This window comes from Kitasatospora sp. NPDC051170, from assembly GCF_044455705.1.
Lineage (GTDB): Bacteria > Actinomycetota > Actinomycetes > Streptomycetales > Streptomycetaceae > Kitasatospora.
This window is the reverse complement of the sequence record NZ_JBITFA010000003.1, coordinates 619088-669213: the sequence shown is the minus strand read 5'-3', so window position 1 is coordinate 669213 and position 50126 is coordinate 619088. Positions and strand designations below refer to the sequence as shown.

The 50126-nt window shown below is 72.6% G+C and carries 45 protein-coding genes and 1 pseudogene (1 of these 46 cut by a window edge); 21 read left to right on the top strand and 25 right to left on the bottom strand.

Annotated features, from left to right (window positions below):
* The 3 genes from ACIBCA_RS10105 to ACIBCA_RS10095 all read left to right on the top strand — a co-directional run.
* Window positions 1-1623, top strand: a 1623-nt coding sequence (locus tag ACIBCA_RS10105) for a tetratricopeptide repeat protein (RefSeq protein WP_396282377.1), incomplete at its 5' end; no start/stop codon positions are given.
* Window positions 1624-1649: 26 nt separating this feature from the next.
* Window positions 1650-2213, top strand: a complete 564-nt coding sequence (locus ACIBCA_RS10100) for a hypothetical protein (RefSeq protein ID WP_396282376.1) — start codon at window positions 1650-1652, stop codon at window positions 2211-2213.
* Window positions 2214-2275: 62 nt separating this feature from the next.
* Window positions 2276-3247: a hypothetical protein gene (locus ACIBCA_RS10095; protein WP_396282375.1), complete on the top strand. Its 972-nt coding sequence runs from the start codon at window positions 2276-2278 to the stop codon at window positions 3245-3247.
* A gap of 75 nt (window positions 3248-3322) precedes the next feature.
* Here ACIBCA_RS10095 and ACIBCA_RS10090 read toward each other — a convergent pair whose 3' ends face one another.
* The 8 genes from ACIBCA_RS10090 to ACIBCA_RS10055 all read right to left on the bottom strand — a co-directional run bounded on the left by ACIBCA_RS10090 (window position 3323) and on the right by ACIBCA_RS10055 (window position 12495).
* The gene (locus ACIBCA_RS10090) at window positions 3323-4042 is read right to left on the bottom strand and encodes a G1 family glutamic endopeptidase (RefSeq protein WP_396282374.1); all 720 of its coding nucleotides are present in this window, start codon (window positions 4040-4042) and stop codon (window positions 3323-3325) included.
* 162 nt (window positions 4043-4204) lie between these two features.
* Window positions 4205-5635, bottom strand: a complete 1431-nt coding sequence (locus ACIBCA_RS10085; RefSeq protein ID WP_396282373.1) for a PTS transporter subunit EIIC — start codon at window positions 5633-5635, stop codon at window positions 4205-4207.
* A 242-nt stretch (window positions 5636-5877) separates the two neighbouring features.
* Window positions 5878-8670, bottom strand: a complete 2793-nt coding sequence (locus ACIBCA_RS10080) for an alkaline phosphatase family protein (RefSeq protein ID WP_396282372.1) — start codon at window positions 8668-8670, stop codon at window positions 5878-5880.
* Between the two features lie 51 nt (window positions 8671-8721).
* Window positions 8722-10089, bottom strand: a complete 1368-nt coding sequence (locus ACIBCA_RS10075) for an ABC transporter permease (protein ID WP_396282371.1) — start codon at window positions 10087-10089, stop codon at window positions 8722-8724.
* A complete protein-coding gene (locus ACIBCA_RS10070; protein WP_396282370.1) occupies window positions 10086-11036 on the bottom strand; it encodes an ABC transporter ATP-binding protein in 951 nt (316 codons plus the stop codon). The genes ACIBCA_RS10075 and ACIBCA_RS10070 overlap by 4 nt, the downstream gene beginning before the upstream one ends.
* Window positions 11037-11143: 107 nt before the next feature.
* Window positions 11144-11344, bottom strand: coding sequence for a hypothetical protein (locus ACIBCA_RS10065; RefSeq protein WP_396282369.1), 201 nt, complete (start codon window positions 11342-11344; stop codon window positions 11144-11146).
* A 172-nt stretch (window positions 11345-11516) separates the two neighbouring features.
* A complete protein-coding gene (locus ACIBCA_RS10060; protein WP_396282368.1) occupies window positions 11517-11888 on the bottom strand; it encodes a zinc ribbon domain-containing protein YjdM in 372 nt (123 codons plus the stop codon).
* A gap of 139 nt (window positions 11889-12027) precedes the next feature.
* Window positions 12028-12495, bottom strand: coding sequence for a DUF2000 family protein (locus tag ACIBCA_RS10055; protein ID WP_396282367.1), 468 nt, complete (start codon window positions 12493-12495; stop codon window positions 12028-12030).
* A gap of 49 nt (window positions 12496-12544) precedes the next feature.
* Here ACIBCA_RS10055 and ACIBCA_RS10050 point away from each other — a divergent pair, with 49 nt between their 5' ends.
* On the top strand, window positions 12545-13348 hold the full coding sequence (locus ACIBCA_RS10050; RefSeq protein ID WP_396282366.1) for an AraC family transcriptional regulator: 804 nt from the start codon (window positions 12545-12547) through the stop codon (window positions 13346-13348).
* Here the strand turns inward: ACIBCA_RS10050 and ACIBCA_RS10045 are convergent.
* The 9 genes from ACIBCA_RS10045 to ACIBCA_RS10005 all read right to left on the bottom strand — a co-directional run bounded on the left by ACIBCA_RS10045 (window position 13321) and on the right by ACIBCA_RS10005 (window position 22691).
* Complete coding sequence (locus ACIBCA_RS10045; RefSeq protein WP_396282365.1) at window positions 13321-14565, bottom strand: MFS transporter; 1245 nt, start codon at window positions 14563-14565, stop codon at window positions 13321-13323. The genes ACIBCA_RS10050 and ACIBCA_RS10045 overlap by 28 nt on opposite strands.
* Window positions 14556-15071, bottom strand: a complete 516-nt coding sequence (locus ACIBCA_RS10040) for a MarR family winged helix-turn-helix transcriptional regulator (RefSeq protein WP_396282364.1) — start codon at window positions 15069-15071, stop codon at window positions 14556-14558. The genes ACIBCA_RS10045 and ACIBCA_RS10040 overlap by 10 nt, the downstream gene beginning before the upstream one ends.
* Window positions 15072-15149: 78 nt before the next feature.
* Entirely contained in the window at window positions 15150-15455 is a 306-nt protein-coding gene (locus ACIBCA_RS10035) for a GNAT family N-acetyltransferase (RefSeq protein WP_396282363.1), read from the bottom strand.
* 59 nt (window positions 15456-15514) lie between these two features.
* Window positions 15515-16165 carry a cysteine hydrolase family protein gene (locus ACIBCA_RS10030; protein WP_396282362.1) on the bottom strand — a complete coding sequence of 217 codons (651 nt, stop codon included), beginning with the start codon at window positions 16163-16165 and terminating at the stop codon, window positions 15515-15517.
* A gap of 28 nt (window positions 16166-16193) precedes the next feature.
* Window positions 16194-16646, bottom strand: coding sequence for a MarR family winged helix-turn-helix transcriptional regulator (locus ACIBCA_RS10025; protein ID WP_396282361.1), 453 nt, complete (start codon window positions 16644-16646; stop codon window positions 16194-16196).
* A 90-nt stretch (window positions 16647-16736) separates the two neighbouring features.
* Window positions 16737-18341, bottom strand: coding sequence for an MFS transporter (locus ACIBCA_RS10020; protein WP_396282360.1), 1605 nt, complete (start codon window positions 18339-18341; stop codon window positions 16737-16739).
* A 255-nt stretch (window positions 18342-18596) separates the two neighbouring features.
* Window positions 18597-19805: a cytochrome P450 gene (locus ACIBCA_RS10015; protein WP_396282359.1), complete on the bottom strand. Its 1209-nt coding sequence runs from the start codon at window positions 19803-19805 to the stop codon at window positions 18597-18599.
* Between the two features lie 107 nt (window positions 19806-19912).
* A complete protein-coding gene (locus ACIBCA_RS10010) occupies window positions 19913-21037 on the bottom strand; it encodes an epoxide hydrolase family protein (protein WP_396282358.1) in 1125 nt (374 codons plus the stop codon).
* 121 nt (window positions 21038-21158) lie between these two features.
* Window positions 21159-22691, bottom strand: coding sequence for a long-chain fatty acid--CoA ligase (locus ACIBCA_RS10005; protein WP_396282357.1), 1533 nt, complete (start codon window positions 22689-22691; stop codon window positions 21159-21161).
* Between the two features lie 193 nt (window positions 22692-22884).
* Between ACIBCA_RS10005 and hemA the strand changes: the two genes are divergently transcribed.
* The 7 genes from hemA (at window position 22885) to ACIBCA_RS09970 (ending at window position 33257) form a co-directional block, all read left to right on the top strand.
* Window positions 22885-24099, top strand: coding sequence for a 5-aminolevulinate synthase (gene hemA, locus ACIBCA_RS10000; RefSeq protein ID WP_396282356.1), 1215 nt, complete (start codon window positions 22885-22887; stop codon window positions 24097-24099).
* A 91-nt stretch (window positions 24100-24190) separates the two neighbouring features.
* Complete coding sequence (locus ACIBCA_RS09995; RefSeq protein WP_396282355.1) at window positions 24191-25759, top strand: class I adenylate-forming enzyme family protein; 1569 nt, start codon at window positions 24191-24193, stop codon at window positions 25757-25759.
* Window positions 25752-26915 carry a BTAD domain-containing putative transcriptional regulator gene (locus tag ACIBCA_RS09990; RefSeq protein ID WP_396282354.1) on the top strand — a complete coding sequence of 388 codons (1164 nt, stop codon included), beginning with the start codon at window positions 25752-25754 and terminating at the stop codon, window positions 26913-26915. The genes ACIBCA_RS09995 and ACIBCA_RS09990 overlap by 8 nt, the downstream gene beginning before the upstream one ends.
* A gap of 92 nt (window positions 26916-27007) precedes the next feature.
* Window positions 27008-28714 carry an MFS transporter gene (locus ACIBCA_RS09985; protein WP_396282353.1) on the top strand — a complete coding sequence of 569 codons (1707 nt, stop codon included), beginning with the start codon at window positions 27008-27010 and terminating at the stop codon, window positions 28712-28714.
* A 301-nt stretch (window positions 28715-29015) separates the two neighbouring features.
* Window positions 29016-30041, top strand: a complete 1026-nt coding sequence (locus ACIBCA_RS09980) for a hypothetical protein (protein WP_396282352.1) — start codon at window positions 29016-29018, stop codon at window positions 30039-30041.
* Complete coding sequence (locus ACIBCA_RS09975) at window positions 30038-31114, top strand: AMP-binding protein (RefSeq protein ID WP_396282351.1); 1077 nt, start codon at window positions 30038-30040, stop codon at window positions 31112-31114. The genes ACIBCA_RS09980 and ACIBCA_RS09975 overlap by 4 nt, the downstream gene beginning before the upstream one ends.
* A 40-nt stretch (window positions 31115-31154) precedes the next feature.
* Window positions 31155-33257: a methylaspartate mutase subunit E gene (locus ACIBCA_RS09970; RefSeq protein WP_396282350.1), complete on the top strand. Its 2103-nt coding sequence runs from the start codon at window positions 31155-31157 to the stop codon at window positions 33255-33257.
* 54 nt (window positions 33258-33311) lie between these two features.
* Here the strand turns inward: ACIBCA_RS09970 and ACIBCA_RS09965 are convergent, their stop codons facing one another.
* Complete coding sequence (locus ACIBCA_RS09965) at window positions 33312-34406, bottom strand: winged helix DNA-binding domain-containing protein (RefSeq protein ID WP_396282349.1); 1095 nt, start codon at window positions 34404-34406, stop codon at window positions 33312-33314.
* A 133-nt stretch (window positions 34407-34539) separates the two neighbouring features.
* On the opposite strand from ACIBCA_RS09965, the gene ACIBCA_RS09960 reads away from it, so the two are divergent.
* Window positions 34540-35757, top strand: a complete 1218-nt coding sequence (locus tag ACIBCA_RS09960; RefSeq protein ID WP_396282348.1) for a methylaspartate ammonia-lyase — start codon at window positions 34540-34542, stop codon at window positions 35755-35757.
* Between the two features lie 50 nt (window positions 35758-35807).
* On the opposite strand, the gene ACIBCA_RS09955 is transcribed toward ACIBCA_RS09960, so the two are convergent.
* On the bottom strand, window positions 35808-36131 hold the full coding sequence (locus tag ACIBCA_RS09955; protein WP_031065801.1) for a 2Fe-2S iron-sulfur cluster-binding protein: 324 nt from the start codon (window positions 36129-36131) through the stop codon (window positions 35808-35810).
* 141 nt (window positions 36132-36272) lie between these two features.
* On the opposite strand from ACIBCA_RS09955, the gene ACIBCA_RS09950 reads away from it, so the two are divergent.
* Window positions 36273-37718, top strand: coding sequence for an MFS transporter (locus ACIBCA_RS09950; RefSeq protein WP_396282347.1), 1446 nt, complete (start codon window positions 36273-36275; stop codon window positions 37716-37718).
* A gap of 62 nt (window positions 37719-37780) precedes the next feature.
* On the opposite strand, the gene ACIBCA_RS09945 is transcribed toward ACIBCA_RS09950, so the two are convergent.
* Window positions 37781-38134: a winged helix-turn-helix transcriptional regulator gene (locus ACIBCA_RS09945; protein WP_396282346.1), complete on the bottom strand. Its 354-nt coding sequence runs from the start codon at window positions 38132-38134 to the stop codon at window positions 37781-37783.
* 104 nt (window positions 38135-38238) lie between these two features.
* On the opposite strand from ACIBCA_RS09945, the gene ACIBCA_RS09940 reads away from it, so the two are divergent.
* On the top strand, window positions 38239-39084 hold the full coding sequence (locus ACIBCA_RS09940) for an NAD(P)H-binding protein (RefSeq protein ID WP_396282345.1): 846 nt from the start codon (window positions 38239-38241) through the stop codon (window positions 39082-39084).
* 31 nt (window positions 39085-39115) lie between these two features.
* Window positions 39116-39358: pseudogene (locus ACIBCA_RS09935) on the top strand (twin-arginine translocation signal domain-containing protein); the annotation flags it as partial.
* A 114-nt stretch (window positions 39359-39472) separates the two neighbouring features.
* On the opposite strand, the gene ACIBCA_RS09930 reads toward ACIBCA_RS09935, so the two are convergent.
* Window positions 39473-40138 (bottom strand): hypothetical protein, encoded by a 666-nt coding sequence (locus tag ACIBCA_RS09930; RefSeq protein ID WP_396282344.1) that lies wholly within the window; start codon window positions 40136-40138, stop codon window positions 39473-39475.
* Window positions 40139-40251: 113 nt separating this feature from the next.
* Between ACIBCA_RS09930 and ACIBCA_RS09925 the strand changes: the two genes are divergently transcribed.
* The 3 genes from ACIBCA_RS09925 to ACIBCA_RS09915 all read left to right on the top strand — a co-directional run bounded on the left by ACIBCA_RS09925 (window position 40252) and on the right by ACIBCA_RS09915 (window position 41967).
* A complete protein-coding gene (locus ACIBCA_RS09925; RefSeq protein WP_396282343.1) occupies window positions 40252-40881 on the top strand; it encodes a TetR/AcrR family transcriptional regulator in 630 nt (209 codons plus the stop codon).
* An 83-nt stretch (window positions 40882-40964) separates the two neighbouring features.
* The gene (locus tag ACIBCA_RS09920) at window positions 40965-41492 is read left to right on the top strand and encodes a GNAT family N-acetyltransferase (protein ID WP_396282342.1); all 528 of its coding nucleotides are present in this window, start codon (window positions 40965-40967) and stop codon (window positions 41490-41492) included.
* Window positions 41493-41619: 127 nt separating this feature from the next.
* On the top strand, window positions 41620-41967 hold the full coding sequence (locus tag ACIBCA_RS09915; protein ID WP_396282341.1) for a peptidoglycan-binding protein: 348 nt from the start codon (window positions 41620-41622) through the stop codon (window positions 41965-41967).
* A gap of 59 nt (window positions 41968-42026) precedes the next feature.
* On the opposite strand, the gene ACIBCA_RS09910 is transcribed toward ACIBCA_RS09915, so the two are convergent.
* A complete protein-coding gene (locus tag ACIBCA_RS09910) occupies window positions 42027-42842 on the bottom strand; it encodes an SDR family NAD(P)-dependent oxidoreductase (RefSeq protein WP_396282340.1) in 816 nt (271 codons plus the stop codon).
* A 26-nt stretch (window positions 42843-42868) separates the two neighbouring features.
* Window positions 42869-44308: an alpha/beta fold hydrolase gene (locus ACIBCA_RS09905; RefSeq protein ID WP_396282339.1), complete on the bottom strand. Its 1440-nt coding sequence runs from the start codon at window positions 44306-44308 to the stop codon at window positions 42869-42871.
* A gap of 214 nt (window positions 44309-44522) precedes the next feature.
* Here ACIBCA_RS09905 and ACIBCA_RS09900 point away from each other — a divergent pair, with 214 nt between their 5' ends.
* Complete coding sequence (locus ACIBCA_RS09900) at window positions 44523-45992, top strand: MFS transporter (protein ID WP_396282338.1); 1470 nt, start codon at window positions 44523-44525, stop codon at window positions 45990-45992.
* A gap of 112 nt (window positions 45993-46104) precedes the next feature.
* Here the strand turns inward: ACIBCA_RS09900 and ACIBCA_RS09895 are convergent, their stop codons facing one another.
* A complete protein-coding gene (locus ACIBCA_RS09895; RefSeq protein ID WP_396282337.1) occupies window positions 46105-47634 on the bottom strand; it encodes an alpha/beta fold hydrolase in 1530 nt (509 codons plus the stop codon).
* A gap of 233 nt (window positions 47635-47867) precedes the next feature.
* Here ACIBCA_RS09895 and ACIBCA_RS09890 point away from each other — a divergent pair, with 233 nt between their 5' ends.
* Complete coding sequence (locus ACIBCA_RS09890; protein ID WP_396282336.1) at window positions 47868-48734, top strand: LLM class flavin-dependent oxidoreductase; 867 nt, start codon at window positions 47868-47870, stop codon at window positions 48732-48734.
* Window positions 48735-48745: 11 nt separating this feature from the next.
* Window positions 48746-50023: an NAD(P)/FAD-dependent oxidoreductase gene (locus ACIBCA_RS09885; RefSeq protein WP_396282335.1), complete on the top strand. Its 1278-nt coding sequence runs from the start codon at window positions 48746-48748 to the stop codon at window positions 50021-50023.
* A gap of 63 nt (window positions 50024-50086) precedes the next feature.
* On the opposite strand, the gene ACIBCA_RS09880 is transcribed toward ACIBCA_RS09885, so the two are convergent.
* Window positions 50087-50126, bottom strand: partial view of an acyl-CoA carboxylase subunit epsilon gene (locus ACIBCA_RS09880; protein ID WP_396282334.1) — the 3' portion only. Its footprint extends 167 nt past the window's final position; the window shows 40 of its 207 coding nt (coding positions 168-207); its start codon lies off the right edge, out of view; it ends in the stop codon at window positions 50087-50089.

Sequence of the window (50126 nt, the reverse complement as noted above, 5' to 3'; positions counted from 1 at the left end):
CTTGCCAACCATCTGTCGGGGGTGGGGCGGCGTGAGGAGGCTGTGGCTCCGGCCGAAGAAGCCGTCCGGCTGCGTCGTGGGCTTGCGCAGACCAACTCCGCCGCCTACCTCCCCGACCTGGCCGCGGCGTTGAGTAACGTTGCCAACCATCTGTCGGGGGTGGGGCGGCGTGAGGAGGCTGTGGCTCCGGCCGAGGAGGCTGCCGACATCTACCGTGGGCTTGCGCAGGCCAACTCGGCCGCCTACCTCCCCGACCTGGCCGGCGCGTTGAACAATCTCGCGATCCGGCTGTCGGGGGTGGGGCGGCGTGAGGAGGCTCTGGCTCCGGCCGAGGAGGCTGCCGACATCTACCGTGGGCTTGCGCAGGCCAATTCGGCCGCCTACCTCCCCGACCTGGCCAGCGCGTTGAGCAACCTCGCCAACCACCTGTCGGAGGCGGGGCGGTGCCAGGAAGCCCTTCAGCACTTCGAGGAGATCATCGCCGAGTGGTCAGGTCCGTCGCAGGCCGCAGCCGAGCTCGCCTACCATCGGGCCCTGTTCCTCCTGAGGCACGGCGAGATGGTCGGCGGCATCGAAGCGCTGTGCGGCCTCCTCACCCCGGCCACTCCCATCGACGGTTCGACCGTTTTCCGAATCCACCAGCGTCTGCGGGAGGCCGTGGAATCCGATCCTGCATTGCATGAGATCGTCACACGCCGGTGCGCGGACCGTGGCGCTGCCTCCGAGTCGCCGTCCTGGCTGGAGGTCACGGACACAGCCCTCCAGCTGACCGCCGACTGGACTATCACCAGGACCTGGGCCGAGTCACGAGACTTCGTCACCACTCACCCTTCCCTGCTCGACGCGGCCTCCCGTACGGCCCTGCGGGAATGGTCGTTGCTCGGCGGGCCCGCCGCCTTCCACATTGAGTTGCTGGACCAGCTTCTGTCCGGCATCCCGGTGAATGCCGCGTACCGGCCGCTGGTGCTCCCGGAGATCCTGACCGCCTGGATCCGGACGAGCGCTGACGGCGGGGGCTGGGCGGCCTCCGCGGCGTACCTGGCCGAACACGAGGACGACCTTCTCGCCCCCGACACGGACGCGGCGCTGGCCACCATGGGCGAGGGCCCCGAGGGCGAGAGCCAGGTGGTCGCGGTCCATCGGGCGATCCTGGCGATGGCCGGAAGTGACGGCATCGACGCCGCCTACGGCCTGCTGGAGAACCGCCAGGCCCTGCACGTCCGTCTCCAATCGGCCCTGGAGACCGCGAACGGGACGGAGCTCGCCCGGCTCGCGCTCATCGAGGACGGTGTGTACGACGCTCCCTGGCCAGCCGCGGTCCACTGGCTGGCAGCCCAGGCCCTGGACGACACCCCCGCGACCAGCGGTTCCGACGCTGACAACGACGGCAGTGGGCCAGGCGTCCCCATCGCAGCAGTCCACGCCGCCACGCAGGCCGACGGTCACACAGCGGCACACGTCCTGAGCGCTGCGGCCGGCGAAAGGGAACCCGACGTGGCCGAGCGCAACCGGGCGGTGGCCGAACTCGCGGCCCTGATGGCCACAGTCCCCACCCGGGCAGCCGCGCTCGGCGAGCTTCTCCAGGCGGTCCTCGCCCCAGCGGTTCAGGCTCCCGAGGAGTGACCGGGCCACAGCCGGCGGGTGTGCTGATGCTGTCTGCGGTCGCAACCCCGGACGGCGGCGAAGCGCCCCTGGTCACCCGAGGACTCGCCGACCTGCTGACGGCCGTCGGCAAGAAGGTGCGACTCGTGGTGCTCAACGCCTGCGGCACGGACCCCATCGCCCAGGACCTGGCCCAGGTCACCGGATGCGCGATCGGCTACCCAGGAAAGGTGGACGACCGGACGGCTGTCACCTACGCCGCCCAGTTCTACCGCCGCATAGGCGCCGGCCAGGCCGTCGGCCCCGCCCACCCGGCCGCAGTGGCGGTGATCCGGATGTACGGTGCGGGCGAGCACGAGATCCCTGAACTTCGCTGCCGCCCAGGGGCGAACCGGGACGCCCTCCACCTCCTGCACCCCGTCCACCTCCCACCCCTGCCCGAACCGGGGCGCGTCCCGGACCCCACCGCCTTCCTCGCGCACCGCGCCGGGGCCAAGCGCTACACCGTCCTGCTCACCGGCACGACGGACTCCGAAACACACCTGCGCGCGGAACTCGCCGGCAGGAACATGAGCATCCAGTGGATTCAGGTCGAGGCAGAGCAGGGATGACCCTCACGATCCCGACGGCCTTCTCGTCGCGGAATCGAAGGATTTCCCGAGGGGGACGCGGAATGTGGCAGAGCATCACAGGGAACGACCGCTGGGCGCTGGCACTGGTGTGCCTCGCGTACCTGGCCATCGTCTTCATCACCAGCAGGGGACTCATCGCCGCCCCGCGCTACCGCCAGTTCCAGGGCCGGGTCGGTGACGTCAGGGCACAGGCGACGGTCCTTGCGGCCACCGCCCCCGAGGACACCGTCCGGGCCGCGGCCATCGAAGCGGTGGTCGCACGGCTCGACGAGCTGGAGCACACCAGCATGGTCGTCTGGCGGCTTCATCCCACCTCGTGGGTCATGGCCATCCCGCTGTCCAAACTGGCCGCCGCCTGGCGCGTCCTCCACAGCTGCGAACGCCGCCTTCTCCAGGTCCAGTCGCCCGAGGAGCGCGCCGTGCAGCTCCGGTTCATTCGACTACGGCTCGCCGCCTCCGGGGTTCCGGGCGACGCGGAACTCGCCGCCGAGCTCGCCGCGCAGCCCGTCACGGGCCCCGAAGCCGCCGCACTCCTGAGCGCCACCAGCGAGTACCTCCACGACCGGGAGGACGTTGAGGCGGAGAGGGAGTACGAGCAGCAGCGCACCGCCCTGTGGCTCGCGACGACCGGCCTGGGCGCCGTCCTCCTGATCGGCGCCACACTCGGCCATCAGCCGACGATGATGCTCGGCGCCCTGGGAGGCTTCCTGTCCCCGCTGATCGGCGTGATGCGTGCCCAACGTCCCACCTCCTGGGGCGTCCTGGTCCTCGCGCCGGTCGGTGGAGCGCTCGCCGCGGTCGGCGGCCTGCTCCTCGTCCGTATGCTCGCCGACCCGGAACTCAACCTGCTCGGACACGTCTTCCTCGACAACTCCTGGAACGCGCCCGCGCAGCCCATCGCGCTCGCCATCGCCCTGCTCTTCGGGTTCTCCGGCACCCTCTTCTCACGCCTCGCCCTCACCGCTACGGGGCAACTCGTCTCCACCGCCACGGCGACGGGCCGACAGCTTTGAGGCTTCTCGGGCCCGGCAGGGCCCGGCAGGGCCCGGGTGCCGGGGCGGCGGGGCCGCCCCGGCGGGGGGAGGCGGTTATTGGTGCAGGTACGTCTCGGTGAAGCTGGTGCCGCTGGAGCCGAGTGCGCTGGTGCGGGCCTCGTAGGTGCCGTTGGCGCTGGGGTCGAGGGCGACGGGGCCGAAGGAGCCGAGGGACTTGCCGTTGACGGTGGCCGAGGTGAAGCTCAGGGTGCCGAAGTTGGGGTAGGACCCGGTCGGCGACTCGATGATGACCTCACCGCTGACCCGCTGCGCGGAGAGGGACTTGGTGGTGGTGAAGGTCCAGCCGCGCGAGGAGTCGGTCAGCTTGAGGGTGTACCGGCTGCTTCCCGCGTAGGTCACCGATGCGGTGATGACGTCGCCGACGGACACCGGGTAGGAGCTGGAGCTCAGGTAGACCGGGTTCGCCGGGTACATCTCGTACCACGCCTGGTTCACCGGGCTGCCGCTGGAGCAGTCGGTCGCCACCCCGGTCTGTTCCACGGTGGAGGAGCCGTACCCGTCGATGCCGACCCACGGGGCGTAGAGGTCGTTGGTGGAGTTGCAGGTCGCGCGCGGCTCGGTCCACGTCGCCGAGACCGAGGTGAAGCCACTGCCCGTGGCGACGTAGCCGCCCCAGTTGTAGCCGTTGGTGTTGTACTGCAGCGGGCGGAACGACAGCCCCTGCGCGGCCGCCGCAGCGGTCGGTGCGGTGGGGGCCACGAGGGTGGTGGCCGCTGCCGCGAGGGTGGCGACGCGTATGAGGAACGTGCGCATGCTTGCTCCTTCGTGGGGGACGGGCAGGCGTCTCTCAGGCCGCTCCGGGCTGTGGGGGCCGTGGAGGGGTGGCAGCCAGGATCGCCGACTGTCATGAGCCGGGCAAGGGGCGCAGGGGGAAGGTTGGAGAAGTAATTGCCTTGTTGGGTGAGCGACTTGACGTTAGAGAGAAGTCTGCGACGGCCCGTGGTTCCGCTCTGGCGAGTTGAGGTCGGCGAGTGTGGACGGGGTGAAGCCGAGGGTGTAGGTGAGGGCGCAGGAGGACAGGGCTGAGGCCAGCCAGCCGGTGGTGTAGACGAGGACGGCTGAGCCGATGCCGTGGCTGCCGTTGAGGAGGGGGAGCAGGACCAGGCCGGAGGGGCCGATGGCGGTGGAGCCGGTGGTCAGGCCGAGTTGGGCGCAGAGGCCGATCAGGGCGCCGCCGGTGGCTGCGCCGATGCCGGCGGTGATGAAGGGGCGGACGAGGGGGAGGGTGACGCCGTAGATCACGGGTTCGGCGACGCCGAGGATGCAGGTGGGGAGGGCGGAGCGGATCACGCGGCGGAGGGAGGGGTTGTCGCGGGCGCGCAGGTAGACGGCCACGGCGGCGCCGGCCTGGCCGCCGCCGGCCATGGCGAGGATGGGGTAGAGCACGCTGAAGCCCTGCTGGCCGATGAGGGTGGCGTGGATGGGGATGAGGGCTTGGTGCAGGCCAAGCATGACGAGGGAGGCGAAGGTGCCGCCGAGGACGATGCCGGCGCCGACGCCCGCGTGGGTGAGCAGCCAGGTGGCGCCGTGGCCGATGCCGTCCGCGACGACCCCGGCCAGGGGCATCAGCACCATCAGGGCGGCCAGGCCGGACACGGCGACGGCCAGGGTGGGCACCAGCAGCATCTGGAGGGCCTCGGGCACGTGGCGTCGTGCCCAGCGCTCGACGGCCGCGCACAGCACTGCCGCGCCGAGGGCGCCGAGGACGCCGCCCTGGCCGGGCTTGAGGTGGCCGAAGAGGGTGTGGGTGACGTTGGTGACGCCCGGGTACACCACGATCCCGGCCGCCGCGCCGCCCAGGACGGCCGTGCCGCCGAACACCTTGGCGGCGTTGTAGCCCGCGAACACGGCGATGAGGGACATGAAGCCCTGGGAGAGGGCGGTGGTGATCGGGACGACGCCGCTGAGTGGCTGCCAATGGGTGGACAGGTAGAGGGAGTTGAGGAGGCCGCCGAGGCCGGCGATGACGCCGCAGGCGATCAGGGCGGGGATCAGGGGGACGAAGACCTCGGCGATCCGGCGCAGGAGGAGCTTGGCGGGGGTGGCGTTGCGGCGGCGGTCGGCCTCCTTCAGCTGGGCGCCTCGGGCTTCCAGGACGAGTTGCTCGAACGCCTCCGACACCGGGCCGACGGCCGCCGGGCCGAGGACGATCTGGAAGGTGTCGTCCTCCACCACGCCCAGGACGGCGGGGTGATCGGCGATGCGCGGCGTGTCGAGGAGGTCCGGGTCGGCGATGCCGAGGCGCAGGCGGCTGATGCAGTGGGCGACGGAGGTGACGTTGCCGGGGCCGCCGACCAGGGTGAGTAGGTCGCGGGCGGTCTGGGAGCGGGTGCTGGGCTGCGGCATCCGGAGCCACCTTTCAGAGGAGGGCCCTCCGATGCTGCTCCCCGCACCCGCCCGGCGCCAGGAGTGGGAGGACACCGGCGGGCCGTCGCGCGCGACACACGACGAAGGAGGGGCTGTCCCTGGCCGGGACAGCCCCTCCGTCAGTGCGGGATCGTCAGATGATGGGCTTCCAGAGCTGGTTCTTCCCGTAGTTGTCAGGTCACTGGACCATCGGAGTACCGTTGGAGGTACTGCCGTTCGGGTCAGCCGTCGTTCTCCGCCGACGGGATGTAGGCGCCCGGGACGTCGTTCGGGGCGAGGATGGTGGACTCGCCCGGGTAGGGCTGGGTCCAGTTGTGGGTCTGGTACCAGGTCAGGTGGTTCAGCTGGGCCGGGTTGGCGCGGTCCGGCTTGGCGTTCGGGCCGGTGAGGTGCTGGTTGTTCTTCCACTGGTCCCACTGGGCCGCGACGCCCTGCTGGGCGGCCGGCGGGGCGACGGTGGTCGGCGCCGGGGCGACGGCGGCCCGGTTGGCAGGGGCGGCAGCCGGGGCGGGGACGTCCGGGCCGCAGGTGGGCTGGGTCTTGAGGCCGTCCGTCAGCGAGGTCCGGTTGGGGACGGCGTTGAACGGGGTGAAGTCCGGCTTGTCGGTGAAGGCCGTGGCCATCGGGGTGGCGGCGCTGTCCTTCTGGTTCATCGGGTGGACGCCGAGGATCTGCTCGATGGTGCGGATCATCGTGATCTGCGAGTAGTAGCGGCTGTCCACGGCGCCGTGCTGCGCCCAGGGGCTGACGACCTGGATCGGCGCGCGGTGGCCGTCCACGTGGTCGAGGCCCGCCTGGGAGTCGTCCTCGACCACGAAGATCGCGGAGTCCTTCCAGTACTCGCTGTGCGAGATCTCGTCGATGATCTTGCCGGTGGCCAGGTCGTTGTCGGCCACGGAGGCGGCGGGGCTGGACGGGCCGCCGGTGTGGTCGCTGGAGAGCCAGAGCATGTTGAGCGCGGCGGGGCCGTTCTGCTCGAAGTCCTGCTTCCAGATCTGGTAGCGGTACATGTCCGGCACGTCGAGGTCGAACAGCGGGTAGCCGGGCACCGAGACGCTGTTGAGCGAGGGGATCGGCGAGGAGGAGTTGAGCGGGTAGGCGGTGGGCTTCCCGGTCGCGTCCATGGTCTTGGCGTCGCAGTACAGGTTCTGCCAGGTCGCGTCGGCGGGCTTGGTGACGGACTTGTGGAACTCGCCGAAGTCGCGCACGTCCTTGCCGGTGGCCTGCACGCCGGTCCAGAGGAAGCCGCTGCGCTGGTGGCCGAGGGCGTCGTCCTCGGTGTCGTAGCTGCGCTCGTACTCGCCGGCGGAGGACTCGGTGTACTCCGGGTTGTCCGCCTGCATCAGCCAGTTGTGGCCCTCGGCGGAGTTGGTGCCGATGTCGTACGTGTTGTCGTAGACGCCGAACTGCCGGGCCAGCGCGTGCTGGTTGGGGGTGACGGCCTCGCCGAACTGGGCGAGCTTCGGGTCGCCGTTGCCCTTGCCGAGGTCGCCGAAGAGCTGGTCGAAGGTGCGGTTCTCCTTGACGATCAGGAAGACGTGCTTGATCGTCGACGGGTCGCCGATGCGCTCCGGCACCGGGACGGCCTTCGCCTTGTGCCCATTGCCGTTGCCGTTGCCATTGCTGTTGCCGTTGGCGGTCTTGACCGAGCCGTTGGTCCAGCCGTTCTGCCGGAAGACCTTGTCGGTCTGCGAGCGGATCTCCTTGTCGCTCGGCAGGGTGAACCAGGTCAGGCTGGAGGTGGTGTCGTGGGTGTTGTGCGCGCCGGTGGAGTTGGGCCGGCGGGCGTCGATGCCGCGGGTGTTGGAGACCAGGACGCGGTTGCCGACGGTGGCGATCTCGGCGGGGAAGTAGTCGGTGGGCAGCAGGCCCACGTAACTGACGGGCTCCTGCGCGGTCTTGAAGCGGTAGACGGCCACCGCGTTGGCGCGGCCGAGGGTGACGAGGAGCCGGCCGTCGTCGGTGAGGGTGATCGCGGTGGGCTCGTAGCCGACGGACGCCTCGGGCCACGGCTTGGTGGAGATGCGCTGGACGACCTTGTCGTGCTTGGAGTCGATGACCGACACCTGGTCGGAGCCGGTGTCCGCGACGAACAGGACGCCGTTCTTGCCGTACAGGGCGGTCGGGTGCAGGCCGACGTCGATGGACTCGACGGGGGCGTCCTGGTCCTCCAGCTCGATCACGCTGACGGTGCCGCTGACGGCGGCGCCGGTGTCGAGGTCGGCGGGGACCTGGGTGCCGTAGGAGTTGAGGGTGTCGTCGCCGGCCTCGGGGGTGCGGCCGCCCTCGTTGCCCACGTAGAGCTTGTTGCCGACCTGGGCGAGCTCGCGCGGGGCGTTGCCCACGGCCCAGCTGCGCTTGATCTCGCCGGTGGCGGCGTCGATGGCGACCACGCGGTTCTGGCCGTTGACCGCCGCGTACACCGTCTTGCCGTCGGCGGAGAAGACCGCTCCGGAGGCCAGGGCGTGCTTGGCGCCGTCGGCCGCGATCTTCACCTCCACGGGGTCGGCGAGGCTGCCGTCCGCGTTGACGGTGAAGCGGGTGTAGCCGTCGAGCTGGCCGAGCCACAGCTGCTTGCCGTCGGGGGAGTAGACGGGGGCGGCCTGACCGACGGACTTGTTCTTGATGCGCAGCTCGTCGGCCTTGTTGGTGCCGGCGCGCTGCTGCACCTTGTTGGTCTTGAGGTCCACGATCACCAGCGTCGCGTCGCCGTCGGCGACGGAGGCGGCGAGGTGGGTGCCGTCCGGGCTGACCCGGGAGGCCATGATCTTGCCCGAGTTGATGACCAGCCGGTCGCCGTAGGGGGCGATGTACTGGTCGCCGGAGACGAGCAGACCGTTCTCGTAGACCTGGCCGACCTGGTCGGTGCCGAACTGGCCGGTGGCGGCGAAGGCGGTGCCCGTCGCGACGCACACCGCGGTGATGCACGCGGTGGCGAGCGTGGCACGGCGGCCGATCCGCCGCCCGAGGATGGCGTGGGACTCCTTCTGGACACGACGACGTGTGACCTGCATGGCGTCATTCCTTCTGGTGGAGGGGGAAGTGGGGTGGTGCGGGGAGCACGTTCAAGAAGCGAGCAGCTCGATCTGGGCGTCGAACTGCCACAGCGGGTTGGGGGCGTCGCCGGTCGGGGTGTGGACCAGGAAGTAGCCGTTCACTTCCTTGGGGCCGTCGCCGTCGGCCATCACCCGGCCGTCGGAGGTGATGTTGAGCTGGTAGACGGCCGTGCCGGGCGCGGGGGCGCCGGGCAGGTGCCAGGTGACGGTGCAGCGCCAGTCGTTGCCGGGGCCCTCGGGCTCGACCTGGCCGTCGCCGCGGTCGCAGGCGGTGGAGACCTGGAGGTCCGCCTCGGTGACGGCCGGGCGGTGCAGCTGCTCGGTCTGGAGGCGGTAGAGGTGGGCGAAGACGGTGGAGACGTTGCGCTGGACCTTGGCCTGGGTGACGCCGTCGCTGCCGCCGTCCTCCAGGGGCGCGGCGACGGCGACGGTGGCGGTGGTCAGGGCCAGCAGGCCGGCCAGCGGCAGGACGCCGAGGGTGAGGGTGCGCCGGCCGACGCCGTCCTCGGCGCCGTTGGTGAAGTCCCGGCGCAGGAAGATCAGGTAGGCGGCGGCGGTCGCCACCGCGGTCCACACCAGGCTCACGGCGACGGAGATCAGCAGCTCGTCCAGCCTGGCCGGATCGGCGAACAGGCCGTTCCAGGAGACGAAGGCGTACCCGGGCAGGGCGAGCCGCAGCGGGACGGGCAGCGGCAGCATCTGCGCGAGCTGCATCGCCACCGCCGACAGGGCGGGGACGAGCAGGCCCATCGGGGAGCGCCCGAGGAGGACGGAGCCGAGCAGGCCCAGCGCCGCCAGGGCCAGGGTCGGCGCCAGCGCGCAGGCCCAGGAGAGGAGCACGGCGCTCGCGGCGTCGGAGGAGGCGAGCAGGTGGCCGTCCACGCCGACCAGCGGCTGGTCGCCGACGGCCGCCAGGCCCCCGGCGATGCCGGAGAGCGCCAGGCCCACGACCAGCAGGACGAGCACGGTGGCGCTGGCCAGGGCCTTCGCCACGAAGATCCGGCGCGGCGAACGGACCGTCACCAGCAGGTGCCGCCAGGTGCCGAGACGGTCCTCGGCGGCGAACACGTCGCCCGCGACCACGGAGGTCAGCAGGGGCAGGGCCCAGGAGCCCGCGAACCCGAGGACGACCAGCGGGCCGGCCCAGCCGGAGGTGTGCATCCAGCGGCCGAACAGGGTGTCGGAGGGCAGGACGTCCTGCTGGGCGACGGCGGCGGTGAACAGGCCGGGGGCCGTCCAGCAGGCGAGCATCAGCAGGCGCACGCGCCACTGGGAGACGAGCTTGACCAGTTCGAAGCGGTACACCCGGGGGGTGGGGACGCGCTGCGGCCGGGCGGTGGGGACGGTGCCCACGGCGGTGTTCGCGGTGGCGGTCATCGCCCGCCCTCCTGCTGCTGCTGGTCGGTCAGGGCGAGGTAGGCGGCCTCCAGCGGGGAGGTGACGGGCGCGACCTCGCGCACCCGGACGTCCGCGCGCACCAGGGCCCGCACCAGTTCCTCGACGGAGGGCGCGGTGGCGCGCACCACCAGGGCCTCCGTGCCGCGCCAGGCCCCCGACTCCTCGAGGACGGTGACCCCGGCCGTCCCGGTGGCCACCCGGCGGGCGGCGGCCGGGTCGGAGGTGAGCAGGCGGTGGGCGAGGCGCCGGCTGTCGGTGGCGAGCTCGCCGAGCGGGCCGGAGAAGCGGACCCGGCCGGTGGCGAGGATGGTGACCTCGTCGCAGAGGGCTTCGAGGTCGTCCATGCGGTGGCTGGACAGGACGACGGTCACGCCGTCGGCGGCGAGGCGCTGGAGCGCGGAGTGCACATGGCGCTTGCCCGCCGGGTCCAGGCCGTTGGACGGCTCGTCGAGGATGAGCAGCCGGGGGTCGGTGAGCAGGGCGGCGGCCAGGCCGAGGCGCTGGCGCATGCCGAGGGAGAAGCCGCGGACGCGGTCGTCGGCGACGTCGGTGAGGCCGACCTCGGCGAGCGCCTCGTCGATGCGGCGGCCGGCGCCGTCCTGCCCGCGCAGCGCCGCGAGGGCGGCGAGGTTACGGCGGGCGGTCAGCGAGGGGTAGAGCCCGGGGCCGTCCACGAACCCGGCGACGCCGTCCGGGGCCTCCGAGCCCCGGCCGACCGGTCTGCCCATGACCTCCAGCTCGCCCCGGTCGGCGACGGCCAGCCCGAGCAGCAGCCCGAGCAGGGTCGTCTTCCCGGCACCGTTCGGCCCGGCCAGTCCGTGGATCCGGCCGGGCGCGAGGGTGAGTTCGATCTCGTCGAGTGCGATGACGTCGCCGAAGCACTTCGTCAATCCACGTGCCCGTACGGCTGGTTGTGTATCGCTCATGGCCCCTTCTCGCAGTCCATCACGGAAGGTAGGGCCTGGTCGGGGAGCGGACAGGAGCGGGAGGTTGAACACCGGGGGAACACCCGGCAGTTCGACCAAGGAGATGTCTACGCGAGGGCGAGGGATTCGGCCAGGTAGCGGGTGCGCAGGGCCGTGACGACGGCGGCGGAGGCCTCGCCGGTGCCGTAGGGGGAGGGGGTGCGGGCGAGGCGGGCGGGGAGGGTGGCGTGCCCCTCGGGCGGCACCTCCACCCTGGCGGGCCTCCAGGTGGGCCCGTTCAGCACCACCTCGGTGCTGACCGCGACCACCGCCGGCGACCCGACCGCCGGAACCTCCTCGGCCGCCGCCCCGGCGACCTCCGTGCCGATGGTCAGCCCGAAGGTCGCGGCCGCCGCCGGCGGCCTGGCCCTGAAACGCCTCGCGGCCGGGCCCGGAGATCGATCCGGGCCCGGCCGCGAGGCCGTGAACGTGCTCAGGCGATCAAGCCTTCTTCACCACGCTCGACTTGAGCTGCATGGCGCCGAAGCCCTCGATGCGGCAGTCGATGTCGTGGCCGTCGACGCCGTCGATCAGGCGGATGTTGCGCACCTTGGTGCCCGCCTTGATGCCCGAGGTGCTGCCCTTGACCTTGAGCGCCTTGATCACGGTCACGCTGTCGCCGTCGTTCAGCACGTTGCCGACCGCGTCCTTGACGACCTTCTCGCCCGCACCGCCCGCACCGCCCGCACCGGCCGCGGAGTCGCCCTCGACGGGCGCCCACTCGTGCCCGCAGGACGGGCAGACCATCAGGGCGTTCATCTCGTAGGTGTACTCGCCCTGGCACTGCGGGCACGGGGGAAGGGTGTCGCTCATCTGATCTCCTGCTGTGGTGCGGTGGTGCTCCTCGTGGACGCCGGAGACCGGCAGCAGGCAGCATCTATGAATGTGAAGAACTTTTCAAATCGCCCATTACGGGGGTGGCGGATCCGGACAGTGACGTGTCCCGGGGGCCTCAGGGGTGCATGCGGGCGCCCTTGAGGGTCTTGTCGACGGCGTTGCGGGGGCCGTGGAGGGCGAGGCCGACGAGGTCGAGGGCGTCGGTGGGGACGGCGCGGACGGCGGCGCGGTTGTCGCGGTCGTTGCCGGTGGTGAAGAGGTCGGCCGTGAAGACGGCGGTGCGCAGGGAGCGGGTCAGGGCCCGCTGGTGGGCGGCGGCGAGGATCTCGGCGGTGCCCTCGAAGACGAGGACGGGCTGGCGGAACATCGGGTGGTAGGCGGTGTCGTCGGCGTCGAGGTAGGGCTCGCCGATCAGTTCGGGCAGGGCGGTGCCCAGGCCGCTGACCAGGAAGGCCGTGACGTTGAGCCGCTGCCAGGGGGCGAGGTCCTCGCGCAGCAGGACGGCGATCTTGGTGTCGATACGAGGCGGGGTGCCCACGGCGGCCACGGCGCTCACGGCGCCCATAGTGCTCACAGTGCTCATGGGGTGAGACTGCGGCACGGCCGGTGGCGCGGTCTTGTACGTTCTTCGCATGGTGCCGCGTCAGGAGGTCTCCGCCTGGCGCCCGGCCGTCCCGGGCGTCGTCGAGGTGCTCCACGCCCGCTTCACCGAGCACCGGTACCCGATGCACGTCCACGACGCGTGGACGGTGCTGATCGTCGACGACGGCGCGGTGCGCTACGACCTGGACCGCCACGAGCGCGGCACCCCGGGCGGGACGGTCAGCCTGCTGCCGCCGCAGGTGCCGCACAACGGCTCGCCCGCGACCGCGCAGGGCTTCCGCAAACGGGTCGTCTACCTCGACATGACGCAGCTGGACGCGCGCTTCATCGGCGCGGCGGTGGACGGCCCGGACTTCGCCGACCCCCTGCTGCGCCGCAGGGTCGGGCAGCTGCACACCGCGCTGGCCGAGCCGGGGGACGAGCTGGAGGCGGAGAGCCGGCTGGCCTTCGTCGGCGAGCGTCTGCGCGAACGCCTGCGGCCCGGGCTGGTGCGGGAGGCGGGCCCCGCCGGGCGCGGTCTCGCCGCGGACCTGCGGGACCTGCTGGACGCGCGGCTGCCGGGGGCCTTCACCCTGGAGGAGGCGTCCGGGCTGCTGCACGCCCACCCCGCCCACCTGGTACGGGTGTTCAGCGCCGCGTACGGGATCGCGCCGCACCGGTACGTGATGGCGCGGCGGGTGGACCTCGCGCGCGGGCTGCTGCTGGACGGACGGCCGGCGGGGGAGGTCGCGGCCGAGGCCGGGTTCTACGACCAGTCGCACCTGACCCGGCACTTCAAGCGCGTCCTCGGCGTCACACCGGGCCGCTACTCCCGGGCCGGGCGCAGGGGCTGAGCGGCGGGCCGCAGGGCCGGGGTGGTGGCGGCGGTGAGGGTGACGGCGGCGAGGCAGAGGAGGCCGCCGCTGACGAGGGCGGTGGCGCCGGAGGTGGCGTCGGCGACGAGGCCGCCGCGGAGGTTGCCGAGGTCGGGGCCGGCCTGGCCGACGATCTGTTCGGCGGCGCTGACGCGGCCCAGGAGCTCGGTGGGGGTGTGGAGTTGGACGATGGTGCCGCGGGAGACTACGGCGATGGTGTCGGCGGCGCCGGCCAGGGCGAGGAAGCCGAGGACGGGCCAGCGGCCGGGGGCCAGGCCCGCGAGGGCGAGGGCCGTGCCCCAGGCGCCGGCGGCGGTGAGCATCACCACGCCGGGGCGGGGGAGGCGGGTGAAGGCGCCGGAGAAGAGGGAGGCGACCAGGCCGCCGACCGCCAGGGCGCTGAGGAACAGGCCGAGGGTTTCCGGGTCGTCGCCGAAGCGCTCGGCGTTGATCAGCGGGAAGAGGCTGATCGGCATGGAGAGCACGGTCACGGCGAGGTCGGTGATCAGGGCGCCGCGCACCACGGGGGTGCGCAGGAGGAAGGCCAGGCCGTCCGCGACACCCCGCAGGCCCGGGCGCGCCGCCGCCTCGCCGCTCGGCATGGCGGGCAGGCCGAAGGCGCCGTAGAGGGCGGCGGAGAAGGTGAGGGCGTCCAGCAGGTAGCAGGCGTCGACGCCGTAGCGGCCGGCGATCAGCCCGCCGAGCGCGGGGCCGGCGAGCATCGAGACCTGGAACGAGAAGCCCTGGAGGGCCAGCCCGGCGGCGAGCCGGTCGGCGGGCAGCAGACGGGGGAGGAAGGTGCGGGCGGCGGGGCCGCCGCCGGCGACGAAGCAGGACTGCGCGGCGACCAGCGCCAGCACCCCGGCGACCGGCAGGCGGCCGAAGAGGGCCTGGCCCGCGAGCAGCAGCGAGCAGAGCGCCTGGCCGGAGGTGGTGAGGAGGAAGAACCGGCGCCGGTCCACCCGGTCGACGAGGGAGCCGGCGAACAGCCCGAGCAGGACGATCGGCAGGGCGCCCGCCAGGCCCACCGCGCCCGTCCACACCGTGCTGCGGGTGGACTCCCACACCTGGACCATCACGGCGACGGTGGTCATCCGGGTGCCGAGGCCGGAGAGCGCCTGCCCGGCCCAGAGGCGGCGGAACGCGGGCGAGACCCGTAAGGGGGAGAGGTCGAGGAGGCTGCGGCTCAGTCCCATGACGGGTCCTCGGCGAGCTTCTCGGCGATCCGGTCGTGGAAGCTGCGGCGGGCCAGCGCCTGCTCGATGTCGGCGACGACCCGGCTGAGCGGGTACGGGATCTCGGCCTCGAGCTCGGCGAGGGCGGCCTCGGTGGCCCGCCACTCGGCGGCGAGGCGGCCGACGACGGCGCCGGCGCGGTCGGTGAGCGTGACCTTCTTGCTGCGGGCGTCGTCCCCGGGGATCGTCCGCACCCAGCCGGCGGCGCGCATGGCGGCGACCTTCTGGCTGAGCGCGGAGTGGGTGCGGCCGACGGACTCGGCCAGCTCGGTGATGGTCATCGGCCCGGCGGCGTGCAGGCGCAGCAGCTCCATGACCCAGCTGGCCTTGAGGCCGGCGGTCTCGCCGGTGCGGGCCTCGGCGTAGAGGCGGCCGATGTCGGCGTGCATCGATGCCTGGAGGAGGCGCAGGGGGCGCCAGAGGCTCTCGTGGGTGGGGTCGGCTGTGGGAGGGGGTTCGTCGGCCATGGCCGCATCGTAACAGGGGTTATATAAGTGCTGTCACGATGCGGCGGCGCGTGTTGCCGACGGGTGCCCCGGGGCGGATCAGAGGCCGAAGCGGGCGCGGTGGCTGGTGGGCACCAGGTCGGTGTACTCCGGGTGCTTCTTGATCCAGGCGCGGATGTAGGGGCAGTACGGGAGGACGGCGAGGTTCTGCTCGCGGGAGGCGTCCAGCGCGGTGCGGGCCAGCTGGCTCGCGAAGCCCCGGCCCTCGAAGGCGGGGTCGACCTCGGTGTGGATGAAGGCGATCTCCTCGCCGGAGCGGTGGTACTCGGCGAAGCCGGCCAGGGCGCCGTCCTCGTGGATCTCGAAGCGGGACTTCTCGGGGTTGTCGGTGACGAGCTGCGCCATGGGATCGCTCCTGAGGGAGGTGGGGCGGGAGGTGGGGCCGATTCGCCCGTCAGCTTAGTTTAAAAATCAACATCTGTCGCGCCGCCACCGACCGCGCCGCCACCGAACGCGTTGCCACCGACCGCATCGCCACCGAACGCGCCGACCGGGACGATCCTGACGCTGAGCTCCCGCAGCGAGGCCAGCGAGGCGGCGTGCGCCGGGGCCGACAAGGCGGCGCAGGCGTCCTCCACCACGGTGACGGGGTAGCCCAGCAGACGGGCCGTCCGGGCGGTCTCGCCCACCGCCCACTCGGTGGCGATGCCCGCCACCACCACATCCTGGGCGCCCAGGCGCTCCAGGCGCTCGGCGAGGTCCGTGCCGGCGAAGGCGTCGATCGCGTACTTGGTGACCACGCCGTCGCCCGGCCCGGCCTCCAGCCCGGCGGCGAACCGGTTGAAGTGCGAGTCCGGGCCGCCGTCGCTGCCGTCCAGCCGAGCGTGGCGGACCAGGACCACCGGCCGGCCGGCGGCCGCGAAGGCCTCCTTGAGCCGGACGGCGGAACGGACCACCGCCTCGCCCGGCAGCGGGGCGACCGGGCGGTCCACGATCCACTGCTGGAGGTCCACCAGGACCAGGACGGAGCCGGAGCCGGTGGCGGAGCCGGAGCCGGAGCCGGTGGCGGAGCCGGAGCCGGAGCCGGTGGCGGGCGGGGCGGGGGTGTCGGTCATCGCTGGTCCTTCGAGGAACGGTTCTTGGTCAGTCGGTACGGCGCAGCGCCTCCGCCGAGCGCTCCAGCAGGCTCCGCAGCTGCGCCTGCTCGGCCGTCGAGAGGGCGTCGGCCAGCCGCTGCTCCACGCCCCGGGCCAGGGTGTCGGCCTTCCGGGCCAGTGCCCGGCCGGAGCGGGTGAGCCTGGTGACCAGCACCTTCTGGTGCAGGCTGGAGGTCTCGCGGCTGATGAGGCCCTTGTTCTCCAGGTTGGTCAGGATCGTCGTCATGGTCTGCGGCGTGACCATGCACTCGCGGGCGAGCTGCGCCCCGGACATTCCGGAGGACTGCTGCAGGACGAGCAGGGCGACGTACTGCGGGACGGTGAGGTCCACGGTGCGCAGCGCGCGGGACTTCTCGGCGATCAGCGCTTGCTCGGCCCGCTTGATGGCGTGGCCCAGGCGGTCGTGGAAGTCGGGCTGGTCGGTGCTGTGTTCGGTCAAGGTGATCGCCTCCCCGGCCCCCGAGTCGGAATGTTCGAGCCTTAACGTACATCAGTGGGCTGATGTGCGGCCAGGCGCGCGGGCGGCGTGTCAGTGCTCGATGCCGACGGGCACGGGCGCCGGCTCGGCTTCGGGCACGGGCTCGGTTGCGGATGCCTCGATGGGCGCCGCCGCCGGCTCGCGGTCGCGCAGCATCAGTGCGATCAGCGGCGCGGTGAGCACGGCCACCGCCGCGAGGACCCAGAGCACGGTGCGCAGCGCGTCCGTGTACCCGTCGGCGAGGAAGGTGTGGAACGCCTCCCGGCCGGCCTCGGCGACGCCCGACTCCGGCTCGGCCAGGTTGCCCTGGGCGACCTTGGCGGCCAGGCCGTCCGGATCGCCGGTGTACGCGCTGCCGTACGCGGCCAGGCCGTCGGAGACCTTGGAGCCGACCAGGCTGACCAGGACGGACCCCATTCCGGCGATCGCGACGGCCTCGCCCGCCAGGCGCATGGTGTTGAACATGCCCGCCGCCATGCCCGCGCGCTCCGGCGGGACGGAGCCGATCGCCGCGCCGTCCAGCAGGCCGAAGGAGATGCCGACGCCGGTGCCGATCACCAGGAACGGGCCGACGAGCCCGGCCACGCCGATGCCCGGGTGGACGGTGGTCAGCCAGGCGGCGCCGCCGCCGACCAGCAGCAGGCTGCCGGCGAGCAGGGTGCGGACGGGGACGGTGCGGGCGAGGTGCCCGGCGACCATGGGGAACACCAGGACGGGGGCGGTGAGCAGCAGCATCACGCCGCCCGCCGCCGAGGTGCCGAAGCGGCCCGCGCCCATCAGGTAGGAGGGGAGGAAGACCAGCAGGCAGACGAAGCCGAAGGCGAGCGCGACGGGCACCACGCAGATCGCGGTGAACCGGCCCCGGGTGAACAGTGCGAGGTCGAACATGGGCCGCTCCTGGCGCAGTTCGACGACCACGAAGAGCGCCAGCAGCAGCGCGGAGCCGACGAGCAGGCCCAGGGTGACGGCGCTGCTCCAGCCCTGCTGGGGGCCCTCGACCATGGCGAGGGTGACCAGGGCGAGGGCGCTGGTGAAGGTGACGGTGCCGCCCCAGTCGACGCCCCGGGCGCCGGGGTCGCGGGACTCGGCGATCCTGGGCAGGGCGGGCAGCAGGGCCAGGGCGATCGCCGCGTGCACCAGGAAGACGGACCGCCAGCCGACCGCCGAGACCAGCAGGCCGGAGGTGGACGGGCCGAGGGCGAGGCCGACGCCGAAGGAGGAGCCGAGGACGCCGAACGCCTTCGCCTGGGCGGGGCCGGAGAAGGTGGAGGCGAGCACGGCGCTGCCCGCGGTCAGGACGGCGGCGGCCGCCAGGCCGGCCAACAGCCGTGCGCCGTCGAGGAGGTAGATGTTCCCGCTGAGGCCGCTGACCAGGGAGCAGAGGCCGAACAGGGTCATGCCGAAGGCCAGCATCCGGCGGCGGCCGACCAGGTCGGCGAGGGCGCCGCAGGCGAGCATGAAGCTGGCGAAGGCCAGGTTGTAGCCGTTGACCACCCACTGGAGCGGCCCGAGGCCCGCGCCCAGGTCGGTGGCGATCTCCGGCAGGGCGACGGAGGCCCCGGTGAGGGAGGCCGGCAGCAGCCCGCCGGCCAGGCACACGACGGCGAGCGTGGTGCGGGGGTGAGAGGTCCAGTTCATATCAGGGTTCGAACTCATGACAGAGGACGTTAGGTGTCTGTCGAAGGCTGAGTCAAGGGTGAGCTTTGATTTTGATCAGAGGGTCGATGTGTGTACGTGTTCTGATACTGTCCTGCCTCGACTCCTCGAACGGCGGGACTCCAGGGGCAAGTTCGTCCTGCGGATCGGTTGGGCCTCAGGGCGGACGAGGGAACGCCGACGGCCGGTCCACCGGGAGGGGGTGGACCGGCCGTCGGTTCGTGCACAAGGACTGTCCGGAGCGATGCCGGAGGACTACCAGGTGACGGGCATCTCGTAGACGCCGTACATGACGTTGCCGTCCTTGTAGGTGAGGTCCTCCCACGACTTGGCGAGCTTCAGGCCCGGCAGGCGGTGGAAGATCGTGCTCAGCACGACGTCCAGCTCGACGCGGGCGATCTCCGCGCCGATGCAGTGGTGGACGCCGTGGCCGAGGGCCAGGTGGTGGCGGTTGCCCCGGCTGAGGTCCAGCTCGTCGGGGCGGTCGAACGCCTCCGGGTCGCGGTTGGCGGACATGCCGAGGAGGATCATGCCCTCGCCCTCGCGGATGACCACGTCGCCGATGCCGATGTCGGCGGTGGCGACCCGGGAGGTGGCGAGGTCGCCGGGGGAGAGGTAGCGCAGCAGCTCCTCGATGGCCTTGGGGCGCAGGCTCGGGTCCGAGACGTACGCCTCCAGCTGGTCGGGGTGCTCCAGCAGGGACATCACGCTCAGCGCGATCATCGCGGCGCTGGTCTCGTGGCCGCCGTTGAGCAGCAGGCGGGTGACGTTGCACATCTCCCGGCGCTCGTAGATGCCCTCTTCGCGGTAGCGGGCGATCATGCGGCTGATCAGGTCGTCGCCGGGGTTCTCCTCCTTGCCGGCGACGAGCTCCTCCAGGTAGACGCCGACGCGGGTGATGGCGTCGGCCCGCTCGGCGGCGGTGCTGTTGCCGCCGAAGAGGATGTCGGTGCAGGAGTGCAGGTAGTCCTGGTCCTTGGAGGGGATGCCGAGGATCTCGCAGACGATCGTCATCGGGACCCGCAGGGCGAGCATGTGCACCAGGTCCACCGGCGGGCCGGCGGCGAGCATCTTGTCGATGCACTCGTCGACGATCTCCTGCATGCGCGGGCGCAGGGTGCGCACCCGCTGCTTGGTGAACTCGCCCGAGAGGGCGGCCATCCGGCGGTGCAGGGTGTGCTTCGGCGGGTCCCAGCCGATGAACGAGCCCTCGGTGCGGAACTGCTGGGGGACGTCGATGTAGTACGGGAAGCCCTCGTGCGCGCGGTCGGAGCTCGCGCGGGCGTCGGTCAGCAGGGCCTTGACGTCCTCGTACCGGGTGACCACCCAGGCGGTCCGCCCGGTGGCGAGCCGAACCTTCTTGATCGGTTCGGTTGCTCGGATCTCCGCGTACTGCTTCGGCGGTGCCATCGGGCAGCCGCGGTGCCAGGGGAACTCCGGGAGTTCGTTGGCGGACTCGGTCATGGGCCTTCCCTTCTGGGTCGTCTCGTCACTCAGCTTCACCCCGGCGGCTGGAGCCGGGATGGACGCGCTCTCGAACCGGGGTTCGGGCTGCTCGAATGGAGTGCTGGTCACCTCAACGGGCCGAAGAACGACCGGAGTTCGTCGACCAGGACGTCCGGGCACTCGATCGCGGGGAAGTGCCCGCCGTGCTCCGCGTCCCGCCAGTGGCGCAGGTCGGTGAAGCGGCCCTCGATCCACGGACGGGGCATCCGGACGTCCTTGGGGAAGACGGTGACGCCGGTGGGCACCTCGACCCGGTGCATCGGCACCTTGTGGTGGCTCTCCCAGTACAGCCGGGCCGAGGAGGTGCCGGTGTTGGTCAGCCAGTACAGGCTGGCGGTGTCCAGCAGGCGCTCGCGCGGGACGGCCTGTTCGAGGTCCCCGTCGTGGTCGGTCCAGGACCAGAACTTCTCGGCGATCCAGGCGAGTTGGCCGACGGGGGAGTCCGCGAGGCCGTAGCCGAGGGTCTGCGGGCGGGTGGCCTGGATGGTGGAGTAGCCGCTCTCCTGGGCCTGGAAGGTCTTGAGGGCGGCCAGGCCCGCGTAGTCCCGGGCGTCGAGCTCGACCTGGCCCTCCGGCGGGGCGGCGAAGGCCATCGTGACGTGGATGCCGGCCAGCCGGGCGGCGTCGGAGTGGCCCAGCTGGGCGGTCACGAAGGCGCCCCAGTCGCCGCCGTGCGCCGCGTAGCGCTCGTAGCCGAGGCGGCGCATCAGCTCGGACCAGGCGTCCGCGATCCGCTCCACGCCCCAACCCGGGCCCGAGGGACGGTCGCTGAAGCCGTAGCCGGGCAGCGAGGGGATCACCAGGTGGAAGGCGTGGGCCGGGTCCTCCGGCTCGGTGAGCGGCTTGACCAGGTCGGTGAACTCGGCGACGCTGCCGGGCCATCCGTGGGTGATCAGCAGCGGCAGCGCGTCCGGGTGCGGGGAGCGCACGTGCAGGAAGTGCACGCCGAGGCCGTCGATCTCGGTGCGGAACTGCGGCAGGTCGTTGAGCCGCTTCTCGACGGCGCGCCAGTCGTAGGCGTGCGCCCAGTGCTCGCTCAACTCCCGTACGTACGAGAGCGGGACGCCCTGCGACCAGTCGGGGACGGCCTCGGCGTCGGGCCAGCGCGCCCCGTCGAGGCGCCGGCGCAGGTCGGCCAGCGCCTCGTCGGGGATCTCGATGCGGAACGGGGTGACGGCGTCGTTGCTCATACGGGTGCCTCCGGGCGGCGGGATTCGACGTGGTACCGCCCGAGGGTGCGCAGGCGCGGTGGAGGACTCCTCGACTCGAAGGCGCGCCGCCGCCGTGAAGCCGCTGCCGCCGTGAAGCCCGCTACCGGCTGTAGCGCGCCACCAGTTCGCGCTTGAGCACCTTGCCGCTCGCCCCGAGCGGCAGCTCCTCGACGAACTCCACCAGCCGCGGGTACTTGTACGCGGCCAGCCGCTCCCGCCCCCAGGCGACCAGCCGGGCGCCGAGGTCCGGCCCCGGCTCCTCGCCCGCCACCGGCACCACCACGGCGCACACCTCCTCGCCGTGCATCCGGTGCGGCACGCCGATGACGGCGACCTGGGCGATCGACGGGTGGCGGATCAGCACCTCCTCCACCTCGCGCGGGTACACGTTGTACCCACCGCGCAGCACCATGTCCTTCTTGCGGTCGACGACGCTCAGCGTCCCCTCGGCGTCCTTGCGCCCGAGGTCCCCGGAGCGGAACCAGCCGTCCACCAGTACCTCCCCGGTGGCCTCCGGCCGGTTGAGGTAGCCGGCCATCACGTTGTGGCCGCGCACGACGATCTCGCCGACCTCCCCGGCCGGCAGCAGCTCGATCCGGCCCTCCACCTCGGCCCGGGCGATCTCCACCTCCACGCCCCAGATCGGGTGGCCGACGGTGCCGGGGCCGCCGGGGCGGCGGCGCTGGCGGTAGGCGACCACCGGGGAGGTCTCGGTGAGGCCGTAGCCCTCGAAGATCGGGCAGCCGAACTCGGCCTCGAAGGACTCCAGCACGCTCACCGGCAGCGCCGAGCCGCCCGAGTAGGCGCGCTGCAGCGGGGGGCGGTCGGCGCTGTCCCGGGCGGCGTCGAGCAGGGCGAGGTACATCGTCGGCACGCCCATGAACACCGTGCAGCCGTGCACCGTCATCAGCTCCAGGGCCCTGGGCCCGTCGAACCGGGCCATCAGCACCAGGGTCGCCCCGGCCCGGAAGCAGGTGAGCATCCCGCAGATCTGGCCGAAGGTGTGGAACAGCGGCAGGCAGCCGAGCAGTACGTCGTGCTCGCGGAACTCGAACGGCGAGACCATGGTCGTGACCACGTTCATCACCACGTTCAGGTGGGTGAGCATCGCGCCCTTGGGCCGTCCGGTGGTGCCGGAGGTGTACAGGACGAGGGCGAGGTCCCCGGGCTCCCGGGGCTCGGCCCGCTCCACCGGGTCGGCGTGGTCGGCCAGGACGTCCAGGCGGACGGAGTCCCCGCGCTGCTCCAGCCCGATCGCCAGGACCCGCACGTCGGCGGCGGCCGCCGCCTTGCCGCCCTGGTCCAGCAGCGGCGCGTCGCAGATCAGCGCCCGCGCACCGGAGTCGCGCAGCACGTACTCGATCTCGCCGGCGCGCAGCAGCGCGTGCACGGGCACGGCGATGGCGCCGAGGGCCAGCACCCCGAAGTAGGCGGCCGGGAACTCGGGGGTGTTGGTGAGCAGCAGGGCCACGCGGTCGCCCGGGCCGATGCCGAACCGCCCGAGCACCGCGGCGTAGCGCCGGGCCCGCTCCCAGAGCCGGCGGTACGTCACCTCCTCGGTCCCGAACACGAGGGCGGGGTGGTCGGGGCGGCGTACGGCGGAATCGGCGAGTACGGCCGCGACGGAAATCATGTCGACCTCCTGATACGGGAGCAGGGAATTCGAGATTCGCACGGGCCGGTCATTCCGCGGTAATTGATTCCGGTGCGGCCGGTCCACTCGCCTTCGAGGACTTCTCGACGCGCCGTCGAGGGGGTTCGCGGACCTTTTGGGTCGTCCATTCGGGGAAGCCAGAAATCCGACCACTCCAGAAAGCGAGTTGACGATGACCCAGCACGTGGACTTCTTCACCCGTGAGATCGAGGAACTCGGGCAGAGCAAGCGGGAATTCCTGGAGATCGGTCGGCGCGCCGGACACTTTCCCGCCGCGGTCGCCCGGGAGGGCGGTGTCGACGCGGAGATCAACGTCTGGTGCAGCAACGACTACCTGGGCATGGGCCAGCACCCGGCCGTGCTCGCCGCCATGAAGGACGCCGTGGACAGCCACGGTGCGGGCTCCGGCGGCTCCCGCAACATCGGCGGCACCAACCACTTCCACGTCCAGCTGGAGGAGGAACTCGCCGCCTGGCACGGCAAGGACGCGGCGGCGCTGTTCACCTCGGGCTACAACGCCAACGACGGCGCGCTCACCATCCTCGCCGGCCGGATGCCGAACACCCTGGTGTTCTCGGACGAACTGAACCACGCCTCGATCATCGACGGACTGCGGCACAGCCGCGCCGAGAAGAAGATCTTCCGCCACAACGACGTGGCCCACCTCGAGGAGCTGCTCGCCGCGGCCGACCCGGACCGCCCCAAGCTCGTCGTCCTGGAGTCGGTGTACTCCATGTCCGGGGACATCGCCCCCCTCGCCGAGATCGCCGAGGTCTCCCGCCGCTACGGCGCGACCACCTTCATCGACGAGGTGCACGCCGTCGGCATGTACGGCCCCGAGGGCGCGGGCATCGCCGCCCGCGAAGGGCTGGCGGACGAGTTCACCGTCGTCATGGGCACCCTCGCCAAGGGCGTCGGCACCATCGGCGGGTACATCGCGGGCCCGAGCGCGATCATCGAGGCCGTGCGCAGCTTCGCCCGCGCCTTCGTCTTCACCACCTCGCTGCCGCCGGCGCTGGCCGCGGGCGCGCTCGCCGCGGTGCGCCACCTGCGCGCCAGCTCCGAGGACCGCGACCGCCTGCACGCCAACGCGGACCTGCTGCACACCCTGCTGCAGGAGCGGGGCATCCCGTTCGTCTCCCCGCAGTCGCACATCGTCGCCGTGTTCGTCGGCCACGAGGCGCGCTGCAGGGAGGCCTCGGCCAAGCTGCTGGCGGAGCACGGCATCTACGTGCAGGCCATCAACGCGCCGAGCGTGCGCGCGGGCGAGGAGATCCTGCGCGTCGCGCCGTCCGCCACCCACACCACCCGGGACGTGGAGCAGTTCGTCGAGGCGCTGGACAAGGTCTGGCAGGAGCTCGAGCTGGAGCGTACCTCGGAGAACTGACGAACCGTCAGGAGCAGCCCACCCGACCGTCATTCGAGGACCCCGGGCGACCATGCGCCTGCCTCTTCCCGCCTACGGAGATTGGAACGCCATGGCAGCCCACCTTCCCGCCGACACCGGCCAGTACGTGACGGCGATCCTCGACAACCTGAACACGCGCCCGGAGCGGACCGCGCTGCGGTGGCGGGGCAGGACCGTCACCGCGGCCGAACTGCACCGGGCCGTCACCGACGCCGCCGAGGGCCTGCGCGGCCTCGGCGTCGGCCCCGGCACGGCCGTCGGCCTGCTGACCGAGCCGAACGGCCCGCTCGGGCTGATCGGCCGGTACGCGGCCAACCTGCTGGGCGCGACGGTGCTGTACGTCCGCTCCACCAACCCCGGCCCCGACTCGCCGGAGCTGCCGGCCGCCGACCAGGCGGAGATCCTGCGGGTCAGCCGGGCCGACCTCCTGCTGGTCGACGCGGCCAACACCCCGCGCGGCCGGGAGGTGGCCGCCCTGCTGGACGGCGCGGTCGCGGTGGCCGCCCTCGGCGAGGCCGGGGAGGTCGGGAGCGTCCTCGCGGCCACCGCCGCCGGGCGGCGCGAGGAGGCGGCCGTGCCGGGCGGCGCCGTGGTGATCTTCACCAGCGGCAGCAGCGGCCGGCCCAAGGGCGTCGTCAAGTCCTTCACCGCCTGGAACGGCGCCGTGCTCTCCGCCTACCGGTACTTCCCCCCGCAGACCTTCCTGGTGATCACCCCGGTCGGCCACGCCGTCGGCCCGCTGCTGGACATCGTGCTCGCCGCGGGCGGCGCCCTGGTGCTGCACCAGCGCTTCGACGCCGGCGAGGCCCTGCGCGCCGTCGCCGAGGAGGGCGTCAACTCCGTCTACATGGCCACCCCGCAGCTCTACGCCCTGCTCGACCACCCGGACCTCGCGACCGCCGACCTGTCCACCCTGCGCCAGGTCACCTACGGCGGCTGCCCGGCCTCGCCCCGGCGCCTCGCCCAGGCGCTCGCCGGCCCCTTCGCCGACATCCTGGTGCAGACGTACGGGACCAGCGAGGCCGGCAGCATCGCGCTGCTCGGCTCGCCCGAGCACCACAAGCCCGAACTGCTCCCCAGCGTCGGCCGCCCCTTCCCCGGGGTGGAGGTGCGCGTCCTGGACCCGGAGACGGCCGAGGAGCTGCCCGCCGGGGAGACCGGCGAGGTGGTGATGCGCTCGGCGCACGTCATGAGCGGGTACCTGGCCGATCCGGAGCTCACCGCCCGTACGGTGCGCGAGGGTTGGCTCCACACCGGGGACCTCGGGTACCTCGGCGAGGACGGCCACCTGTTCCTCGTCGGCCGGATCAGCGACGTCATCAAGTCCCGCTCGGAGCGCATCCACCCGGCCGCCGTCGAGAAGGCGCTGACGGCCCACCCGGCGGTCGCCGACGCGACCGTCTACGGGGTCACCGACGAGGACGGGCTGGAGTTCGTCCACGCCGCCGTCGTCCTCGCCCCCGACGCCTCCGTCGGGGCCGACCAACTGCGCGCGCACGTCGGCGAGTTGCTCAGCCCGCTGCACGCGCCGGTGCGCATCGTCGCGCTGCCGTCGCTGCCGCTGGGAGAGTCCGGCAAGCTCGACCGGGCGCTGATCCGCCTCCTCGACCGGACGGCGACCGCCCTGGGCGATGCGTGAGTTCCGGATCCTCGGCCCGCTGGAGGTGGTCGACGGCCACCGCCGGCTGCCGCTGCGCGGCGCCAACCGGCGGGCCGCGCTCGGCTACCTGCTGCTGAACCCCAACCGGGTGGTGGCCACCGGCGAACTCGTGACGGCCCTGTGGCCGCACGGGGCGCCGCCCACCGCCCGCAAGATGCTGCACAACGCGGTGTGCGGGCTGCGCGCCACCCTGGGGGAGGGTGGCGCGGCCCCGGAGAGCCGGCCGCCCGGCGCTGTGCTGCTCAGCCGCCCGCCGGGCTATGTGCTCCGCCTCGACGCCGACGGACTGGACCTGGCGCGGTTCCGCCGCCTGGCGGGCGCCGGCCGCTCGGCCCTGGCCGCCGGGGCCTGGGCGCGGGCGGCCGCCCTGCTCGGCCAGGCGCTGGAGCTGTGGCGCGGCGCCGCCCTGGCCGACCTGGCCGAGGCCGGGATCGCCTGGCCCGAACTGCGCGGGCTGGAGGGCGAGCGGACGGCGGCCCTGGAGGACCGCTTCGAGGCCGAACTCGCCCTCGGCCGCCACCACGAGGTGGTCGCCGAACTGGAGGCCGAGGCCCGGCGCGACCCGGCCCGGGAACGGCTCGCCTCCCTGCTCGCCCTGGCCCTCTACCGGTGCGGGCGCCAGGTCGCCGCGCTGGAGTTCTTCCGGCTCCACCGGGCCGCCCTGCGCGAGGAGTTGGGCCTGGAGCCCGGACGGGCGCTGCGCGAGCTGGAGCGGGCGATCCTCAACCACCACCCCTCCCTGGGCCCGCCGCCGGGCGGCCCCAGACCCAGGGACGGCCCGGAGCTGGAACTCCTGCACTCGGTGCTCCGGGTGGCCCGCCGGGAGCGGCGCCCGTACCTGGTGACGGTGCTCGGGCCGGCCGGGACGGGAAAGAGCCGGCTGCTCGCACGACTGAGCGAAACCATCGACCGTGACGAACGTTCGTACGTCGACGTGTTCGAGGACATCCACCGGGCGGGAGAAGCGGTTCTGGAATCCATCGGCCGAACAGCGGAGATGTCGGGCCCGGCGCGATTGATCATTGCGACCGCCCGGCCCGAGCTGATCGAACAACGGCCCGACTGGGGCAGCGGCAGAAACCACCTGACCATCACGCTCGACCGATTCGAGCCGGACTATAGCGCGGCTTTCTAGAGTCGCGATGCGTATGGAGCGTCCCGTCTCACCCCCGTGGACGGGACGCAATTGAGAGGGAGAGCCACATGGCTTTGGATCAGAAAACGCAGGTGGACCAGAAATCCCAGGGGTCCCAGCAACAGGCCGGAAACTGGGGCCAGGAGTCCGACACCCCGCCGGACCCGAAGCGCTGGATCGCGCTCGCCGTCATCCTCACCGCCGCCTTCATGGACATGCTCGACGTCACCATCGTGAACGTCGCCGTGCCCTCGGTGCGCGAGGACCTGTCGGCGGGCTACTCGGCGATCCAGTGGATCACCGCGGGGTACCAACTGGCGTTCGCCCTGCTGCTCATCAGCGGCGGGCGCTTCGGCGACATCTTCGGTCGCAAGAAGGTCTTCATGCTGGGCACGGCCGGCTTCACGCTGGCCTCCCTGCTCAGCGGCATCTCGACCAGCCCCGGCATGCTGGTCGGCTCGCGCATCCTCCAGGGCGTGTTCGCGGCGATCATCGTCCCGCAGATCCTGTCGATCATCCACGTCACGTTCCAGGGCAAGGAGCGGGTCAAGGCGTTCGCGATGTTCGGCTCGATCTCGGGCTTCGCGGCCGTGGCGGGCCTCTGCTTCGGCGGCCTGCTCGTCCAGGCGGACGTGTTCGGCCTCGGCTGGCGCGCGATCTTCCTGGTCAACCTGCCGATCGGCATCGGTGCGCTGCTCGTTGGTAGTCGGAAGATCAACGAATCCCGCAACCCGCAGGCGCTCAAGCCCGACTTCGTCGGCATGGGCCTGGCCACACTCGGCCTGCTCATGCTGCTCTTCCCGCTCACCCAGGGCCGGGAGGAGGGCTGGCCGGTCTGGGGCTGGGTCTCGATGGGCCTCGCCGCGCCGGTGCTCGCCGCCTTCGTCTGGCACCAGCACCGCAAGACCGCCCGCGACGACTCCCCGCTGATGCCGGTGCGGCTGTTCAAGAGCCGGGTGTTCTCCGCCGGCCTCTCCGTGCAGATCGCCTTCAACGTCGCCAGCGGTGTCTGGTTCCTGGCCTGGACGCTCTACCTCCAGGTCGGCCTGGGCTGGACCCCGATGCACGCGGGCCTCACCGCCCTGCCCTTCTGCATCGGCGCCTTCTCCGGGGCCGCGTCCTCCATGACGGTCTTCGTGCCGCGCATCGGACGCGGGGTGCTGGGCCTCGGCGCCGGGCTCATCATCGTCGCGCTCGGCTCGTACGGGCTGCTCGCCGACCACTACGGCCGCGAGCTGCACTCCTGGCAGATGATCCTGCCGCTGCTGGTCTTCGGCTTCGGCTTCGGCCTGATCGCCTCGCCGATCCCGCGCCTGGTGCTCACCGCCGTGCCGTGGCAGGACGCCGGCTCCGCCTCGGGCCTCATCAACACCGCCCAGCAGCTCGGCGCGGCGATCGGCACGGCGCTCGCCTCCGTCGCGTTCTTCGGCATCCTGTCCAACCACGCCGCCACCTCCGCCGACACCACCATGGACCAGCTGCGCCAGCGGCTGACCGCGGCCCAGGTGGCGCCGGACCGGGTCGACCCGCTGATCGCGGACTTCAAGGCGTGCAGCGTCGCCGCGGCCGTCCAGAAGGACCCGTCGGAGGTGCCGGACGCCTGCCGTGCGCTCGCCTCCGAGCCCAAGGCGGCGGCCGCGTTCGCGGAGGCCGGTCAGACGGCCACCTCGGACAACTTCGGCACCGCGTTCCGCGTCTCGCTCGGGGCGGTGATGGGGCTGGCGGCCGTGGCCGGGCTGCTCGGCTTCCTGCTGCCCAAGAAGAAGAAGGAGGAGGAGCAGGCGAAGGCCGCCTGGTGACCGGCGTGCCGCCCGCCAGAGCGCACAGAGCCCGCGAACGCCGCGTACGGACCCCTGTCCGTACGCGGCGTTCGCTGTTTCTCGACCGGGGCGCCTGTACGGGTACGGGCGGCCGCGAGCCGAGATCGATCGGGGTTCGAGGTGCCGCTGGGACCGTCGGGTCCCCGGGCGTCCCCGCCCGCGGCTCGCGCGCTCGCAACCCGCGCTCGCAGCACGTTCTCGCAACACGCATTCGCCACATGCAATCGCAACACGCGCTCGCAACACGCAATCGGATCACCGTACTTGGGAGGAGCAGGCCATGACCCTGGCTTACGTAACGCACCCGATGATGGCGCACGAGGTCGGCTCGGGTGTCGACCTGTACGAGCGCCACGAGGTCGTACGGGACCTCTACCGCCAGGTCACCGACTGGACCGGCATCGACGTGGAGCGCCTGCTGCGCGAGGGCCCCGAGGCCGAGCTCGCCGCCGTCGCGCCCGTCTGCCAGGCCCTGCTCTCGCTGGCCGTCCACGACGTGCTGGCCTCCCTCGGCATCCGCCCGCAGGTGCTGGCCGGGATGAGCCTCGGCAACGTCGTCGGCGCCTGCATGGCCGGCGCGATCGACCGCAGGGAGCTGTTCGTCTACCTCGCCGAGACCTCCGCCCCGCAGCAGATGCTGCCGCGCGTGCCCGGCCGCGAGGCGTTCCCCGACGGCGACGGCCGCGGCGGCGAGGCGTCCACCGTCATCATGCTCGCCATCCCCTTCGACCGGGACCCGGCCGAGTACGCCCTGGAGGCCGGTGGCGGCGCCCTGCACCTCGTCTCCGACATGGGCCCGGCCGACCCGGGGCTGACGCTCCGCCGGGTCTGCTTCGGCGGCCTACGCTCGGACGTGGACAAGTACCTCGCCCAACTCCCGCAGGACCAGCAGCCGTTCGCCGTCACCGACGTCCCGCTGACGCCGCACAGCCCGCTGCGCCAGGCGTACGTCGACGAGGTGATCGACCCCCTCCTGGCCGGGATGACCTTCAGCGACCCGGAGCGTCCGGTCGTCTCCTGCCTCGACCGGACCACCCTCACCACCGGCGAGGAGGTCCGCACCCTGCTGCGGGAGAACCACCTGCGCGCCGCCTCGCTGCCCCTCATCAGCGACGGCCTGGAGCGCCACGGCGTCTCCGCGTACTTCGTCGTCGGCCCCTCCATCGCCGGCCGGTACGCCAAGCAGCACACCGAGTCCAAGAAGGCCGGGGAGATCCCGATGATCCCGGTGGAGAACCTGGAGCAGCTCCAGGCCGCCATCGAGGCGCTGTACGAGCTCAACGTGGACCTCGGGGTGGCGGCGTGAACACCGAATGGCCCACCACCGTCGAGGAGTTCCTCAAGGTCGACCTCGACGAGTGGACCCGCCGGATCGTCGCCCGCCACTTCCACCCGGAGACCGGCAGCCCCTTCTGGCTCGCCCGCCGCGCCAAGCTGCCCTTCGACCCGCTGAGCATCACCACCTACGCGGAACTGGAGCGCTTCGGCCCGTTCCCCATGGACGAGATGACCAGCTGCGACCCGCGCGACCTCGTGCCGCTGGCCAACCCGCGCCCGCTCACCGGCCAGATCTGGGACTCCGGCGGCACCACCGGCACCCCCAAGCGCCTCTACTACACCGAGGCCCTGATGGCCGAGCGCGAGGTCTGGCGCGAGTACGCCGACCATGCCGCCGGGTTCGAGGACGGCAAGGTCTGGCTCAACGCCATGCCCACCGGCCCGCACTTCGCCGGCACCCCGCCGATCACCGCCGCCCGCGCCGGCAAGGCGTTCGTCTACGGCATCGACATGGACCCGCGCTGGGTCAAGCGGATGCTGCGCCAGGGCCGCCCGGCCGACGCGCGCGAGTACACCGACCACATCCTGGAGCAGATCGTCGAGGTCCTGTCGACCCGCGAGGTCGACTACCTGGCCACCTCGCCCGCCCTGATGCAGGCGCTCTGCCGCCAGCACCCCACGGCGCTCAAGGACGTGCGGGGCGTGCGGATGTCCGGCACCCAGATCACCCCGCGCATGTTCCAGGAGTACCGCGACGTGGTCGGCGAGGACTTCATCATCCTGCGCCGCTACGGCAACACCATGGCCGACGCCGGGATGGGCCTCGGCGTCGAGGAGGACGGCGAGATCCTGCCCTACCGCACCGCCTACCCCTTCACCACCATGCGCATCGTCGACCCGGACGACTGGCGCAGCCCGGTCGAGGACGGCGTCTACGGGCAGGTGTGCGTCACCGTGCTCCACCCCGACCACTTCCTGCCCAACATGCTGGAGCGCGACGAGGCGCTGCGCCGCCCGATCGAGGGCTGGCCGGTGGACGGCGTCGCCAACGTGCGGCCGCTGATCCGCACCCGGGCCTCGGCTCCGGAAGGCATCTACTAGCGGGCCCGCAGGGCTCCGCCGGAACCGGAAGGAGAAGCCGTTGCCCCCTACGACCGACAGGTTCGACACGACCGACGACCTTGTCACCGTCACCGACGACCTCGTCACCGACGACCATGTCACCGACACCCTTGCCACTGACGCCCTTGTCGCCGACGAACGGACCGTTGTCCTGGCCGGTGTGGGCGGGGACGCCCACTCGGTCGGCCTGATCATCCTCAACCGGGTGCTCGTGCGCGCCGGGTACCGGGTGCGCTACCTCGGCAACCAGTGCCCCGTACCGGACATCTGCCGGGCGGCCCAGGACGCCGACGCCGTCCTGGTGTCGAACATGGACGGGCACGCCCGCTACTACCTCGACGACCTGGCCGCCGTCCGGGCCGAACTGGGCGGCGCGGGCGCGCTGTGGTACCTCGGCGGGAACCCGTCGCTGTCCAACACCGAGGAGGAGGCGGAGGAGCTGCGGGGCCTCGGCTTCGACCGGGTCTTCCTCGGCTTCACCGACCAGAGCACCACCCTCACCCTGCTCGCCGGGGACCTGCGCGGCCGCCCGTCCCGCTCCGGCGGGTCGCGGCGGCTCGCCGGGCCGGCCGCCCGTTCCGCGGGCCGGGGCGGGCGGTCCGGCCGGCCCGAAGGGTTCCGCCTGCCCGAGTCGGGGCGGCCCTTCGACGAGATCCGCGACGAGGTGCTGATGCTCTGGCGCACCGGCGCCGGCGCGCGCAGCCTCGCCGACAACGCCGAGGTGCTGCACCGCCGCACCTGGCTGGCCGACCGCCAGCGCGAGGCCCGGCAGGACGGGCGCATCCTCGTCCAGCCGCGCACCGGCGTCTCCGGCGACGAGGGCCAGCGCCGGCTGTTCCGCGCGATGCGGGCCGCCGGGGCGGACGTCCTCTCCTTCCAGATCGACTCCCTGACCCGCAACGGCGCGCACCAGGAGATCGAACTGCTGGAGAAGGGCGAGCAGTTGAGGGCCGGGCGGCCGATCGCCCTGAACGGCTACCCGGCCGTCAACCGGGGCGTCGCCGCGATGCGCCGGATGACCGAGGAGTTCCGGGACGTCCCCCTCCAGGTGCGCCACTCCACCCGGGACTCCCGGCTGCTCGCCGAAGTGTCCTTCGCGGCCGGGGTGGCGGGCTTCGAGGGCGGCCCGATCACGTACAACCTGCCCTACTTCCGGGACTACCCGCCGGCCGAGGCCATCGAACTGTGGCGCTACGTCGACCGGTTGGCCGGGATCTACCACGAGCGCCACGGCGTGGTGATCGACCGGGAGTTCTTCGGCGTCCTCACCGCCACCCTGATCCCGCCGAGCCTGGCGGCCGTCGTCAACGTGCTGGAGGCGCTGCTCGCGGCCGCCCAGGGCGTGGTGTCGGTCTCCCTCGGCTACGCCGAACAGGGCAACCGGGCCCAGGACATCGCGGCCGTACGGGCGTTGCGCCTGCTCGGCCGGGAGTACCTGGACCGGTTCGGCTTCGGCGACGTGCAGGTGCACACCGTCTTCCACCAGTACATGGGCGCGTTCCCGCTGGACGCCGACAAAGCACGCCAGCTGCTGGTCGGTTCGGCCCGCACGGCCAGGCTCAGCGGCGCGGAGCGGGTGATGGTGAAGTCTCACATGGAGGCGATCCGCATCCCCTCCGAGCAGGACAACGCCGACAGCGTCCGGCTGGTCGTCGGGGCCGTCGACGACACGGACCGGCTGGACGAGCCGGCCGAGGTGGAGTTCGAACTCGCCCTGGTGCTGGCCGAGTCGAGGGCCCTGCTGGACGCGGCGCTGCGGCTGGGCCACGGCAGCTTCGAGGCGGCGGTGGTCCGGGCGATCGAGGCCGGGATCATCGACGTGCCGTTCTCGCCGAGCCGGTGGAACGCCGGCCAGGTGCTCTCGGTGCGCGACCTCTCCGGGGCCGTCCGCTTCGCCGACCACGGCGCGCTGCCGCTGCCGGCCGAGGTCGCGGCCGTCCACCGGGACCTGGTGGCGCGGCGCTCGGGCAGCGGCGGCACGCCGCTGGAGCAGCTGATCGAGGCGGACATCCTGGACGTGGCCCGCGGCGCCTTCGCCGAATGGCCGCTGGACGGGCGGCCACCGGGTGGGCGGCACCCGGTGGCGGCGGGAGCCGCCCGTCCGGCGGTCTCGCTCAGCTGAGCGCGCGCCTCGGCCGAACACGCCTCGGCCGAACGCATCTCAGCCGAACGCGCCTCAGCCGAACACCACCTTGAGGGTCTGCGACTCCTCGGCAGCGAAGCCGAGCAGTCGCAGACCCTCCGCCTCCACCGCCTCCAGGGCGCCGGCCGTGAGGGTCTCGAAGGGCTCGACGGTCAGCGTGGCCGTGTCCTTCACCCGGTCGATCCGCCACCGGCCGCGCACCGTGCCGTCGACCATGACGGTCGCCGCGACCAGCCCGTTCTTGGTGTGGGTGATCTGCCGGTACTCGTCGCTGATCACCCGGCGGCGGTCGGCGAAGGCGACCATCAGGTTGTCGAACTCGGGCAGGAAGCGCACCGGCGTCTCCGTGCCCGCGTCCGGCAGCGGGCCGTCCGGCACGTCGAACAGCTCCACGCCCTGCTCGTCGGTGAACCGCCGCAGCCGCGGCCGCAGCCGGTCCACCACCTCGGCCAGCCTGGTCAGGCCCGACCACGCCTGGACGTCCTTGACCGAGGCGGGCCCGTACGCGGCCAGGTAGCGCAGGATCATCGGGCCCGGGTCGCTCTCGGTGGCGACGCCGCGGCCCAGCCACGCCTCGTCCGTGGTGCACGGCACCGAGCCGTACGAGCGCCACAGCCCGCCCGGCGGCACCTGCACCAGCGGCAGCAGGTAGTGCACGGTGTACATCAGCGCCGCCGCGTCGGTGTCGGGCCAGCGCTCGTGCAGCGCGGCCTTCAGCTTCTTGTTGTTCATCGGCTGCGCGGCGAGCAGCCTGCGGCCCTCGGCGAGCAGTTCGGCCTGGTCGAGATGGGCCGTCTTCTTGCCGAAGTGGCTGCGCTGGGCGCGCTCGCGCACCGGCTGGAAGAGCGGGCGCAGCGTCAGGAAGTCCTCGGCGGTGACGAGGTGCAGCGTGGCCCGCATCATGCCGGTGCGCACCACCAGCCGGTCCTGGATCAGCTGCGTCAGCTCGTCGTGGGCGAACGCGGCGAGCCGCGTCCACAGCGAGAAGTACGGCGGGTCCGGCACCTGGGACTGCAGCCCGATCAGGTGCCGCAGCGCCTCCAGCGGCGGGCACTTCCACGGCTCCAGCAGCCCCTGCCGGTGGAGGGTGGCGCGGTTGAGTGCGCGCCGGTCGAGCACGGTGGACATCGGGTGGCATCTCCTGGTCGGGCCGATGGCTGGGCGCCCTCCACGCTAGGGCAGGGTGCTCGCGGACGGCTCGAACGGGGGCTTCTAGTGTCAGTCGCTCCGGTTTCGAGCGTTCCGGTGTCCTGTGTGCGCCATGAAGGTCAGTGATGTCGTACTCGTACCCGGACTGGGCGGTTTCTTCCACGACGATCTGGCGGCGATCCGCGGCGGTGCCGTCGCGGACGGCCAGTGGTACCGCGGACGGCCCGTCACCTCCGGATTCAGCTCCGTCCGCACCCCCGCCCGCGCCCTGGGCATCGGCCTGCGCCTGGAGGACGGGCGGATCGCCTGGGGCGACGCCATGGCCGTCCAGTACGCGGGCCTCGACGGGCGCGACCCGCTCGTCGGGCCGGGGGAGGAGGCGCTCGGTGAACTGCGGGGCGTGCTGGTCGGGTTGGAGGCCGACGCCTTCCGTCCGGCGCTCGCCGCCGCACTCGCGGCCCTGCCGGAGGCCGGTGCCTCGCTGCGCTACGGCCTCAGCCAGGCGCTGCTCGACGCCGCCGCGCAGGCCGGCAACCGCACGATGTGCGAGGTGCTGTGCGCCGAGTACGGCCTGCCCGTCGTCGTCGAACCGGTGCCGGTGTACGCGCAGACCGGGGACGAGCGCTACGGCAACGCCGACAAGATGATCATCAAGCGGGTGGACGCCCTGCCGCACGGCCTGATCAACAACCGGGCCAAGTTCGGCGCCGAGGGCGAGAAGCTGCTCGCCTACGTCGGCTGGCTCGCCGAGCGGATCACCCTGCTCGGCGGCCCCGGCTACCGGCCCGTCCTGCACTTCGACTGCTACGGCCAGCCCGGCGCGGCCTTCGACGGGGACCTCCCGCGCGTCGCCGAGTACCTGGAGCGCGTCGAACGGGCCGCGGGCGGGCTGGCCGTCCGGATCGAGGCGCCGATCGACCTCGCCGGCCGGGAGGCCCAGATCGAGGGGATGCGCCGGCTGCGGGAGCTGCTGCGCGAACGCGGCTGCGGCGTACGGATCGTGGCCGACGAGTGGTGCAACACCCTGGAGGACATCGACGCCTTCGTCACCGCCGGGGCCTGCGACCTCCTCCAGGTGAAGATGCCCGACGTCGGCACCGTCGAGGACAGCGTGCTCGCCGTGCTCCGCTGCCGGGAGGGCGGCGTCGGCGCCGTGCTCGGCGGCAGCTGCACCGAGACCGACCGCTCCGCCCGTACGTCCGTCCACGTGGCGCTGGCCAGCCGGCCCGAGGTGCAGCTCGCCAAGCCCGGCATGGGCGTGGACGAGGCGCTGATGATCGTGCGCAACGAGCAGGCGCGGACGCTGGCGGTGCTCGCCGCCCCCCTGTAGACGAGGCGAAGCCCCCGGTGCCGCGGCACCGGGGGCTTCCTCGTGCGGTCTCAGACCTGGCGGTCGGGCAGCTGGACCTCCAGGCCGCACAGGGCGCGGGTGACCTCCAGCTGGCAGCTGAGGCGGCTGTTGTCCCGGCGGGGGACGGCGGTGCAGTCGAGCACCTCGTCCTCCAGCTCGTGGACCGGTGGCAGCTCGATCGAGCCGTCCTCGGGGACGTACACGTGGCAGGTGCCGCACATCCCGGCGCCGCCGCACTCGGCGACGATGCCCTTGATGCCCCGGGAGACGGCCCCTCGCATGACGCTCAGGCCCTCCGGCACATCGACGACCTCGATCCGGCCGTCCGCACTCCGATAGCTGATCTCAGGCATGCCGTCTCCTCGAACGCTTGGTCGTGAGTCGGATGCACTCTGGCAAGCGGGGCTGGAAGGCGGCTGGAGTTGCGGCGGACGTCCGACCCTCCTCGACCGGCCCTTGAGCCGGTGTCCACGCTCGTGCCGGACGGTTCGCGCATGACCACACACACGACCGGCCGCCCGATCGCGCCCCCGCAGGCGATCACGCAGCGGCTGGGGCTGATCCTCTTCGTCTGCTGCGCGGGGCAGTTCCTGGTGGTGCTCGACAGCTCGGTGGTGAACGTCGCGCTGCCGCTCATCGACCACAGCCTCCACCTCGGCGCGGGCAGCCTGCACTGGGTGGTGAACTCCTACACCGTCGTCTTCGCCGGGGCGCTGCTCCTCGGCGGCCGCCTCGCCGACCTGTACGGGCGCCGGCGCCTGCTGCTGCTCGGCATCGGCCTGTTCACGCTGGCCGCCCTGGTCGGGGGCCTGGCGAGCAACCCGGCGATCCTGGTCACGGCCCGCGGCTTCCAGGGCCTCGGCTCCGCCATCATGGCGCCCTCCACGCTGACCGTCATCGGCACCGTCTTCACCGAACCCGGCGCGCGGGCACGGGCGTTCGGCCTCTGGAGCGCCGTCGCCGGGGCCGGCGGGGCGGTCGGCGTGCTGGCGGGCGGCGTCATCGCCGAGTGGTTCTCCTGGCGCTGGACCCTGCTCGCCAACGTCCCCGTCGGGCTCGCCCTGCTCGCCCTCACCGCCGTCGTGGTGCCCGAGGCTTCGCGCTCGCGCAGCGAACTGCGCGGCCGGGTCGACGTGGTGGGCGCGCTGTCGGTCACGCTGGGCCTGATGGTGCTGGTGTACGGCGTCGCCGGGGCCTCGCGGGAGGGCTGGGGCTCGGTGCGCACGCTCGGGCTGGTGGGGTTCGGCGCCGCGCTGCTCGCCTTCTTCGTGCTGGACCAGGCGAAGATCGCCTCGCAGCCGCTGGTGCCGCTGTCGATCTTCCGGGTGCGGCAGGTGACCGCCGCGAACGTCACCGCGCTGGCGTGCAGCGGGGCGCTGTTCAGCTCCTTCTACTTCTTCACGCTGCTGCTGCAACAGGTGCTCGACTACAGCCCGTTGGAGACCGGGCTCGCCTATCTGCCCATGACGGCGGGCCTGTTCGCGGGGGCGCGGGGGATCGCGCCGCTGGTGCAGAGGATCGGGCCGCGACCGGTGCTCATCGCCGGGCACCTGATCTCGGCGAGCGGTCTGCTCTGGCTCTCCACCGCCGGGCCGGACGCGGGCTTCCTCTCCGCGCTGCTCGGGCCCGGGCTGCTGCTCGGCGTCGGACAGGGCATGGTGATGACCGCCCTCACCATCGCCGCCACCGCCGATCTGCCGTACAGCCAGTCGGGGTTGGCCTCCGGGCTCATCAACACCACCCGGCAGCTGGGCGGGGCGATCGGGCTGGCGCTGCTGGTCACCATCTCGGGCAGCCGCATCGCCGACCGTACGGCCGCCGGGCAGCCGGTGCGGGAGGCGCTCGCCTCCGGGTACGGGCTCGCCTTCGCGACGGCGGCCGGGTTCCTGGCGCTGGGGCTCCTCGGGGCCCTCGCCGTTCCGGCCCGCCGGAAGGCCTGAGTCCTTCTCTGCCTGGTGCCCCAACTCGTGGTCTCAGTCCACCAGTTGGGGCCCTTTTTCGCCTACCGGCCGCTGTCGTAGAGCTCGCGGGCCTGCTCGACCTTGTCCAGGTTGTCGGCGGCCCAGCCGGAGAGGTGTGCGAACAGCGGCGCCAGGCTGCGGCCGAGTTCGCTGATCTCGTACTCGACCCGGGGCGGGACCTCCGGGTGGTACGTCCGGACCACCATCCCGTCGCGCTCCAGCTGGCGCAGGCGCTGGGTGAGCACCTTCGGGGTGATCGTGCCGATGAGGCGCTCCAACTCGACGAAGCGCAGGCGGCCGTGGCTGTGGAGGGTCCACAGGATGGGCGTGGTCCACCGGCTGAAGACGATGTCCACGACGGCGGTGGTCGGGCAGGCGAACTCCGGCGTCTCCAACACCCTCTCCTCGGGTAGTCACTTTCCTCTAGGTACCTACTATATCCACGGTGTTAGCGTCCCCGTGTCGCACCAAACAGGCTTCTACGACACGGGAGTTGTCCATGTACGCAGTAACCGGGGCCACCGGCAACGTCGGCCGCTCGCTCGTCCGCGCCCTCGCCGCCGGCGGCGCCGCCGTGACCGCCACCTCGCGCGGGATCACCGCCGCCGACGTACCGGCCGACGTCGCGCACGTCCGGTCCGACCTCCTGGACCCCGAGAGCCTGCGGCCCGTCCTCGAGGGCGCGTCCGCACTCTTCCTCCAGAACGGCGGCCCCAGCGCCCCCCTGCTCGACCCCCACGCCATCCTCTCCGTCGCCAAGGCTTCCGGCGTCGAGCGCGTCGTCCTGCTCTCCACCCAGGGCGTCGGCACCCGGCCCGACTCGCCCTTCTACGGAGTCGTGGCGGGCGCCATCGAGGAAGCCGTCCGCACCTCCGGCCTCTCCTGGGCGATCCTGCGCCCCGGCGGCTTCCACTCCAACACCTACGCCTGGGCCGAATCCGTCCGCACCCACCGCACCGTCACCGCCCCCTTCGCCGACACGAGCCTGCCCACCATCGACCCCGACGACATCGCCGAAGTCGCCGCCCTCACCCTGCTCGACGACGCCCACACCGGCCGGACCTACGAGCTGACCGGCCCCGCCCTCATCACCCCGCGCGAGCAGGCCGCCACCCTGGCCACCGCACTGGGCGAGCCCGTCGAGTTCGTCGAACAGACCCACGCCGAAGCCCGCACCCAGATGCTCCACGTCATGCCCGAGTCCGTCGTCGACACCACCCTCGCCATCCTCGGCGCCCCCACCCCGGCCGAACAGCGCGTCAGCCCCGACATCGAGCACCTCCTCGGCCGGGCGCCGCGCACCTTCGGCGACTGGGCGCAGCGGTACGTCGGCGCCTTCCGCTGATCCGCGCGGGCGGGGGTTGGATCGCCCCGTTATGGGAGCATTCAGCAGCAGGGTCAGCCGCCGTCAGGTCCTGAAGGCGGCCGCCGGGCTCGCGGTCCTGCCAGGTGCGGGGCTCGGGCCGGGGCCGAGGATCGTCGAGCAGACGCTCGACGTCCGCTACACGGAGGTCTCCGTCCCGGGCTACGGGCGGGTCACCAGCCGCACGTACAACGGGACGATCCCCGGACCGACCCTGCGCGTGCGCGCCGGGGACGTCCTTCGGCTGACCAGTGTCAACGGCCTGCCGCCCAACCCGCCCCACGGCGGAGAGCCCCGAGTGGCCGGTCGCCCGTCAGCCCCGGTCGAGGCGGAGCGCCGCGAGCCGGGGCGGCCGCCGTGGCGGCGCGGGTCAGGCCGACTGCGTGGCCGCTCCGCGGCGCGGGCGGCGGGCCAGCCAGGCTGCGGCGCCGAGGGCGAACCCGTACACCGAGACCAGGCCGTGGCCGTTCTCCTGGGCGAGCCACATGGCCAGGCCGAGGACCGGGACGCCGGCCGCCAGGGCGATCTCCTTGGGCAGGCGGGTGCGGGTGAGGAAGGCGAGGGCGAGGGTGGCGCCGAGGAAGTAGGTGGCGCCGGAGCTGCCGGCGAAGTTGCGGGGGTCGGTGCTGGGGCCGTCGCCGAGGCCGAGCAGGTCGTCGATCCGGCCGGGCAGCACGATGCCGGCCAGGAAGAGGCCGAGGGTCAGCGGGCTGCCCCAGTACCAGGTGGCGAGCGCGGCGACGGCGGCGAGGGAGGCGAGGTTCCACAGGCCGCCGAAGAGGCCGCCGTTCTGCATGAACACCGAGGTGAACTCGCGCCACCAGCCGGACTTCGACGGGTCTCCGTCGAGCGCGTCCATCGCGCCGGACCAGACCAGCTGGAGCAGGACGCCGCCGACGGCGAGCGCGGTCAGGGCGATCGCCGCCCAGGGGAGGGGCCGCCCGCGCAGGGTGTCGCGACCGACCACGCTCAGCCCGCAGTTGACCATCATGACCATCAGCGCGGCCGTGGTCACGTTGAAGACGATCGCCTCCATGACTGCTTCTCCCCCTGGTGCGCGGTGCGGTTTCCAACACCGTTCGAAATCTGATGACGCCAAGCTAGCACAGTTTTCGAACGGTGTTGGAAAACGGGGGTACGGTGGAGGGCATGAAGCTCACCAAGGACCGCATCGTCGACGCGGGCATGGCCGTCTTCGCCGAGGTCGGCTACCAGAACCTGTCCATGCGCCAGGTCGCCGAACGGCTGGACGCCCACGCGGGCAGCCTCTACTACCACGTGCGCGGCGGCAAGGACGAGCTGCTCGCCCTGATGGCCGACCGGGTCTGCCACCGGGCCCACGACCTCGGCACCGAAGCCCTGGCCGCGCTCCCGGCCACCGCCACCTGGCAGGACCGCCTCACGGCCCAGGCCACCGCCCTTCGCCTGAGCATCAAGCAGCACCCCGGCGGCGCCCAACTCCTCGCCGAGAGCCCCGGGACGCTCAGCACCGGCGCCCTCTCCCTGATGGAACGCCTGCTGCGCACCCTCCTCGACGCCGGCCTGCCCGCCGAGCACTGCGGCATCGCCGCCGACACCCTGCTCAGCCACGTCACCGGCTTCGTCCTCCAGGAGCAGAACCGGCCCGCCGCCCCGCCGGCCGTCACCGCCGAGCTCTATGCCGACCTGTGCGAGCGGTTCCCCCTGGTCATGGGCGACCTGATCCCGCGCATCGGCCAGGACGAGAAGTTCGCACGCAGCCTCCGCCTGCTCTGCACCGGCTTCGCGGCGCTCTCGTAGGCCCGCCCTCCCCTCCCGGGGCGGCGCCCACGGTGCCGATCTGTTAGATGGCCTTGAACTGTGAGAGACGAAAGGGCTGTCGCGTGAGCGTGGAGATTCGGTACTACGGCGAGGTGGCGGGGCGGGTGCGGGACGACCTGCTGGAGGTGTACGCGGATGTCCGGGCGCCGCTGTCGCATCTGGCGAACTACAGCGTGGAGGCGTTCGCGGAGCGGCTCGACCGGTCGGCGGGGGAGGCCGGGTTCGGGTTGGTGCTGGGGTACGAGGACGGGGTGGTGGTGGGGTACGCGTGCGGGAACCGGGTGGGGGCCGGGGACCGGTACTGGGGGCGGATGGCGGAGCCGTTGCCCGAGGGGTTCGCGGATGAGCCGGTGTTGGCGCTGCGGGAGATCGGGGTCCGGGCCGGCTGGCGGGGGACGGGGGTGGCGCGGCGGATTCACGACGGGTTGCTGGCCGGGAGGGGGGAGAGCCGGGTGACGCTGATGGTGAATCCGCTGGCCGGAGGCGGCAAGGTGCTGGCCGTGTACGAAGGTTGGGGGTATCGGGCGTTCAACAGTCAGGCGGCCACGGCGGACTCGCCCCGGCTGGTGGTGATGGTGCGGGAGCGCTGAGCGGGGTGGATATGATCACCGCTCTCTGACTGCACGATCATGTGATGAGGTTTCCATGCGGAATGCCCGCATTCTTCGGCGGGGCGCAACGGCCCTCGCCGGGGCTGCCGTTCTTCTGGGGCTCGGGGTGCCGAGCGCGCAGGCCGATCCGGGTAATCCCACCGTGGGTTACGGCTACCCGAACCCCGGTCTGCAGGTTCAGTGCGTCCAGTACTTCGTGAACCAGCTGACGGGCCTGCACATCCTGGAGGACGGTCGCTTCGGCCCCCAGACCGAGTACGGGGTCAAGCGGATCCAGCAGCTGGCGAGCACCAGTTGGGCCGCTGCCCCGCTCAAGGCTGACGGGTACTTCGGGCCGGCGACGGGGCAGGTCGTGATCGAGCGGGTCAAGAAGTACCCGTGGCTGGTGGACAACTTCCAGAAGGCCACGACCTGCGCGCACTTCGTACCCTCGTACACGATCGTCCTGAACTGAACGCCGACGGCCGCCCGCCTCCCACACAGCGGGCGGCCGTCGTGTCGATGCGCCGGGCGTCAGTTGGACCAGGCGGCGCCGTCGCTGTCGCCCTGGTAGGGGGACCAGGGGCTGTCGGCGGCGGAGGTGAGGTCGGCGCCGCCGTCGATGACGATGATCTGGCCGGTGACCCAGGAGGCGTTGGGGGCCGCCAGGTGGGTGATCCAGGGGGCGACGTCCTCCACGGTGCCGGTGCGGCCCAGGGGGTTGGCCTTGGCGAAGCCCTGGAAGAGGCCGTCGATGATCTCGCCGGAGAGGCCGTTGGCCTCGTAGACCTCGGTGCGCACGGCCGAGGGGGCGACGGCGTTGACGCGGATGCCGTCGGAGGCGAGCTCCTTGGCCCAGGTGAGGGTCAGGCTGTGGGCGCCCGCCTTGGAGACGGCGTACATGGAGGCGTAGGGCTCGGGCTTGTGGCCCGCCACGCTGGAGACGAAGACGATGTTGCCGCGGGCGTTCTTCAGGAGCGGGAGCAGCTTGGCGGTGAGCCGGACCGGGCCGAGGACGTTGGTCTCGAGCATCTCGCGGGCGTAGGCGAGGTTCGGGTCCCAGGCGGGGGTCTGGCGGTAGATGCCGGCGTTGTGGACGAGCACGTCGAGCTTGTCGCCGTACGGCTCGAGGGCGGAAGCGACGGCCTCGGTGCCCTCGTCGGTGGTCACGTCGGCGACGACGGGGACGATCGCCGGGTGTTCGGCGGCGGTCTCGGCGAGGCGGTCCTTGCGGCGGCCGGTGGCGATGACGGCCTTGGCGCCGAGCTTGGCGAACTCCAGGGCGGCGGCGCGGCCGATGCCGGTGCCGGCGCCGGTGACGACGACGATGCGGCCTTCGAAAACGGACATGTGAGTGACCTTTCTGATCAGGAGGTTCAGTCGGCCTGGACGTCGGGGCGCGGTGCGCCGGCGCAGGTGGTGCGGGTGGCGTGGGGCAGGTCGCCGGTGAGCAGGTAGCGGTTCACCTGGTCGTCGACGCAGCGGTAGCCGCGCTTGGCGTAGATGGCGTTGCTGCCGTCGTCGGGGATGGTGATCACGCGGTCGCCCAGGCGGCGGGCCATCGCGAGGCCGCCCGCGAGGGGGGTCTGCGGGTCGTTCTCGGCCTGGACGATGAGGCCGGGGCGGTGGCCGCCGGAGCGGATCTGCGGCGGGGCCTCGGGCGGGTCGGAGCGGAAGGCGCAGGCCCAGGGCTGGGCGCGGGTGACGCCGAGGCCGTACGGGAAGTCGGCTTCGTAGCGGGCCATGTCCCGGCGGTAGACCTCGGGGTCGGTGGGCCAGGGGGTCTCGCAGGTGGTGGCCTCGAGGATGCCGGAGCGGAGAACGGGGGAGGCGGTCGGGGCGAGGGAGGGGGAGGCGGGGGAGGCGGGGGTCAACGAGCGGATGTAGTGGGCGAGATCGGCCCACTTGGTGCGGTCGTCGGCCATCGCCCCGACCGTCGCGTCGAAGGCGGTCCGTGTCGTTCCGTGCACCGGCGCGGTGGCCAGGGCCGTAGCCGTGTCCTCGACGGTGGAGAGCACCTCGTCCTGCGAACTGCCCAGCCCCAGAGCCCCGTTGCGGTCTCCGGCCCAGTCGGCCCAGGCGTCGACGTTCTCGCGGATCGCGACCGCCTGGGACATGAACTGCTGCCGCCACGTCCAGTCCGGGTGGCGCACCGAGTCGAGCACCATGCGGTCGAGGCGCTGCGGGTACAGCGTCTGGTAGACCGCGCCGAGGTAACTCCCGTACGCGTAGCCGATGTAGTTGAGCTTCCGCTCGCCGAGGGCGGCCCGGACCTGGTCGAGGTCGTGGGCGGCGGCGACGGTGCCGATGTAGCGGCGCTGGTCGCCGCCCGCGCGTTCGCAGGCCAGCTCGCTCGCCTTGGCGTCGGCGAGGATGGCGGGGAAGGCGGAGTCGGCGGGGCGGGAGTCGAACGCGGCGGTGGGGGTGGTGCGTTCGCACTGGACGGGGGCGGAGGCGCCGTTGCCGCGCAGGTCCACGCCGATCAGGTCGTAGCTGCCGTGCAGCGGGGTGTCGGCGTAGTGCAGCGGCGCGGTGCGGCCCATGCCCTGGTTGCCGCCGGGGCCGCCGTCGACGGCGAGGAGGATGCCCCGGGAGTGGCCGGCGGCCTTGAGGCGGCTGAGCGCGAGGTCGATCCGCTTGCCGCGGGGGTCGTTGTGGTCGAGCGGCACCGGGAGGGTCGCGCACTCCAGGCGGGCGTCGAAGTCGCAGGCGCTCCAGCGCGGTCCGCGGGAGTCCGAGGCGACCGCCGGGGCCTGGGCGAAGCCGGTGGCGAGGAGTCCGAGGGCGGCGGAGGCCGCGAGCAGCCGGAGCTTCATGAGGTGGATCTCGGGGTGGGCATGGCACTCCTGTTCGGGGTCCGGATGTGGTTCGGACGGTCCTCCGGCCCGGTCGCATACCACTGGAGGGCCCCTGGTCCGGACCGCGCTCCACCGGTGCGCTAGCGGTATTCCGGCGTCCAGCCGGAGCGTCCCGCCGCAACGGAGGCACGACCAGATTGCGTGCCGGAGCCACGGATGAGGGTGGTTGACGATGAGTGTGCCCAACAGACGAGCTGTGCACCCCGGGGTGATCCTGGCAGTGTGCTGCCTCGGACAGTTCGTGTTCGTGCTGGACGTCGCCTCGGTGAACATCGCGGTACCGCAGATCGCCGAGGGCCTGCGCTTCGACCCCACCGGTCTGCACTGGCTGTTCAACGCCTACGCCATCGCGCTGTGCGGCCTGCTGCTGCTCGGCGGCCGGCTCGCCGACCTGTACGGGCAGCGGCGGGTGTTCCTCTCCGGCGCGGCCCTGATCACCGCGGCCGGCCTGGCGGGCGGCTTCGCCCAGTCGGCGAACGCGATGGTCGCGGCGCGCGGGCTCCAGGGGGTCGGCGCGGCGATCCTGGTGCCGGTGACGCTGACGGTGCTCGGCACCACGTTCACGGACGGGCTGGCGCGGGCGAAGGCGTACGGCCTGTGGAGCGCGGTGGCCGGCGGCGGCGCGGCGACCGGTGTGCTGCTCGGCGGCATGATCACGCAGTGGATCTCCTGGCGCGGCACCCTGTTCGCGAGCGCGGTGCTCGGCCCGCTGCTGCTGGTTCTGGCGTACCGGTACGTGCCGGAGCAGCGCAAGGAGGGCGCGGGCCGGCTGGACCTGCTCGGCGCGGCGACGCTGACGGTCGGTACGGCGGCGCTGGTGTACGGCATCAACGAGAGCGAGGCGTACGGCTGGGCGGGCACCCGGGTGGTCGTGGCGCTGGGCGCCGCGGTGCTGCTGCTGGCGCTGTTCCTGCTGGACCAGGCGAAGCTGGCGAGCCGCCCGCTGGTGCCGCTGGCCGTGTTCCGCAACCGGTCCGTCTCGGCGGCCAACCTGGTGGCGGTGCTCGCCTGGGGCGCGCTGGGCACGATGTTCTTCTTCATCTCGATGCTGTTCCAGGTGGTGCTGCAGTACACCCCGCTGCAGACCGGCGCGGCCTACCTGCCGTTGGCGCTGGGCATCTTCGGCGCCGCCCGGGGCATCGCCGGACCGGTCACCCGGCTGGGCGCCCGCCCGGTGCTGGTGGCGGGGCTGGTGTCCGGGGCGACCGGGATGCTCTGGCTGGCCCAGGCGGGCACCCACACCGGGTACTTCGCGGGGCTGTTCGGCCCGCTGCTGCTGATCGGCATCGGCGAGGGCCTGGTGCTGACGGCCTCGACGGGCGCGGCCACCGCCGGTCTGCCCGCCGAGCACGCCGGTCTGGGCTCCGGACTCCTCAACACCACGCGGCAGTTGGGCGGCGCGCTGGGCCTGGTGGTGTTGGTCGCCATCGCCACGGCGCGGACCAAGGCCCAGGCGATGCAGGGTGTGCAGTTCCCGGACGCGATGGTGGCGGGCTACAGCCTGGCCTTCCACGTCTGCGCCGGGTTCCTGCTGACGGCCGTCCTGGTCGCCTTCGCCGTCCCGGGCGTGCGCCGGGCCCCGCGGGTGGTGTCGGAGGAGGCCGCGGTCGAGGAGGCCGTCGCCGCCTCGCAGCTGGTCTGATCCGACGGCTGAACCTGACACCCGAACCTGACACCCGAACCTGACACCCGAACCTCACGACTGAAGGGCCCGCCACCGAACTCCGGTGGCGGGCCCTTCGGTTGTGCGGGGGCTACGACTCGTCGTCGGCCGGGATCGCCGGGCGGGGGGCGCCCGCGCAGGTGGAGTCGGAGGCGGCGGGCAGGGCGCCGGTGAGGAGGTAGCGGGTGACCTTCTGGTCGACGCAGGTGTTGCCGCGCACCAGGTAGACGTCGCTGCCGCCGTCGTCGGCGACGGTGAGCAGCCGGTCTCCGAGGCGGCGGGCCATGGCCTGGCCGCCCGCGTACTGCAGCACCGGGTTGCCCTCGGCGTGGACGACCAGGCCCTTCGGGTAGCCGGCGTTGCGGATGTACGGGGGCCGCTCGGAGGGGGTGAAGCTGCGGAAGGCGCAGACCCAGGGCTGGGCGCGCAGGGCGCCGAGGCCGTACGGGTACTTCACCCGGAACTCGCGGACGTCGGCGGCGTAGGAGGCCAGATCGGTGGGCCAGTCGTTCTCGCAGGTGGTGGCCTCCACGGTGCCGGGGCGGGTGTCGCCCTGCGGGGAGGACCAGGGGGAGAGGACGGCGTTGGCCAGCCGGACGGTCTCCGGGGCCTGCGGGCGGTCGCGCAACGCGCCGACGAGGTCGCCGAGTTGGGCCCACTTGGTGCGGTCGGTGGCCAGCCGGCCGACGGCGTCGTCGAAGGCGGTGCGGTTGAGGTAGCCGACGGGCGCCGTGTTCAGGGCGGTCACCACCTGCTCGACGGAGGCGAGCACGCCCTCGGAGGAGTCACCGAGGGAGAAGTGCCCGTCGCGGTCGGCCGTCCAGGCCGCCCACTGGTCGACGTTGGCGCGCAGCGCGTACGCCTGGCTCTTGTACTGGCCGTGCCAGTCCACGTCGGGGTTGCGGGAGGAGTCCAGGACGCTGCGGTCGAGGCGGTGGGGGAAGAGGGTGCCGTAGACGGCGGTGGTGTAGGTGGAGTCGCCGTACGCGAGCACGTTGAGCTTGCGCTCGCCGAGGGCTGCGCGGATCGCGTCCATGTCGCGGGCGACGGTGGCCGAGTTGACGGTGCGGCGCAGCTCGCCGCCGGCCTGGGCGCACGCCTGGTCGGTGGCGCGGGCGTCGGCGTACAGGCCGGGCAGGGAGGCGTCGGTGGGGCGGGAGTCGAAGGCGACGGTCGGCTGGGTCACCTTGCACAGCAGCGGGGAGGAGGCCCCGGTGCCGCGGGGGTCGAAGCCGACGAGGTCGTACGCGCCGTGCAGCGGGCCGGCTGCCAGGCGCTGCGGAGTGCGTCGGCCGAGACCGCCGTCGCCGCCGGGGCCGCCGTTGAAGGAGAGCAGCACGCCGCGCCGGTGCCCGCCGGCGGACTTGAGGCGGCTGACGGCGATGCCGAGATGGGGGCCGCGCGGGTGCGCGTAGTCCAACGGCACCTGGACGGTGGTGCATTCGAGGGTGGGGTCGAAGTCGCAGGCCGACCAGCTGAGCCTCTGACGGGCCGTCAGATCCTCGCCGTCGGCCGCGGCGGCCAGGGGCGCGGGGGCCAGCGCGGCGGCGAGCACCCCGAGCACGCTCGCGCCGACCAGCAGGGCCTTCCGGGAACCGCGGGGGTGTCGCTTCACTGCCATCCGCCGTCTCCTGTCGATGAGTTGCTTGTGGTGGGGGGAGGGACCACGGGTGCGGGTCCCGGGCCCGCAGCTTGAGGCCGTGAGCTGAAGGGGCGGTCGAGGTCCGGTACAGCGCGCGACGCCTCCAGCGCCGCCCGACCCGCCCTCGGTCGGGCGTTCGCACACTGGGCCGGACGAGTACTGCCCACGCCAGGCCCACGCCGGGCCCGCACACCCACCAGGGGAGAGAAGCGATGAGAACTGGGATCAGCCTGCCGATCGCCGCACCCGAGGCCGCGCTGGAGTGGGCGCGCCGGATCGAGGCGGGGCCCTTCGACGCCGTCGCCGTCTTCGACCGGCTGGTGTACCCCTGCCCCGACCCGCTGATCACGCTCGCCGCCGTCGCGGGCGTCACCTCCCGGGTGACGCTGCGCAGCCAGGTGCTGCTGGCCGCCCTGCGCGACCCGGTGGTGCTGGCCAAGCAGGCCGCGACCCTGGACCTGCTCTCCGGCGGCCGCTTCGAGCTCGGCCTCGGCCTCGGCGACCGCGAGGACGACTACGCCGCCGTCGGCCTGAAGAAGACCCAGCGCGGCCGCCTGCTGGACGCCAACGTGGAGCGCCTGCTCCAGGTCTGGCCGGGCTCCGAGCAGGAGGGCGCCCTCGGCCCGGTCGCCCCGCCGACCGCCTCCGCCGGCGGCCCGAAGCTGCTGTTCGGCGGCTACAGCGACGCCGCCCTGCGCCGCGTCGCCCGCTGGGGCGGCGGCTACATCAGCAACATGGTGCCCGACGCCGAGGGCAGCATCTTCCGCAAGGTCGAGGCGGAGTGGGCGGCCGCCGGGCGCGAGGGCAGGCCGCAGCTGCTCGCCCAGGTCAACGTGGCGATCGGCTCGCCCGAGGTGGTCGAGGAGGCCCGCCGCCGCCTCACCGCCTACTACGCGTTCCTGGACTACCCGGGCTCGTACATCACCAGCCAGAAGATCAGCGAGTGGATGGTCACCTCCGAGCAGCAGCTGCAGTACGTCCTGCACATGTGCCGCCAGAGCGGCGCGGACGAGCTGGTGTTCATGTGCTGGTCCCAGGACCTCGGCCAGGTCGACCGCATCGCGTCCCTCCTCGGCTGACGGGAGCCACCATGAGCAGCAAGGACGTGACCACCACGAGCGCGAAGGACGGCCCCTCCGTCGTCGTCATCGGCGCCGGGCAGGCCGGATCGGACACCGTCGCGGCGCTGCGCGAGAACGGGTTCGCCGGCCCCGTCACCCTGGTCGGCGAGGAGGACGCACTGCCGTACCAGCGGCCTCCGCTGTCCAAGGGCTACCTGCTGGACGCCGGGGTGCGCGCCGACCTGACCCTGCGCTCCCGGGCCTACTACCGGGACCACGCCGTCGACCTGGTGCTCGGTGACCGGGCCGTCGAACTCGACCGCGAACTGCAGGAGGTGGTGCTGGCGAGCGGCACCCGCCTGCCGTACACCCACCTCGTGCTCGCCACCGGCGCCCGCCCGCGCCACCTGCCGATCCCGGGCGCCGAGCTGGCCGGGGTGCACACCCTGCGCCGCCTCGCGGACGCCGAGGCGGTGCTCGCCCGGCTGTCCGGCGTACGGCACGTCACGCTGATCGGCGGCGGCTTCATCGGCCTCGAACTCGCCTCCACCGCAAGGGCCCTGGGCCTGGGCGCGACCGTCATCGAGGCGGGCCCGCGGCTGATGGCCGGGGCGGTCAGTCACGTGATGAGCGACTACCTGGAGGAGGAGCACCGCTACCGGGGCGTGGACGTGCGCTGCGGGCGCTCCGTGAAGGCCCTCCACGGGGACGGCCGGGGGAACGTCGCCACCGTCGAGACCCAGAGCGGCGAACTGGCCCTCGCCGAACTGGTCGTCGTCGGCGTCGGCGTGCTGCCCAACACCGCACTGGCGGCCGACGCGGGCCTCGCCGTCGGTGACGGCGTCCTCGTCGACGAGCACCTGCGCACCAGCGACCCGGCCGTCTACGCCGTCGGCGACTGCGCCCGCTTCCCGAGCCCGCACGCGGGCCGGCCGCTGCGCCTGGTCTCCGTCCAGAACGCCACCGACCAGGCCCGCTGCGCCGCCGCGGCGATCTGCGGTGACGCCGAGCCGTACACGGCGCTGCCCTGGTTCTGGTCGGAGCAGTACGCGCTGCGGCTGCAGATCGCCGGGGTGACGGACGGGCACGACCAGGCCGTGGTGGCCGGCGACCCGTCGACGAGCCGGTTCTCGGTGTACTGCTTCCGGGCCGGCCGCCTGGCGGGCGTGGAGTCGGTCAACCGGCCCGCCGAGCACCTGCTCAGCCGCCGCCTCCTGAGCGGCGGGGCGCAGGGCCCGACCCCGCGGGAGGTGGCGGAGCCCGGCTTCGAGCTCAAGACTTTCCTGCGGGCGCGCCAGAACGTCTGAGACACGGAGAAGAGGGCCGGCTCCCCGCGTGGGCGAGCCGGCCCTCTCTCGTGCGGAGCGGGCTCAGACGGCGGTCTGCCAGGCCGCCGCGGGCCCGACGGAC

What these genes read in the sequence shown, in the direction of transcription:
- ACIBCA_RS09930 (WP_396282344.1), bottom strand. Translation starts at nt 40,138, where the DNA reads ATGGAGGCGATCGTCTTCAACGTGACCACGGCCGCGCTGATGGTCATG.
- ACIBCA_RS10030 (WP_396282362.1), bottom strand. Translation starts at nt 16,165, where the DNA reads ATGACCGACACCCCCGCCCCGCCCGCCACCGGCTCCGGCTCCGGCTCC.
- ACIBCA_RS10040 (WP_396282364.1), bottom strand. Translation starts at nt 15,071, where the DNA reads ATGGCCGACGAACCCCCTCCCACAGCCGACCCCACCCACGAGAGCCTC.
- ACIBCA_RS09905 (WP_396282339.1), bottom strand. Translation starts at nt 44,308, where the DNA reads ATGAAGCTCCGGCTGCTCGCGGCCTCCGCCGCCCTCGGACTCCTCGCC.
- ACIBCA_RS09990 (WP_396282354.1), top strand. Translation starts at nt 25,752, where the DNA reads ATGCGTGAGTTCCGGATCCTCGGCCCGCTGGAGGTGGTCGACGGCCAC.
- ACIBCA_RS09890 (WP_396282336.1), top strand. Translation starts at nt 47,868, where the DNA reads ATGAGAACTGGGATCAGCCTGCCGATCGCCGCACCCGAGGCCGCGCTG.
- ACIBCA_RS09895 (WP_396282337.1), bottom strand. Translation starts at nt 47,634, where the DNA reads ATGGCAGTGAAGCGACACCCCCGCGGTTCCCGGAAGGCCCTGCTGGTC.
- ACIBCA_RS10100 (WP_396282376.1), top strand. Translation starts at nt 1,650, where the DNA reads ATGCTGTCTGCGGTCGCAACCCCGGACGGCGGCGAAGCGCCCCTGGTC.
- ACIBCA_RS09950 (WP_396282347.1), top strand. Translation starts at nt 36,273, where the DNA reads ATGACCACACACACGACCGGCCGCCCGATCGCGCCCCCGCAGGCGATC.
- ACIBCA_RS09995 (WP_396282355.1), top strand. Translation starts at nt 24,191, where the DNA reads ATGGCAGCCCACCTTCCCGCCGACACCGGCCAGTACGTGACGGCGATC.
- ACIBCA_RS10010 (WP_396282358.1), bottom strand. Translation starts at nt 21,037, where the DNA reads ATGAGCAACGACGCCGTCACCCCGTTCCGCATCGAGATCCCCGACGAG.
- ACIBCA_RS09940 (WP_396282345.1), top strand. Translation starts at nt 38,239, where the DNA reads ATGTACGCAGTAACCGGGGCCACCGGCAACGTCGGCCGCTCGCTCGTC.
- ACIBCA_RS10015 (WP_396282359.1), bottom strand. Translation starts at nt 19,805, where the DNA reads ATGACCGAGTCCGCCAACGAACTCCCGGAGTTCCCCTGGCACCGCGGC.
- ACIBCA_RS10055 (WP_396282367.1), bottom strand. Translation starts at nt 12,495, where the DNA reads ATGAGCACTGTGAGCACTATGGGCGCCGTGAGCGCCGTGGCCGCCGTG.
- ACIBCA_RS09955 (WP_031065801.1), bottom strand. Translation starts at nt 36,131, where the DNA reads ATGCCTGAGATCAGCTATCGGAGTGCGGACGGCCGGATCGAGGTCGTC.
- ACIBCA_RS10075 (WP_396282371.1), bottom strand. Translation starts at nt 10,089, where the DNA reads ATGACCGCCACCGCGAACACCGCCGTGGGCACCGTCCCCACCGCCCGG.
- ACIBCA_RS10050 (WP_396282366.1), top strand. Translation starts at nt 12,545, where the DNA reads ATGGTGCCGCGTCAGGAGGTCTCCGCCTGGCGCCCGGCCGTCCCGGGC.
- ACIBCA_RS10020 (WP_396282360.1), bottom strand. Translation starts at nt 18,341, where the DNA reads ATGAGTTCGAACCCTGATATGAACTGGACCTCTCACCCCCGCACCACG.
- ACIBCA_RS09925 (WP_396282343.1), top strand. Translation starts at nt 40,252, where the DNA reads ATGAAGCTCACCAAGGACCGCATCGTCGACGCGGGCATGGCCGTCTTC.
- ACIBCA_RS10060 (WP_396282368.1), bottom strand. Translation starts at nt 11,888, where the DNA reads ATGAGCGACACCCTTCCCCCGTGCCCGCAGTGCCAGGGCGAGTACACC.
- ACIBCA_RS09910 (WP_396282340.1), bottom strand. Translation starts at nt 42,842, where the DNA reads ATGTCCGTTTTCGAAGGCCGCATCGTCGTCGTCACCGGCGCCGGCACC.
- hemA (WP_396282356.1), top strand. Translation starts at nt 22,885, where the DNA reads ATGACCCAGCACGTGGACTTCTTCACCCGTGAGATCGAGGAACTCGGG.
- ACIBCA_RS10070 (WP_396282370.1), bottom strand. Translation starts at nt 11,036, where the DNA reads ATGAGCGATACACAACCAGCCGTACGGGCACGTGGATTGACGAAGTGC.
- ACIBCA_RS10095 (WP_396282375.1), top strand. Translation starts at nt 2,276, where the DNA reads ATGTGGCAGAGCATCACAGGGAACGACCGCTGGGCGCTGGCACTGGTG.
- ACIBCA_RS10090 (WP_396282374.1), bottom strand. Translation starts at nt 4,042, where the DNA reads ATGCGCACGTTCCTCATACGCGTCGCCACCCTCGCGGCAGCGGCCACC.
- ACIBCA_RS10005 (WP_396282357.1), bottom strand. Translation starts at nt 22,691, where the DNA reads ATGATTTCCGTCGCGGCCGTACTCGCCGATTCCGCCGTACGCCGCCCC.
- ACIBCA_RS09885 (WP_396282335.1), top strand. Translation starts at nt 48,746, where the DNA reads ATGAGCAGCAAGGACGTGACCACCACGAGCGCGAAGGACGGCCCCTCC.
- ACIBCA_RS09965 (WP_396282349.1), bottom strand. Translation starts at nt 34,406, where the DNA reads ATGTCCACCGTGCTCGACCGGCGCGCACTCAACCGCGCCACCCTCCAC.
- ACIBCA_RS10085 (WP_396282373.1), bottom strand. Translation starts at nt 5,635, where the DNA reads ATGCCGCAGCCCAGCACCCGCTCCCAGACCGCCCGCGACCTACTCACC.
- ACIBCA_RS10080 (WP_396282372.1), bottom strand. Translation starts at nt 8,670, where the DNA reads ATGCAGGTCACACGTCGTCGTGTCCAGAAGGAGTCCCACGCCATCCTC.
- ACIBCA_RS09900 (WP_396282338.1), top strand. Translation starts at nt 44,523, where the DNA reads ATGAGTGTGCCCAACAGACGAGCTGTGCACCCCGGGGTGATCCTGGCA.
- ACIBCA_RS10045 (WP_396282365.1), bottom strand. Translation starts at nt 14,565, where the DNA reads ATGGGACTGAGCCGCAGCCTCCTCGACCTCTCCCCCTTACGGGTCTCG.
- ACIBCA_RS09980 (WP_396282352.1), top strand. Translation starts at nt 29,016, where the DNA reads ATGACCCTGGCTTACGTAACGCACCCGATGATGGCGCACGAGGTCGGC.
- ACIBCA_RS09960 (WP_396282348.1), top strand. Translation starts at nt 34,540, where the DNA reads ATGAAGGTCAGTGATGTCGTACTCGTACCCGGACTGGGCGGTTTCTTC.
- ACIBCA_RS10035 (WP_396282363.1), bottom strand. Translation starts at nt 15,455, where the DNA reads ATGGCGCAGCTCGTCACCGACAACCCCGAGAAGTCCCGCTTCGAGATC.